The 57671-nt window shown below is 42.3% G+C and carries 48 protein-coding genes and 1 tRNA gene (2 of these 49 cut by a window edge); 9 read left to right on the plus strand and 40 right to left on the minus strand.

Annotated features, from left to right (window positions below; translation table 11 throughout):
• Positions 1-56, minus strand: partial view of a DUF481 domain-containing protein gene (locus NH153_RS05265; RefSeq protein ID WP_063701752.1) — the beginning only. It extends 724 nt beyond the left edge of the window; 56 of the gene's 780 nt are visible here — the first part of the coding sequence; it begins with the start codon at positions 54-56; the stop codon falls past the left edge of the window.
• Positions 57-92: 36 nt separating this feature from the next.
• Complete coding sequence (locus NH153_RS05270) at positions 93-911, minus strand: mechanosensitive ion channel family protein (protein WP_063701754.1); 819 nt, start codon at positions 909-911, stop codon at positions 93-95.
• 280 nt (positions 912-1191) lie between these two features.
• Here NH153_RS05270 and NH153_RS05275 point away from each other — a divergent pair.
• A tRNA-His gene (locus tag NH153_RS05275) sits at positions 1192-1267 on the plus strand.
• 547 nt (positions 1268-1814) lie between these two features.
• Here the strand turns inward: NH153_RS05275 and nagP are convergent.
• From nagP to NH153_RS05335, 12 genes are all read right to left on the minus strand, one after another.
• Entirely contained in the window at positions 1815-3098 is a 1284-nt protein-coding gene (gene nagP, locus NH153_RS05280; protein WP_156503617.1) for an N-acetylglucosamine MFS transporter NagP, read from the minus strand.
• Between the two features lie 571 nt (positions 3099-3669).
• Positions 3670-6318 (minus strand): beta-N-acetylhexosaminidase, encoded by a 2649-nt coding sequence (locus NH153_RS05285; protein WP_063701765.1) that lies wholly within the window; start codon positions 6316-6318, stop codon positions 3670-3672.
• 415 nt (positions 6319-6733) lie between these two features.
• The gene (locus tag NH153_RS05290) at positions 6734-8161 is read right to left on the minus strand and encodes an NAD-dependent succinate-semialdehyde dehydrogenase (RefSeq protein WP_063701767.1); all 1428 of its coding nucleotides are present in this window, start codon (positions 8159-8161) and stop codon (positions 6734-6736) included.
• A gap of 189 nt (positions 8162-8350) precedes the next feature.
• Positions 8351-8689: an ISC system 2Fe-2S type ferredoxin gene (gene fdx / locus NH153_RS05295; protein WP_063701770.1), complete on the minus strand. Its 339-nt coding sequence runs from the start codon at positions 8687-8689 to the stop codon at positions 8351-8353.
• An 11-nt stretch (positions 8690-8700) separates the two neighbouring features.
• Complete coding sequence (gene hscA / locus NH153_RS05300; protein WP_063701772.1) at positions 8701-10563, minus strand: Fe-S protein assembly chaperone HscA; 1863 nt, start codon at positions 10561-10563, stop codon at positions 8701-8703.
• Positions 10564-10609: 46 nt separating this feature from the next.
• Positions 10610-11137, minus strand: coding sequence for a co-chaperone HscB (hscB, locus tag NH153_RS05305; protein WP_063701774.1), 528 nt, complete (start codon positions 11135-11137; stop codon positions 10610-10612).
• A gap of 78 nt (positions 11138-11215) precedes the next feature.
• Complete coding sequence (iscA, locus tag NH153_RS05310; protein WP_054552502.1) at positions 11216-11539, minus strand: iron-sulfur cluster assembly protein IscA; 324 nt, start codon at positions 11537-11539, stop codon at positions 11216-11218.
• An 11-nt stretch (positions 11540-11550) separates the two neighbouring features.
• On the minus strand, positions 11551-11934 hold the full coding sequence (gene iscU / locus NH153_RS05315) for a Fe-S cluster assembly scaffold IscU (protein ID WP_063701777.1): 384 nt from the start codon (positions 11932-11934) through the stop codon (positions 11551-11553).
• Between the two features lie 40 nt (positions 11935-11974).
• Positions 11975-13192: an IscS subfamily cysteine desulfurase gene (locus NH153_RS05320; protein ID WP_054552500.1), complete on the minus strand. Its 1218-nt coding sequence runs from the start codon at positions 13190-13192 to the stop codon at positions 11975-11977.
• A 22-nt stretch (positions 13193-13214) separates the two neighbouring features.
• Positions 13215-13706 (minus strand): Fe-S cluster assembly transcriptional regulator IscR, encoded by a 492-nt coding sequence (gene iscR / locus NH153_RS05325; protein ID WP_063701779.1) that lies wholly within the window; start codon positions 13704-13706, stop codon positions 13215-13217.
• A 202-nt stretch (positions 13707-13908) separates the two neighbouring features.
• A complete protein-coding gene (gene trmJ, locus NH153_RS05330; RefSeq protein WP_063701781.1) occupies positions 13909-14631 on the minus strand; it encodes a tRNA (cytosine(32)/uridine(32)-2'-O)-methyltransferase TrmJ in 723 nt (240 codons plus the stop codon).
• Positions 14632-14780: 149 nt separating this feature from the next.
• Positions 14781-15128, minus strand: coding sequence for a four helix bundle protein (locus NH153_RS05335; RefSeq protein ID WP_063701783.1), 348 nt, complete (start codon positions 15126-15128; stop codon positions 14781-14783).
• A gap of 306 nt (positions 15129-15434) precedes the next feature.
• Between NH153_RS05335 and suhB the strand changes: the two genes are divergently transcribed.
• Entirely contained in the window at positions 15435-16238 is an 804-nt protein-coding gene (gene suhB / locus NH153_RS05340; RefSeq protein ID WP_054552496.1) for an inositol-1-monophosphatase, read from the plus strand.
• A gap of 25 nt (positions 16239-16263) precedes the next feature.
• Here suhB and NH153_RS05345 read toward each other — a convergent pair whose 3' ends face one another.
• From NH153_RS05345 to NH153_RS05365, 5 genes are all read right to left on the minus strand, one after another.
• Entirely contained in the window at positions 16264-17094 is an 831-nt protein-coding gene (locus tag NH153_RS05345) for a substrate-binding periplasmic protein (RefSeq protein ID WP_063701785.1), read from the minus strand.
• An 84-nt stretch (positions 17095-17178) separates the two neighbouring features.
• Complete coding sequence (locus NH153_RS05350) at positions 17179-18969, minus strand: GGDEF domain-containing protein (protein ID WP_063701787.1); 1791 nt, start codon at positions 18967-18969, stop codon at positions 17179-17181.
• An 87-nt stretch (positions 18970-19056) separates the two neighbouring features.
• Complete coding sequence (locus NH153_RS05355) at positions 19057-19608, minus strand: hypothetical protein (RefSeq protein ID WP_063701789.1); 552 nt, start codon at positions 19606-19608, stop codon at positions 19057-19059.
• Positions 19609-19707: 99 nt separating this feature from the next.
• The gene (locus NH153_RS05360) at positions 19708-20664 is read right to left on the minus strand and encodes a sugar-binding transcriptional regulator (RefSeq protein ID WP_063701791.1); all 957 of its coding nucleotides are present in this window, start codon (positions 20662-20664) and stop codon (positions 19708-19710) included.
• A 258-nt stretch (positions 20665-20922) separates the two neighbouring features.
• Complete coding sequence (locus tag NH153_RS05365; protein ID WP_063701794.1) at positions 20923-22272, minus strand: carbohydrate porin; 1350 nt, start codon at positions 22270-22272, stop codon at positions 20923-20925.
• 611 nt (positions 22273-22883) lie between these two features.
• On the opposite strand from NH153_RS05365, the gene NH153_RS05370 reads away from it, so the two are divergent.
• Positions 22884-24596 carry a purine-cytosine permease family protein gene (locus NH153_RS05370; protein WP_063701796.1) on the plus strand — a complete coding sequence of 571 codons (1713 nt, stop codon included), beginning with the start codon at positions 22884-22886 and terminating at the stop codon, positions 24594-24596.
• Between the two features lie 17 nt (positions 24597-24613).
• Complete coding sequence (locus tag NH153_RS05375) at positions 24614-26110, plus strand: mannitol dehydrogenase family protein (protein ID WP_063701799.1); 1497 nt, start codon at positions 24614-24616, stop codon at positions 26108-26110.
• Between the two features lie 65 nt (positions 26111-26175).
• Here the strand turns inward: NH153_RS05375 and secF are convergent, their stop codons facing one another.
• The 5 genes from secF to queA form a co-directional block, all read right to left on the minus strand.
• Positions 26176-27123, minus strand: a complete 948-nt coding sequence (gene secF, locus NH153_RS05380) for a protein translocase subunit SecF (RefSeq protein ID WP_063701801.1) — start codon at positions 27121-27123, stop codon at positions 26176-26178.
• An 8-nt stretch (positions 27124-27131) separates the two neighbouring features.
• Positions 27132-28991 carry a protein translocase subunit SecD gene (gene secD / locus NH153_RS05385; RefSeq protein ID WP_063701803.1) on the minus strand — a complete coding sequence of 620 codons (1860 nt, stop codon included), beginning with the start codon at positions 28989-28991 and terminating at the stop codon, positions 27132-27134.
• A 22-nt stretch (positions 28992-29013) separates the two neighbouring features.
• Positions 29014-29352: a preprotein translocase subunit YajC gene (gene yajC, locus NH153_RS05390; RefSeq protein WP_036973302.1), complete on the minus strand. Its 339-nt coding sequence runs from the start codon at positions 29350-29352 to the stop codon at positions 29014-29016.
• 29 nt (positions 29353-29381) lie between these two features.
• Positions 29382-30509: a tRNA guanosine(34) transglycosylase Tgt gene (tgt, locus tag NH153_RS05395; protein WP_058583935.1), complete on the minus strand. Its 1128-nt coding sequence runs from the start codon at positions 30507-30509 to the stop codon at positions 29382-29384.
• 148 nt (positions 30510-30657) lie between these two features.
• Positions 30658-31689 carry a tRNA preQ1(34) S-adenosylmethionine ribosyltransferase-isomerase QueA gene (gene queA / locus NH153_RS05400; protein WP_063701805.1) on the minus strand — a complete coding sequence of 344 codons (1032 nt, stop codon included), beginning with the start codon at positions 31687-31689 and terminating at the stop codon, positions 30658-30660.
• Between the two features lie 214 nt (positions 31690-31903).
• Here queA and NH153_RS05405 point away from each other — a divergent pair, with 214 nt between their 5' ends.
• Positions 31904-34414 carry an EAL domain-containing protein gene (locus tag NH153_RS05405; RefSeq protein WP_063701807.1) on the plus strand — a complete coding sequence of 837 codons (2511 nt, stop codon included), beginning with the start codon at positions 31904-31906 and terminating at the stop codon, positions 34412-34414.
• Positions 34415-34647: 233 nt separating this feature from the next.
• On the plus strand, positions 34648-34851 hold the full coding sequence (locus NH153_RS05410; protein WP_063701809.1) for a hypothetical protein: 204 nt from the start codon (positions 34648-34650) through the stop codon (positions 34849-34851).
• 22 nt (positions 34852-34873) lie between these two features.
• Here NH153_RS05410 and NH153_RS05415 read toward each other — a convergent pair whose 3' ends face one another.
• From NH153_RS05415 to NH153_RS05460, 10 genes are all read right to left on the minus strand, one after another.
• Positions 34874-35782 (minus strand): hypothetical protein, encoded by a 909-nt coding sequence (locus NH153_RS05415; RefSeq protein ID WP_063701812.1) that lies wholly within the window; start codon positions 35780-35782, stop codon positions 34874-34876.
• Position 35783: 1 nt separating this feature from the next.
• Entirely contained in the window at positions 35784-36383 is a 600-nt protein-coding gene (locus NH153_RS05420) for a hypothetical protein (protein WP_063701814.1), read from the minus strand.
• The gene (locus NH153_RS05425) at positions 36376-36918 is read right to left on the minus strand and encodes an RNA polymerase sigma factor (RefSeq protein WP_063701817.1); all 543 of its coding nucleotides are present in this window, start codon (positions 36916-36918) and stop codon (positions 36376-36378) included. Before NH153_RS05425 ends, NH153_RS05420 begins: the two co-directional genes overlap by 8 nt.
• Before the next feature lie 123 nt (positions 36919-37041).
• Positions 37042-37965: a hydrogen peroxide-inducible genes activator gene (locus tag NH153_RS05430; RefSeq protein WP_063701820.1), complete on the minus strand. Its 924-nt coding sequence runs from the start codon at positions 37963-37965 to the stop codon at positions 37042-37044.
• A gap of 76 nt (positions 37966-38041) precedes the next feature.
• The gene (locus NH153_RS05435) at positions 38042-39310 is read right to left on the minus strand and encodes an inorganic phosphate transporter (protein WP_063701822.1); all 1269 of its coding nucleotides are present in this window, start codon (positions 39308-39310) and stop codon (positions 38042-38044) included.
• A gap of 40 nt (positions 39311-39350) precedes the next feature.
• Positions 39351-40028 (minus strand): TIGR00153 family protein, encoded by a 678-nt coding sequence (locus NH153_RS05440; protein WP_063701824.1) that lies wholly within the window; start codon positions 40026-40028, stop codon positions 39351-39353.
• 150 nt (positions 40029-40178) lie between these two features.
• Positions 40179-40880, minus strand: a complete 702-nt coding sequence (gene phoU, locus NH153_RS05445; RefSeq protein ID WP_054552476.1) for a phosphate signaling complex protein PhoU — start codon at positions 40878-40880, stop codon at positions 40179-40181.
• A gap of 47 nt (positions 40881-40927) precedes the next feature.
• Positions 40928-41755 carry a phosphate ABC transporter ATP-binding protein PstB gene (gene pstB / locus NH153_RS05450; protein WP_063701826.1) on the minus strand — a complete coding sequence of 276 codons (828 nt, stop codon included), beginning with the start codon at positions 41753-41755 and terminating at the stop codon, positions 40928-40930.
• A 26-nt stretch (positions 41756-41781) separates the two neighbouring features.
• A complete protein-coding gene (gene pstA, locus NH153_RS05455; RefSeq protein WP_063701829.1) occupies positions 41782-43431 on the minus strand; it encodes a phosphate ABC transporter permease PstA in 1650 nt (549 codons plus the stop codon).
• 15 nt (positions 43432-43446) lie between these two features.
• The gene (locus NH153_RS05460; RefSeq protein ID WP_063701831.1) at positions 43447-45681 is read right to left on the minus strand and encodes an ABC transporter permease subunit; all 2235 of its coding nucleotides are present in this window, start codon (positions 45679-45681) and stop codon (positions 43447-43449) included.
• 348 nt (positions 45682-46029) lie between these two features.
• On the opposite strand from NH153_RS05460, the gene NH153_RS05465 reads away from it, so the two are divergent.
• From NH153_RS05465 to ppx, 3 genes are all read left to right on the plus strand, one after another.
• Complete coding sequence (locus NH153_RS05465; RefSeq protein ID WP_063701833.1) at positions 46030-46536, plus strand: glycine cleavage system transcriptional repressor; 507 nt, start codon at positions 46030-46032, stop codon at positions 46534-46536.
• A 129-nt stretch (positions 46537-46665) separates the two neighbouring features.
• Entirely contained in the window at positions 46666-48747 is a 2082-nt protein-coding gene (ppk1, locus tag NH153_RS05470) for a polyphosphate kinase 1 (protein ID WP_063701835.1), read from the plus strand.
• Complete coding sequence (gene ppx / locus NH153_RS05475; RefSeq protein WP_063701837.1) at positions 48740-50227, plus strand: exopolyphosphatase; 1488 nt, start codon at positions 48740-48742, stop codon at positions 50225-50227. Before ppk1 ends, ppx begins: the two co-directional genes overlap by 8 nt.
• 276 nt (positions 50228-50503) lie before the next feature.
• On the opposite strand, the gene NH153_RS05480 is transcribed toward ppx, so the two are convergent.
• From NH153_RS05480 to NH153_RS05505, 6 genes are all read right to left on the minus strand, one after another.
• Positions 50504-50959, minus strand: a complete 456-nt coding sequence (locus NH153_RS05480; RefSeq protein WP_063701839.1) for a hypothetical protein — start codon at positions 50957-50959, stop codon at positions 50504-50506.
• A 142-nt stretch (positions 50960-51101) separates the two neighbouring features.
• Positions 51102-54206 (minus strand): efflux RND transporter permease subunit, encoded by a 3105-nt coding sequence (locus tag NH153_RS05485; protein ID WP_063701841.1) that lies wholly within the window; start codon positions 54204-54206, stop codon positions 51102-51104.
• Positions 54203-55660, minus strand: a complete 1458-nt coding sequence (locus NH153_RS05490; RefSeq protein WP_063701843.1) for an efflux RND transporter periplasmic adaptor subunit — start codon at positions 55658-55660, stop codon at positions 54203-54205. Before NH153_RS05490 ends, NH153_RS05485 begins: the two co-directional genes overlap by 4 nt.
• On the minus strand, positions 55653-56975 hold the full coding sequence (locus tag NH153_RS05495) for a TolC family protein (RefSeq protein WP_063701845.1): 1323 nt from the start codon (positions 56973-56975) through the stop codon (positions 55653-55655). The genes NH153_RS05490 and NH153_RS05495 overlap by 8 nt, the downstream gene beginning before the upstream one ends.
• 104 nt (positions 56976-57079) lie before the next feature.
• The gene (locus NH153_RS05500) at positions 57080-57439 is read right to left on the minus strand and encodes a hypothetical protein (RefSeq protein WP_167350236.1); all 360 of its coding nucleotides are present in this window, start codon (positions 57437-57439) and stop codon (positions 57080-57082) included.
• A 37-nt stretch (positions 57440-57476) separates the two neighbouring features.
• Positions 57477-57671, minus strand: partial view of a paraquat-inducible protein A gene (locus NH153_RS05505; protein ID WP_063701851.1) — the 3' end only. It continues 420 nt past the right edge of the window; the window shows 195 of its 615 coding nt (coding positions 421-615); its start codon lies beyond the right edge, outside the window; it ends in the stop codon at positions 57477-57479.

The following is a 57671-nucleotide window of genomic DNA, read 5'->3' on the forward strand; positions in this document are numbered from 1 at the left end:
AATGCGCTAGTTGCAGCGCTTGCTGCAACTAGAATTGATAAAGCTTTTAATTTCATTAAAAAATAACCTTTACTACTTGTAAGTTAGACTTATTAGTCTTCTTTGTGCAAATGAACATCCATTTGCGGGAATGGGATAGTGATGTTGGCATCGTCTAATGCGATCTTAATGTTTTCCATTAAGTCAAAATACGTTGGCCAGTAATCAGCTGAGTTAACCCATGGGCGAACTACAAAGTTTACGCTTGAATCTGCAAGTTCAGATACAGCGACTGTGTATGCAGGGTCTTTTAATAAACGAGACTCTTTGTCTAATACAGACTTAAGAACAGCTTTAGCTTCTTTAAGGTCTGCATCGTAACCAACACCGATAACTAAATCGATACGACGAGTTGATTCACGAGAGAAGTTTGTAATTGGGCTGCCCATGATTGATGAGTTAGGCATGATAATTACTTTGTTATCTGGTGTACGTAATTCAGTAGAGAAGATTTCGATTTTCTTAACTGTACCCGCTTTGCCACCTGCTTCTACATAATCACCTGATTTGAAAGGACGAAGTAAGATGATTAAAACACCTGATGCAAAGTTAGATAGTGAACCTTGTAGTGCTAAACCTACTGCTAAACCAGCCGCACCTAAAATAGCAATGAATGAGGTTGTCTCAATACCTAATTGAGATAGAGCCATTAAGATTGTTGCAGCAAATACAATTGCATAAACAATGCTAGCAACGAATGAACCTACAGCTTTATCGACTTTCTTTTTATCAAATGCTTTTTCAGTCATCCCTTCGCAGAACTTCGCGATGCGACTACCGATAAAGAAAATGATTAGCGCTAGAACCGCCTGAACGGCGTAATGTATGATTAAACCTGAATTCTCGTTGATCCAGTTCATTATTGTATCCATGTTCTCTCCTGAAGTTCATTTTTAGCATAACGCTTGTACAAATTATATATGATCTTTGGTTAAAAAATCATTAAATTACGCGCAAAACTACGAAATGAGTATTTGCTCAATTACAAAAACCGCAAGTCTAATCTGCGAAACTGAACGCGAGCTGACCATGAAGGCATTTCTGAATTTTCTGAGGTAAGTAAGTTTTTTCTACTTTTTTCAATTTAGGGGTTCACAAGCTTAGTTTAATTATGTAATATGCGCGCCACACCAAACGAGGTGTATCTCAGTGGCGGCTGTAGCTCAGTTGGTAGAGCCCCGGATTGTGATTCCGGTTGTCGTGGGTTCAAGCCCCATCAGTCGCCCCACTCTTCTCCCTTAGTAAATCTCTATATTTTCCTGAATTTTTCTATTTTAAATTCCAAGATTTATCTTTAAAACCTGTTTTCAGATCTAAAAGCCGTCAGCTTTCAGCTGTCAGTTTTGAGCCGAAGTAATAGCTTTAAGCGGTAGGCTGTAAGCTAGATTGTTTTGTTTGTTGGAACCGTATTGTTGTGCGGTCTGGGTGTTGAATATAAGACGCGCCAAGCAAGCGTGACGCCTACTATGTAGGAAGTACTTTAGTGCCGAAGTCAGTAGGTGATTTATGTAGGAGGTACTTTAGTGCCGAAGTCTTTAGGATAATTCACGGCTAAAGCCGTTCCTACGAGATGCGAAATATCGTAGGCGTGAAATTTATTTCGCGCGAAAGCCTAGCACCTAGCACCTAGCACCTAGCACCTAGCACCTATTTTCAAAATCCAGACAAAAAAATGCCACCTTTCGGTGGCATTACACACGGGATTATTTCTATTTACTAGAAATGCTTTTCAAAGTTTAAGGCAATATGCTTCACACCTAACCTCAAACTCATAATTACTTCCAACTTTTCATCTTGTGGCCTTTAACAGCATAGAAAAGTATAAATAAATAACAAGGCAACATTACAATATAAGCCATTTGCTGTGCTTCAGCGCTTTTCACGCCGCCACTTGCCAGGCCCCAAAATAATGGACCGAATGCGCCACCGGCTATACCCATAATAAGTAGACCAGAGCCTACACTAGTTAGCTTGCCTAAACCAGATAATGCGAGCGGCCAAACTGCAGGCCATACAATGGCATTAGCAAAGCCTAGCACAGCAATGAGCAATAAGGTATCAGGTAGTACCGATTTTAGGCCAAATAATATTGATATAAATACAGTTTCATTACTACCAGTGACTATCGCTAGGGTTAACACACAGCCCAATACCGCTGAAATAGTCAACGCGGTTTGTTGTGACAACACCCGTGGGATAAGTAACACCCCTAAAAAGTAACCTAGCACCATACAACCCATGGTGTACGATGTCATAACACTATATTTTTCAACACCTAACGACAGCGCAAAGCTACCAATGGTATCACCTGCGATGACTTCAACGGCTACATAAACAAAAAGAGCCACGATCCCTAGCGCAAGACTTGGATGACTGAGCGCTTCTTTTACCTGCCCCGGCTTTTGTTCATCTACATCATCAATTAACTCTGGCAATGGCATTTTGGTAACTGCAAAGCCGAGTATACCAATAAAAATAGCCATCCCTAAATACGGTAAAATTAAGCCATTGGCCATGGCATCAATGTCTGTTTGGCTAAGTTCTTTACCTACAAAGCCTTCAAAATCGCTGAGTATCAGTGCAGTAAACACGATTGGTGCTACAACTCCCGCACCTTTATTTAATATACCCATAATACTGACGCGAGCCGCGGCTGATTCTTCAGGGCCGATTCTGACTACGTATGGGTTAACCGCTGTTTGTAATAACGTTTGCCCTGCCCCCATAACAAGCTGAGCGAATAAAAACAGTGCAAACACTTGTGTTTTTGCCGCAGGTATAAACAGTAAACCTGCCACCATCATGGTTGCCATACCCAGCGCCATACCATTTTTATAACCTACCTTTCTGATGATCATCGCTGAAGGTAGGGCTGTAAAAGTCACGGCGATATAAAACGAGAAAATGATCAGCGATGCCTGAAATGGTGAAAGCTGCAAAATTTGCTGTAAAAATGGCATCAGTGAGCCATTTAACCACGTAGCAAAACCCAGTATAAAAAACAGCGTGGCAACAATCGCCATGGGCACAACACTGCTTTGTTTATTCATTTCAGACATAACATTTCCCATAACAGCACAGCTCGACTCTTCAGCGCTGCTGATTCAGATGATTATATAAAAGAGATATTAAATATTTATAACACTATCGCAACAAAAATGACAGCGCTGACATATTTCTTTTAGATACCGATGGTGTGAAATGTATTTCGGGCGATGAATTTTGATTAGCCGTCAGCTTTCAGCTATCAGTTTTGAGCCGAACGGTGTTGTTTGATTGCTATACATTCCCCCTTCAGATAGGTGTTGAATGCAAGGCGCGCCAAGCAAGCGTGACGCCTACGAGTTGCGAGGTGCGAGGTGCGAGGTGCGAGGTTCGAGGTGCGAGGTTCGAGGTTCGAGGTTCGAGGTTCGAGGTTCGAGGTGCGAGGTTCGAGGTTCGAGGTTCGAGGTTCGAGGTTCGAGGTTCGAGGTTCGAGGTTCGAGGTATTGTAGGCGTGAAATTTATTTCACGCGAAGTTTTGGGATTAGCTGTCAGTTTTGAGCCGAATGGTGTTGAATGCAAAACGCGCCAAGCAAGCGTGACGCCTACGCTTTGCTGTAGGCGTCACATTTATTTATCGCAAAAACATTACTCACCCACAACGGTCACGCGGCTGGTTTGCTGTGCGTTCAAGCGAGTACGTAGCGCAACTTTTGCATTGTTATCAACCTTCACAGGCTCAGCGTAAGTTTGCCAGCTTTGGCCGTTGTCTAGGCTGTACTCAATGCTCAAATATGCAAATGCACTGTTGGCATATAACTTACCATTTTCAATCACGCCGCCCGGTACTGGTAAGTGCAGATTGATGCCATCTTTGGCTAACTTATCAAGCTCTTTCAAACCGACTGCACTTGAGAACTCAGCCCAGTCTTTTGCTTGTTTTTTACTATCGACACTTTCGCCTTCCCAATCAGCTTTATGCCATGCGCGCTCTGCAACAGACAAAATACGCGGGAAGATCATTGCTAATACTTGCTCTTCAGTACGGATTGTTTCTGACCATACCTGACCTTGCATACCCAAAATATTCTCAGGCTTTTCAAGTTTAGGTAACGGGCGACCCACCAACGCTTCTAAATTAACGATTGGCTCACGAGTGCGGGTGTAATCAGCATTGGCATACACGTCATCTGGCATGTAATTAAAGGCTTTTTTAGTATCTGTGTAACGAGTTGCCCAGTAATAACCACGCTCTTCAGGGCTTGCTTCGTATGGGTGGTCAAAGTACAAATGCGTACCGTGTGATAACACCACTTGGTAACCAGCATTTGCTAGGCGGTATGCTCTATCTGCAACCCCCCACTCCCAAATGTTATCCCAAGTATTTACGGTAAAGGTTTTATTAGGGAACTCATCACGTTTAAACGAGTTTTCACGGTCGTACATGATACCGTCTTCCCAAATCCCCGGAGAAATACCACGTTTTTCAAGTAAGGTCGCAACACGTTGTGTGAAGTAAGGTTTTAAATCTGCTGGACCAGATACACCGTTATTTGGATCGGCAAATAACGCCTGACAGATTGGCGAACCTATCCACGAACCAGCTCCAACTTCATCACCACCAATATGCAGGTTCTTTAATTGAACACCTGCTTCGCGGTACATCTGCTGAAGTTCATAAGTCACTTTATCTAAAAATGCGTAGGTTGAGTCCATACACACATTCATCGAGTTATCTTTGTAGTTTTGTACCGTCATGTACACAGAGGTATCTTTAGGATCGGTAAGCAAGTATTGCGTTGCCGGTCCCATATCTATGTGTTGAATTTCTTTGTTTGCTGAGCGCGTTTTAATATTGTTCTTAGCGGCTTTCTCAGCTTCTTCTAACATGTTGTGATAACGTGCTTCCATCGCTTTGATTGAGGCACGCGCATGACCAGGCCCTTCAACTTCAGGGATGATTTGAATGTGGCGGTCTTTCGCAAACTTTAATAACTCAACAAACTCATCACGTTTCAGATAACCATTACCTGAGCCTGATTTAAACGGCCCAGTGCCAAGCTGAGTCAATAAACACTCGCGCTCTTCTAAATCAAAGCAGCGATAGCCGCCAACGTCAGTGAGTTCCGGCAGGCCCGGGATTTCAAGTCGCCAACCTTCATCTTCTGAAAAGTGCCAGTGTAGCTTATTCATTTTATAGCGAGCCATTTGCTCAACCAGCTTGAACATTGCCTCTTTGCCATGGTAATTACGACCATTATCGTAGTGCATGCCACGCCAACCATAGCGCGGTGAATCTTCAAGTTCTAACTGCGGTAAGTTGGCACTGCCTTGGCTGTTGGCAGGAATGAGGTTCAGCAAACTTTGCATCGCATAAAACACACCGGCGTTATCGCTACCTACGATGGTGATCACTTCATCATCAATCTCTAGGGTGTAGCTTTCTGCTTTTGCATTATTGAGTTTAGGGTCAACTTTTAAGCGAATTACTTTGTCTTTGCCAACATTGATATGATCAGGCTGTGCTTTCAGGCTAATGCCATAGTCATCTTGTAAGTCTTGCATAAACACCATAACTTCGTGTTTAAGCTGCCCTTGATAACTAATTTGCCAATTATTGTTTAGCGTCGCACTACCACGGTTAAACTCAACGTTACGTGGCTTCGGAATAATACGCTTTAAAGCATCGTCTTTACTAACCGACACCTTGTCAGCGCTATTACGTTCATAGCGGACTTTTGCCGTTGCTAAAACAGATAAATCTTTTGGCTCATTGTAACGACGTAACTGGTTTTCGCGGGTAAATGGCGTTACAAACTGATTAAAGTCTTCAGTGTCGGTATTAGCAAATACAGCGGGTTTATTCTTGCCCGAAACAAAAAATGCCCGTGGCATAAAGTCACTGTAAGCAACAATCCACACTTGCGCATCGAACGGCAGCTCTAAGCTTTCACCTGCTGCTAAACCTTTAAATTCACTCGTTGGTACGATGCGATGAAGGTCACCATTAACATGCTCAATGTTTAACCCCGCAACATACTCAGTTGAGATTTTACGAACTGAGTGAACATAAAGCTGCCAGTCGCTCTCGCCTGCAGGTAACGCCACATCAGAACCATTATTGAGGGTGATTTTTCCTAAAAAGCCCGCATCTTTATTACGAAAGTTATCTTCAACCGAAAATAGTAGTTCGGTACCTTTCGCAAACTGATCAACTTGCGATTGGGTTAATGCTGCACTTGCCATTAAAGGGGCAGTCGCAAGCATTACCGCGAATACAGACTTTTTAAAATCCATTACTTTCTCCTCGTTTAAGCCCTGAGTGTACGGTATTTCTGCGTACTATTTTTCATTTTTGTTAATAATTCGTTCCTATCATATAAAAACTAAAATGACAGCGCTATCATTTTATGAAAAATAAAGGTGAGGATTTAGAAGCTTTAAGTCGCAAGCTATAAGTTTGAAGCCGAATTGTGTTGTTTGTTGGAAAAGGCGTTAATCCATCGAAAGAGTGTTGAATATAAGACGCGCCAAGCAAGCGTGACGCCTACAAAGTAGGAGGCGTTTTAACGCCGAACAGATTTGACCTATTCACGGCTAAAGCCGTTCCCATGAGGTGCAAGGTATTGTAGGCGTGAAATTTATTTCGCGCACACTTATAGCTTATAGCTTATAGCTTATCGCTTATCGCTTATCGCTTATCGCTTATCGCTCAAACCTTAACACAAAGATACTTCTCTTCTAGGTACTCATCTAATCCTTGGTGACCGCCTTCTCGGCCTAAGCCAGACTGTTTAACGCCGCCAAATGGCGCTACTGGGTTTGAGATAAGGCCTTCGTTAATACCTATCATACCGTATTCGAGTGCTTCACTTACGCGATAAACTTGCTTGATGTTTTCACTATAAAAATATGCAGCTAAACCATAAGGTACGTCGTTCGCAAGCTTAAGTACTTCTTCTTCATCATCAAAAGCGATGATGCTGACTACAGGACCAAACACTTCATCATGATAGATATCCATCTCTGGTGTCACATCAGTTAAAATTAATGGCGCTTGAAAACTGCCTTCAAGCTCACTGTTATCACCGATTAATGACGCCCCTTTATCAACTGCATCTTGCACAAGCGTTTGAACTTTATCTTTTGCTTTAGGGTAAATTAATGGGCCAATATCTACCCCGTCATCAAGTCCATTACCTACCTTTAACTCAGCCACTTTGTCTGTGAGTTTTTCGAGCACCGTTTCAAGTACTGAACGCTGAACAAATATGCGGTTTGCGGCGACACAAGTTTGCCCTGCGTTTCTGAATTTAGCGCCCATAAGGCCTGCAACAGCTTCATCTAAATCGGCATTATCAAAAATAATGAACGGGGCATTGCCGCCAAGTTCCATAGATGTTTGCTTAATAGTTGAGGCACACTGCGATAGTAACTGCTTACCTACACCGGTTGAGCCTGTGAATGTGAACTTACGCACACGCTCAGACTCGGTCATGATCTCACCCACCATTTTTGCGTTTTCAGAGACCACCACGTTCAGCGCTCCTTTTACAAACCCTGCTTTATCAGCAAGGTAGGCTAAGGCAATAGCGCATAATGGCGTATGCTCCGAAGGTTTAATCACAAAACTACAACCCGCAGCATAAGCGGGTGCCACTTTACGGGTGATCATGGCAATCGGGAAATTCCAAGGGGTAATACCAGCCACCACACCGATTGGCTGCTTTATCGTTGTTAAACGATGTTTGCTATCGGTAGCAGGGATGGTGTCGCCATAACTACGCTTTGCTTCTTCACTAAACCATTTAATAAAGCCTGCACCGTATTCAACTTCGCCCAAGGCTTCTTTTAAAGGCTTACCCTGTTCTTTAGTCATCAATTCAGCAAGCTGTTGCTTGTGCTCAATAACCAACTCATACCAGCGACGCAACGTTTCACTTCGCTCGGTTGCAGTTGTTTGCTTTAGTTTGCTAAATGCCTCGTCAGCACTTTTTATAGCCAGCTCAACCCCTGCTTCATCAATATCAGAGACATGGGTGATCGCCTCTGCAGTTGCGGGGTTATCTACACTAAAACGCTGGCTCGTAGAATAAAAGTCACCGTCGATAAACGAATCAGAAAAAACCAAATCAGACATAGAACCTCCAAAATCAGCTTTAAGTCACAAGCTTTAAGCGATAAGTAAATTGAACCTGCACCTGTTTTACAGGGAGTAAAAATAGCAACTTAGGGCTTAAGACTTACAGCTTAAAGCTCTAAAAACAAAAAAACCGCTGTAGAGACCAAGCAACTACAGCGGTTTTTACGAAATCAAAGCCGTTAAAAATTAATGCTCTTCATTAACGATATTGAGATTATACTTTGGAATTTCAACCACTAAATCTTCATCTTTAATCACAGCTTGGCAACCAAGACGTGACTCAGGCTCAAGACCCCATGCTTTATCTAGCATATCGTCTTCAAGCTCATCACTCTCATCTAAAGAGTCAAAGCCTTCACGAATGATTAAGTGGCATGTTGTACACGCACATGACTTTTCGCAAGCATGTGGAATGCTAATACCATTTTTTAGTGCAACATCTAATACTGTTTCACCTGCAGGTGCTTCAATTGCTGCGCCTTCTGGGCATAATTCTGCATGGGGAAGAAAAATAATTTGTGGCATACCTTACCTCGTTAAACTTCGTCTACTGACTGCCCTTGCAGCGCTTTTTTGATTGATGCATCCATTCTACGAGCAGCAAATTCGCTACTTGCATTGTCTACAGCTTCAATCGCTGCTTTAATTTCTGTAGGTGTTGTTGCGCTTTCACGTACGGCAACAAGTTTAGCAATTTCTGCTTTTAACGCACCTAATTCTTGTTCATCAAGTAATGCACTGTCGGTTGCAAGTGATGCTTCAAGCGCTTCAACAACACGTAACGCTTCAACTTGCTGCTCTTTAAGCATCCGCGCTTGCATATCGCCTTTTGCGTTAGTCATTGATTCTTTTAGCATGTTAGCAACTTGGTCGTCCGATAAACCAAACGATGGTTTGACCTGAATTTCAGCTTGCACACCGGTTGATTTTTCCATTGCCGATACACTTAATAGGCCGTCTGCATCTACTTTAAAGGTTACGCGAATGTGCGCAGCACCTGCTGCCATTGCCGGAATACCTTTTAAGCTGAACTTAGCCAGTGAACGACAATCGTCAACTAACTCACGCTCACCTTGTAATACATGCAGTGACATTGCCGTTTGACCATCTTTGAAAGTGGTGAACTCTTGTGCACGTGCTACAGGGATCGTGGTATTACGTGGAATAATTTTCTCAACCAAGCCACCCATGGTTTCAAGACCTAGCGACAGTGGTAATACGTCTAATAACAACATGTCTGAATCTGGCTTATTGCCAACCAATACATCTGCTTGCAGTGCGGCACCAAGTGCAACTACGCGATCTGGGTCGATAGAAGTCAGAGGCTCTTTATCAAAAAATGCAGCAACTTGAGAGCGTACAATTGGCATACGTGTCGAGCCGCCAACCATAACTACTTGTAGTACTTCCTCGTTCTCGATACCCGCATCTTTTACGGCACGACGACAAGAACGTAGTGTTTTCTTCACCAGACTAAGAGCAAGCTCATCAAACGTTTCGCGAGTTACTTCAACTTTGTGGCTTTGACCATCAAACTCTAAACCAACATTCACTGTTTGGTATTGGCTTAGCGCTTCTTTACAGGCTTTTGCTTTATTAATGAATAAACGCAATACCGATGCAGAAAGCTCGCTCACACCCGTTTGTTTTTTGAAGTAATCAACTAATAGCGAGTCAAAATCGTCACCACCAAGGCTTGAGTCACCGCCAGTAGCAAGTACTTCGAATACCCCTTGGTGTAAGCGTAAAATAGAAATATCGAAGGTACCGCCACCTAAATCATATACGGCGATAATGCCTTCTTGGCCTGAATCAAGACCATACGCAACAGCCGCAGCGGTTGGCTCGTTTAATAAACGTAATACCTTAATACCTGCAAGCTCTGCGGCATCTTTGGTGCTTTGACGCTGTGCATCATCAAAATAGGCTGGCACAGTAATAACGGCACCCATGATGTCTTGACCTGCAAAGCTGTCTTCGGCGCGTTGCTTTAATGTTTTAAGAATTTCACTCGACGCAGTGACTGGGCTAATTGCTCCTGCAACTGTGCTGATTGCTAACGAACCGTCATGCTCGCAGAATTCATACGGTAATTGACCATAGCTGTTTTCGATTTCAGCCTGCGTTTTACCTAAGAAGCGTTTTACCGAGATTAATGTGTTTGCAGGGTCTTGAGTGGCAGCTGCAGCTGCTTGTTCGCCCACCACAATGCTATCTGCTTGGTATTGTACAACTGATGGTAACATCGCATTGCCTGCTAAATCAGTCAGTGTACGAGCTTCGCCGCTTTGTACCGTTGCAACTAACGAGTTAGTTGTACCAAGGTCAATACCGACTGCTAATTTGTGCTCGTGTGGTGCCGCGCTCTGCCCCGGCTCAGCAATTTGCAATAATGCCATAATGCTCTTTTAAACTCTTAAATAGCTGTTGTGTAACAACTAACGATTAATCATCAAATAAACTGTCTTCAATACGCTCTAGTTCTTCGCGTAGCTTATAAACAAACTTTAATTTACGAATATTATCAGCAGCAGCCTGCCATTGTTGCTCATCACTGCTTGCGAGCTGAGCGGCTAATTCACTACTGTATTGCTTGTCGAGCTGTTTAATTTGCGCTTCGAACTGGGCAATTGCTGCATCAGGATCTGCGGCATTTTCAAGTTCTTCTAATTCTTCACGCAGTTCCATTTGCTGCATTAAGAATAGCGGGTCTTGTAATGTTTGTTGCTCGGCGCGAATATCAACACCAAGCTCGCTTAGCATGTATTCAGCACGCTTTACCGGGTGTTTTAAGGTTTGTAATGCATCATTGATTTCGGCTGCACTTTGCACTGCAAGTAGCTTGTCGCGACTGCTAGAACTGGCATGACGATCTGGATGAACTGCACGTTGCAGCTCGAGGTAGTGTTTGTTAATTGTCGCTAAATCAATGTTGTAATCTACTGGAATTGCAAATAACTCAAAGTAACGCATTACATAATCCAACTCGGTAAACAGGAAAGAACAAAGCCCTACATAGGCAGGGCTTCAAGCAAAGAAAATTTTAATAGCTTAAACGGTGAAGCTTTCGCCGCAACCACACTCATCGGCTTGGTTCGGGTTGTTAAACTTAAACCCTTCATTCAAACCTTCTTTGGTGTAATCAAGCTCAGTACCATCAATGTAAACTAAGCTTTTGGCGTCAACGATCACTTTCACACCACGGCTTTCAAAAATTTCGTCACCGTCTGCTAACTCATCAACAAATTCAAGAACATAAGCAAGACCTGAACAGCCCGTCGTTTTAATGCCAACGCGTAGGCCAATGCCTTTGCCGCGATTTGCTAAAAATGATTCTACGCGGTTTGCTGCCGCATCTGTCAATGTCACTGCCATGAATTTATCTCTTACTTCGCTTGTTTGCTTTTGTAGTCAGCAATTGCTGCTTGAATCGCGTCTTCTGCTAAAATTGAACAGTGAATTTTCACTGGTGGTAATTCAAGCTCAGCACTGATATCAGTGTTTTTGATTGTTGCAGCTTCGTCTAATGTTTTGCCTTTTACCCACTCAGTTACAAGTGAAGAAGAAGCGATTGCGCTACCACAACCATATGTTTTGAATTTTGCATCTTCAATTACACCTTCTGGTGATACTTTGATTTGCAATTTCATTACGTCACCACACGCTGGTGCACCCACCATACCTGTTGCAACTGACGGATCATTTTTGTCTAAAGAACCCACGTTACGTGGATTTTCAACATGATCGATTACTTTATCACTATAAGCCATAATACTATCCTCACTACCTGCTAGCGGCGGCGATCACTGATTAGTGATGCGCCCACTCAACTGAATCTAAATCAATACCTTCTTGATGCATTTCCCATAGAGGAGACATCTCACGTAAACGGCCAATCGAGTTTTTGATTAGTTCGACGGTGTAATCAATCTCTTCTTCAGTCGTAAAGCGGCCAATGCTGAAACGAATTGAGCTGTGTGCTAATTCGTCATTGCGACCTAATGCACGTAGTACATAAGAAGGCTCTAAGCTTGCTGAGGTACAGGCTGAACCTGATGAAACAGCAATGTCTTTAACAGCCATTAATAACGACTCACCTTCAACAAAGTTGAAGCTGATATTTACAATACCCGGAACTGAGTGGCTTGGTTCACCGTTGAAGTAAACTTCGTCCATATCAGCCATGATGCCATCGATCAGACGCTTACGAAGTGCGCTGATGTGTGCATGATCTTTTTCGAAATCTTCTTTAGCAATTCTAAATGCCGCACCCATACCAACTAATTGGTGAGTAGCCAGTGTGCCTGAACGCATACCACGCTCATGACCACCACCGTGCATTTGTGCTTCTAAGCGTGCACGAGGCTTACGGCGAACATACAGTGCGCCTACACCTTTCGGGCCATATACTTTGTGGCCAGAGAATGACATGAAATCTACTTTTAACTGTTGCACGTCGATAAGTACTTTACCTGCGCTTTGTGCAGCGTCTACGTGGAACATAATTTTGCGCTCACGGCACATTTCGCCGATTGTCGCGATATCTTGGATAACACCTAGCTCGTTATTTACGTGCATTACGCTCACAAGTACTGTGTCGTCACGCATTGCAGCTTCAAGCTTTTTAAGGTCAAGTAAACCGTTTTCTTCAACGTCCATATAGGTTACTTCGAAACCTTGACGCTCTAGTTCACGACACGTATCAAGCACCGCTTTGTGCTCTGTTTTAACCGTGATAACGTGCTTGCCTTTCTTTTTATAGAACTGCGCAGCACCTTTAATTGCTAGGTTGTTTGATTCTGTAGCACCTGAAGTGAAAACAATTTCACGCGGGTCAGCGTTGATCAGATCAGCAATATCTGTACGTGCTTGATCAACCGCTTCTTCTGCTTGCCAACCAAAACGGTGTGAGCGTGATGCAGGGTTACCAAAATTACCGTCCATAGTCAGGCATTGCATCATTTCTTTTGCCACACGTTCATCAACAGGCGTGGTTGCTGCGTAATCTAAATAAATCGGTAACTTCATTTCTCTCTCCGCTTTCGTCAAGCTACAGTTGACAGCTTACTTGAATGTTTTCCAGTTGCTTAATTGCAGTGTTGATGCTGTTATCTTGGCGTGATGCGACTTCTTTCACATCTGACTTTTCAACCAATTCAGCAAGGGTAATACTATTTAAAAACTCTTCGATACGTGCGCTTAAGTCCGACCATAATGTGTGAGTCAAACAACGCATGCCGCTTTGGCAGCCACCCGTTGCGTTGTGGCAACGTGTTGCATCAACAGACTCATCAACGGCATTAATCACATCGCCGACAGAAATTTCGTTTGCTTCTCGACCTAATAAATATCCGCCACCTGGGCCACGCACAGAGGTCACAAGGCCATTTTTACGTAAACGGGCGAATAGTTGCTCAAGGTAAGATAACGAAATCTCTTGGCGTTCAGAAATATCGGCAAGAGGCACTGCACCCACATTTGTATGTAGTGCAACATCCAACATGGCGGTTACTGCGTATCTGCCTTTTGATGTTAACTTCATGGAGCCCCCGATGTTACTGCACGCTAAGGTGTGCAAATTTTAATTACCAGACCAAAATAGTCAAGTATTATCACTTGATAAAAATTGATACTTGCCATTGATAAAACCGAATACTTGACAAAAATAGTCAAGTACTGGGTACATTGTAATTACCTGAGTAATTTAGTCAAGTATTCTGGTGAATAAAGCTTATAACCTAAACTTATTTAATAGACTTATTAATAGAGGTAAGAATACCGCGTAAGATGTTCATCTCAGCTTCTTCTGGACGCGCGCGATTAAATAAACGACGTAATTTAGTCATCACCATGCCTGGGTGTTGTTTGATGATAAAACCCGTGTCATTTAATGTTTGCTCTAAGTGCTCGTAAAACAGCTCAGTTTGCTTTGCGTTTGGATAGACTGCTTCGTCTTCTTCTTGAGCTTTTGGCTGTTTGTTTAAATACGCCATACGTGTTTCATAACACAGCGTTTGCACGGCCATCGCGAGATTTAACGAGCTGTACTCAGGGTTTGCAGGAATACATACGTGGTAGTTACATTGTTGTAGCTCTTCGTTCGTTAAACCACTATTTTCGCGACCAAATACGAGTGCAACAGGGCCCTGTTCAGCCTCTGCCACTAATTTTTCACCACATTCACGCGGCTCAACCATAGGCCAAGATAAAGTACGTGAGCGTGCGCTGGTACCAATTGTTAAACCACAATCAGCAATCGCATCTGCCAGTGTATCAACAACCACTGTTTTACCTAAAACATCAGTTGCACCGGCCGCAAGCGCACTCGCATGACTGTCAATTTCACAAGCAGGATCAACAAGATATAAATTTGATAAGCCCATCGTTTTCATAGCACGTGCCGCTGAGCCAATATTACCAGAATGTGATGTGTTAACTAATACGATACGAATATCATCAAGTGTCATTGCGTTGTTACTTACTGAAAGTCAAAAATTGCGGGGATTATAACATAGCTATCAGCTATCAGCTATCAGCTATCAGCTATCAGCTATCAGCTATCAGCTATCAGCTATCAGCTATCAGCTATCAGCTATCAGCTATCAGCTATCAGCTATCAGCTATCAGCTTCGATCCTATGCATAAGAGATGTCAACATTCTTGATAGCTCTTCCGTTTCACTTACCCAAGCTCTACCGATGGCAGCATCAATGTATTTAATCTCAATTCCGATATAAATTTGCGTTCGTGTTTCTGCTATTGACGATCTTGATATATCTAAAAAACGCACCCGCTCTTTTTTGCTGATTCTAGCCATACCTTCTGCGATATTACTCGGTATTGATAAACCAGAACGTGTGAGTTGATTGCGAAAACCAAAGTCATTCAGATCAGTCGTTTCTTTGTAGATTTCAGCACTTAATCTTGCTGATCGCTTCCATACCTCTAATTTTTCAAAATTCATACTTGCATCCTTTTAAGTATAAAAACTTTATATAGGCACGAATTTCTCAGAATGCAAATTTCAAACTGACGGCTGACGGCTGACGGCTGACGGCTGACGGCTGACGACTCAACGATATCTAACTTCTGACGACCAATCACTTCCTCTGGTCACTAATCACTTCTTCTGAGATTAATTCAATAACAAAATCAGAGCTGTACAAAAAACAACCTAATTTATTCGAGTTTCTTGTTTACTTTACGCTAGAAATCGCTAGAATACGCCGGCTTAAATATATTCGTTCTTTTACAACCCAAAGGTAATGCTATGCATCCAATGTTAAACATTGCGGTTCGCGCTGCGCGTAACGCAGGCAAAATTTTACTTCGCGCAAGTGAAGACTTATCAAAAGTTGATGTACAACAAAAAGGCACTAACGACTTAGTGACTAACATCGACAAAGAAGCTGAAGCCGCAATTCGTGACACTATTTTAAAATCTTACCCAGATCACACTATCGTAGGTGAAGAGCTTGGTGAGCATAAAGGTAAAGATGCAGATTACCAATGGATTGTAGACCCTCTTGATGGCACAACTAACTTCATCAAGGGTATCCCTCATTTCGCTGTATCTATTGCACTTAAAGTTAAAGGTCGTTTAGATCAAGCTGTTATCTATGATCCAATCCGTGGTGAATTATTCACTGCATCACGTGGTCAAGGCGCACAGCTTAACAGCAAGCGTTTACGCGTAACTAAAACTAACGAGTTAGCGGGCTCTGTACTTGCAACTGGTTTCCCATTCAAACAAAAGCACCACTTAGACGCATACTCTGAAGCGTTTAAAGCTCTTTTCGTACACACTGCTGATATCCGCCGTGCAGGTTCTGCGGCATTAGATATGGCATATGTTGCTGCGGGTCGTGTTGATGGTTTCTTTGAAATTGGCCTTAAGCCATGGGACACAGCAGCAGGCGAGCTTTTAGTTAAAGAAGCGGGCGGTATGGTTGTTGATTTCGCTGGTGGTATTAACTACAACCAAAGCGGCAACATCATTTGTGGTGCACCTAAGTTAACTCAAGCGATCATTCGTGAAATTCGTCCAGTGTTAACTGAGTCACTACTTCGCTAATAGCGTTTGTAATGCAAAAAAGGAGCTACGGCTCCTTTTTTTGTGACTGAAAATAATCGTTGTCGAGTTTTATCTCTACGACTTCACCTTCTTTAAATGGCAACTTAGCCAAGTCTTCAGCAAAGTAACTGGCAAATAATTGCTCAAACTCGCCCGTGCTTTTCATCACCTTGAGTCCTTTTAACAGGGCTTCGGCCAATTCAGGCTTGTGGTTACTGACAAAAAAGTAAAATGCCGTTGGATAACTAATATAAAGATTAGGCACAATGACAAGTTCGTCACTTTTCACTTGTTCCATTTCAGAAATGACTTCAATGAACGAACGCGGAAAATAATCAACTCGCCCTCTGATCACTAGGTTAAACATCGCCTGATAATTTGCCAGTGGCCTGACTGTTAAGCCGTTTTGCGCAAGGATTTTAGTATCGGGCCAATCATGGCCTTGAATGGCACTAAACTGCGCTAAATCTTGCTTCGTTTTTACATCTTTAAAACGTGGTAAAAAAGCTCGTTTAGTGAGTAATGCGCGTTTACCAATGTAGCCTTTAAACAGTGGCACTTTAACGGCTATTGCAAGGTGTTCTCGCTCGGGGCTTGTCATACTCCAAAACACATCAGCCTGCTTTTCATCGAGCATCAGCAAAGTGCGCTGTTGATGAGGGTGAACCAGAACTTCGTTGATTTCTGCTTGATAATTACTGGCGCGTAAAGCCGCTGCCAGCAATTCATGAAGATAATAATCGCGTTTATACAGTGGGCGTTGTTCTATCGCTAAATTAACCACATTTTTAGCTTCTGTGGTAAGGCTGTATCCTAGGCTTAGCAATACTAGGATTGCACTACATAGTCGCTTCATTGTTATTTTTGATTATTGTGTTTTTTTTAAGCTACACCCTGTTAAACAGGGACACAAGTAAAAATACTCAAACTTAAAATTTCTTCATGAACTAATAGGGAATGCTTCATCTTTTTGGCAATTAAAACGGACTACCGCAGGTGCTGGGCGGCTTCGTTTACACACAAATAAGTGGCTACTTTGATAACGTTTTGCTTCTTTTTTCGCATCTGTTGCCAGTGCTGCAACTTGGTGGCTGTTAATACATAGCTCTAAATCAGGTTTAACTAAACCGATTGATAATGTAAGTAGTGGCACAAACTGCTTTTTACCTTCGCGATTGCTTGCCCAATAACCCCCTTGCTCAATGTGCTCTGGGGTGAAAAAGGCGCGTGACTGGTGTTCAAATTTACTGATGATATTGTGGCATACTTGCTCTGCATCATTTTGATCAAACACCACCATAAAGTCATCACCACCAATATGGCCGACAAAACCTTTACTAGTGCTACACGCCTCTACGATCACTTCAGCAAGTAATTTTATAACGCTGTCACCGCTGGCATAACCGTATAGGTCATTGAATTGTTTAAAGTGATTTAAATCAACATATGCGAGTGAAAACGGATAATTATTGCGAAGCCTCAGCTCTATCGCTTCGTTAATCGCGACATTACCCGGCAGCATAGTCAGCGGGTTTGCGTGTTGCGCATGGCGGATTTTTTCTTCGGTAATGTGCTTTAAGATATTACGCAATGGCGCCAAACCTAAGTATTCACCACTTCGGGTGATCACAATGTGACGTCGAATATCAAACTCAAATTCGGTAATTTGCTGACTCACTGTATCGAGTAACTCGTTTTCATCAACGATTAACGGCTGCTTATCCATTAATGAAGTAACCGGCTGCTTATCATAAAGTGCATGACCATAGGGAGCGGCAAACACTTCAGTGAGTTGATCTCGGTGTAATAAACCAACAGGAATATTGTGCTCAAGCACCGCAAGACTCGTTAAACTTTTATCTTGCTCAAAGATGCTGTGAGCGTCTTTGCAACGGGTTGTTGCTTCAATGCTGGCGTGCTCGACTGCCAACCAACCAATCGCCATAGACTGTTCAAAAGTATTGCTGCTATCTGATGATTCTAAGTGCTTTAAGCAATGAATATTTATTTCGTAGCTTGGTTGTATACTCGGCCTTTCGAGTAAAAAGCCTTGTGCGTGCTGCACGCCTAAGCTTTCGAGTAAACGAAGTTCCTCAGCCCGCTCAATGCCTTCTGCGATAACTTGCGTATTGGTGGCTTTTGCAAGCTCAATAATTGACTTTAAAAACTCTTTTTTAACCACACTCTGGTCGCAATGATCAATAAAGTAGCGGTCTATTTTTACAAACTCAGGACATAACTCAGACCATTGCTTTAAACCCGAATAGCCAGCTCCTAAGTCATCAATGGCAATCGAAAAACCTAGTTCGCGGTAATGGGCAATGGTTTTTAATAATAAAAAGCCATCATCCACTTTTTCTTGCTCTGTAACCTCAATAACGACCCGATTGGTTGCAAGACCAAAGTGCTCAACTAGATGTAATGTTTCACCTTTAGGATGGCAAGGGTCAAGTAAGGTTTTAGGACTTACATTAAGGAATAACTTACCTTGCAGATTGAGTTTAACAAAGTTCTCAATTGCCTTACTGCGACAAAGTAGCTCTAATTCAGAGATTTTATGGCAAGCAATTGCTTCGCTGAATAATGCACTCGGCATTTCTAGCTCAGACCCTTTTGGACCGCGACTTAATGCCTCATAACCCAAAATATGCTGATTAGAAATATCAAAGATAGGCTGAAACAAGGTTTCAATAGCACTGTTATCTAAGATCTGCTGTAGTTGCGCGCTCACCTTACACCTAGCGTTAGTAATACAAATAGACGGCTAAATTAGCAACCTTGTATGACAATTTTATGGCAAGGCTATGACGAGCACTGACTACTCAATAGCGGTGATCAGCTCAAGTTGCTTAATGCGAGCAAAACTATCTATCATCTTTAATTTCGCGTTTTGGTAATCACTCTGTGCTAAATCAGCTTGTTGCGCTAGCGAATAGACGGCAAGCGGATTAAGTAATAACTGCTGCGCATGATAGCAACTTGCTGCAGCGAACTCAGGAAGGTTTGGCTCGAGGTTGATAATGATTTCATTCTTTAATGCGTCTGTGTCATTACTTTGCGGTTGCTGAAACTCGGTTGCGTCTGCCAGCGCATGCAAACTTGCCTCACACTCTGGCAGCTGCGCTTTTAGGTTTAAAAACAAACCTGTTGATGAAGTAATTAGCTTAAGCGTCAAATCTTGTAATTGCTGAGTTGTTGATTGGTTTTGCAATGCCTCTACAACTTGCCAAGCTAAACCTTGGTAGTTGTCGAACTGCTGCTCTAGTGTCACCTCAGGTATTTGCTGCACTTCTGTCTGTTTTGGCTCTGGCTTATCGTCACAAGCACTGAGCATTAAAAGTATAAACACGCTAAACATCAGGTGTTTCATAATGTCTCCGAGAGTATAGTTAGACTCGTTTTTAAAAATCATTAACAGTTGAAAAACTGTCACTTGTTACCAAGTTAGTCAGCTTAATAATACCAAGGCTTATCTCTGCAACAGTGCTTCTGCTGTTAGTTCATTTGTAATGAGACTATTGATCATTCCTGATTCTATCGCTCCGGCAATGGCTGGCACTTTACTGTCACCCGCTGCAATCCCAATTACTCGTTTATCATTGGATGGAGAAAGTACCGCACTCGTCACGCGATTATTTATTTCTGATTCAACGAGATGACCTTCACTATCGTAAATCCAGCTAATTACTTCACCTGTTGCACCAATAGCGTCAAGCGCAGCTAGTTCATGCCGAGTAACAAAGCCGTCTAAATGAAGAGGAGAATTTGTTCCTAAATCACCAATACCAACAAATGAAACATCAGCTTGTGATGCCAGTTGATGTACATTTTTAACATGCGCTAATTGCTGCCAGCCTGCTTTATCCGCTTCAGATCCTGCAATAACAGGAACTGGCATAGGGAAATGTTGTGCACCAACCCTTTCTGCAATATGAATAGCTACTTCATAACGACTTGCTGAGCCATCCTGAGCTATGTTTCCAACTAAGGAAACAATACGATGGTGTGGACAATGCATAGTAGGGAGCTCTTCTGCGCATGCACGCAACACTCTTCCAGTACCAAACGCAATGATTTTTGCATGGCGCTGCTTTAGCTGTCTTTCAATTTCAGCGGCACCCGCTTGAGCCAAGCCAATGGTTGAATTAATATCGTTACTCTCGCTAGGCACCACTTCACAACTAAGCAAACCGTATCGATTCTGTAGCGCATCAGCAAGCTCCATGCAGCGTCGAATAGGATGCTCTAATCGTACTTTTATTAACCCTTGAGATACTGCCAAAGCAACAAGCCTTTGCGCAGATTGGCGAGACGTATTTAGTTGCTTGGCTATTTCATCTTGTGTTTTACCAGCAACATAGTAGAGCCAGCCAGCCCTCGCTGCTTCCTCTAATTTTTGATTATCATTGCTAGGAATTGAAGCCATTTTATACGCCTGTTTGAACAATAAATGAGGTAAATGATTAGCAAAATCAGCTATGCAGCAGCTATTCTATACATAATCTGTCATGAATAACAATTTTAGGGTTCACACTCTAAACTAAAAAAGCACCTAACTAAATTTGTTTCAAAATTAGTGAGGTGCCTACGCATTTCATAAAGTGTTAATAACCGGAAACCCTTCGCAACTGCACGACAAAAGTCGAGCACTTGCTGACAAATAACGTCGGTTTAAAAGCTTTAGCTAAAAATTTAAACTCAGCTGTAAACCTGCAATCAATGCATTCTCAGCATCATTATCACCATTTGGGTCGATGATATACTGAATACTAGGCATTAATTGTATTGCTGGGGTAACAACATAATTATAATTTAACTCAATCGGGTACTCATGGTCCCTTACGATTACTTCATCATCTGAAAAATTCGCATTGTAAAAGCGCTGAGCATCATTAAGCTCATTACTCACACTGTTTCGGCCCACAGCAAAACCTATACGGTCGTGTGGTCTACTGACTAAAGGTGCATCAATATATCCGCCAAACGCCAAAACTTCGCCAACAGCACTGACGCTTTGATCTGCGTGAATCATACTCGCAAATATTCGTAAGCCCCCTCCTGACGTGTTTCGAGTTAGCTGTTGTTCAATATTAAAATAAAATGCGTTATCAGTATCTTCTGTAGCAACCATATCGGTTGTCGTGCCAGCAGGGTAACCCGCATTATTGACTAGTTTAGTTTTATCTAAACTGCTGCGGACAACGCCAAATCGATAATCTCCATCTAAACCATTCTTGTATTGGCGTTTATATTCCAGCTCACCGACCAAGGTCGTGCCGTTAACCTCTCCTGATGTTGTTAATTTCAATCCTTGATTTAATGACATAGTTGCAGGGTTTGCATCATAACTGCCTAGTTTAAAAAGCAAATTATCAGTGACTTTGTATGTTAGTTGCACCCCTAGAGCACTAAGGGGGTCACCATACCAACTACTACTCAAATAATTGGATGAGCCACCACTACAGAATGTCAGGTGCTGAAAGGCACAACTCATAGCAAAAAAATCAGCACTTGGGTAAATTCGACCCACTTTAATACTAAGTTGATCTTCAAATAAATGTTGAGTTAGAGAGAATTGAGTTAAACGCGTTACATTGCCTCGACCATAAATTTGTTGCGATTGCAGCAAAACGGGCAGATTTGCTTTTTCATTAATAAGCTCGCCATTACGATTAGTAAGCTCCACCTTAAATTCGGCACCCGACCAATTAAGTAATTTTTCTAAATTAAAGTAGCCACCGACAAAAAACTGATCGGCATAAGCCGTTTCTGTACTTTCTCCCCCTTTTAAGTTGTGAGCTGTTTGACTGAAGTAGCCTAAGCGAATATCCACACCTTGCTCTGCTAGCTTATCTCTTGCCCCTAGCCAATCGCCACTTAGATGGCTGTGAACATCAAAACTATCATCTGCATAACCTGACTGAGAAGACAGCAACATAATGGCTGCGATAGATTTAAGCCAAGCTACGTTTAAATAGCGTTCACTGCTCCCTTTCCATATACGGCAAAACTTAGGTTGTTGATTTGTGTTCATATGCGTGTTCTCCATTTTAATTTGTCCTAACTTGATCAACATCTTAGTATTTAACGCCCAGCAAAGGGCAAATGACAATATTATGAGCATATTCCTAATGCAAGATGCATTTGTCAACATCAAAAAATAGAGCTCAAATTCTAACAAAAAGAAATTAGAATCTTCGAAAGAGAAATTAAAATGGATAAAACTAATCCTCTTTCATTTGAACGACCCCTCCAGACAAAAAAAACACAAATTAAGGCACTGAAGGGGTTGATTAAAAAATAACAAATCTTATCAAGCTTAATTTAATGAGGTTTAAATTTGCTAAACAAGTGCAATGACTTCGACTTATTAATAACAATCAGCTGATTAAATAGACTGGCTCACTAACATTGACAAACAACAAGCGGAATAGGATTATGCCCATGAAGCATAGATTTGCTCAAAACAGGCATTTACTTTATGTAAATGCTCAATGACAACAATCATGGGCGTGTTGAATTTTGAAATTTTCTATTTATCTAATAAAAAGTTTTAAGTGTTAAACAATGAATACACAAATAAAGATGCAGTTAAGCTATTTGCTTGCAAATCAGCATGCCTAGAAAGTACTGGGATCGTTACTTATGAATACTGATCATAAAGACCTAAACCACATAGAAGAAGAGCAATTACCTATTGCAAAACATAAGCTCAAAGGATGGAGACATTTTTTAGGTTTATACGCAGGTGAGCATGTTGCTGCCACTGAATTTGTATTTGGCGCAACCTTTGTCGCACTTGGCGCAACCATGACGGATATTCTGCTTGGCTTGCTTATTGGTAATATTCTCGCCGTGCTGAGCTGGACACTAATTACCACCCCAATAGCGGTTGATACACGCCTGAGCCTATATACGTACCTTCAAAAAATAGCAGGAAACTCAATGACCCGGTTATATAACTGGGCGAACGTCATAATCTTTACGGTTATTTCTGCTGCGATGATCACCGTTTCTGCAACGGCTGTTCGCTTTGCACTTGATATTCCCGCGCAATTAAATTGGTATCCAACAAACGCATGGTTTGTCATGGTTGTTCTTGCCGTTGGCATTATCGTTGTATTGGTTGCCATGTATGGCTTTAACGCTGTATCGCAATTCTCAGGTATTTGTGCTCCATGGTTATTTGTTATGTTCATCAGCGGCCCATTAGTACTCATGCCTGAACTTGCTAATTCTGTCATTGGTGAAACCTCAGTCTCGAGTTGGGGAGACTTCATGCACATTGGCAGTGTCTCTGTATGGACTGGGTTAGATGCCAATGGTGAGCCAGGCATAGGGCTGTTAGAAGTCATCGGATTCTCTTGGGCAGCAAACACCATCACTCACTTTGGTTTAATAGACATGGCTCTGCTACGTTACGCGAAGAAAAAAAGCTATGGCTTATGCACATCAGCAGGTATGTTATTTGGTCACTATATCGCTTGGATCTCTGCTGGTATTATGGGTGCGGGCACCGCGGTTCTTGTGAAAAAGTCGATTACTGAGCTAGATCCAGGCGATGTTGCGTTCCATGCTCTTGGGTTATCTGGGTTAGTTATTGTTATTGTCGCAGGCTGGACTACAGCAAATGCAAACTTGTACCGAGCAGGTCTTGCTGCACAAGCTATATTTAGTAACCTTTCGCGTACCAGAACGACATTTTTAGTGGGTATAGTTACTGTTTTAATTGCCTGCTTTCCATTTGTATTTACTAAGTTACTACCACTTCTTACGTACGCAGGACTTTTAGTCGTACCTGTAGGCGCTATCGTTTTTGCTGAACACTTTTTGTTTCCAAAGATTGGCCTAACTCGTTATTGGGTTACCTACAAAAAGCTTGAGCATAGCTCTGCAGCTGTTATTGCGTGGGCACTTGGCCTAGTGTTCGGATTTACATTGAATGCGATCAATATAATGCCATTTTACTACCTTTTCTTACCAACTTGGGTATTCAGTATTGTCGTATATATTTTATTAGCAAAACGAAATGGCGCTGCACAGAAGTATCCTGAAGAAGAAGCAGAGCTAGCTAATTTTGATAAAAAAGTAGAAAGATTTCACGCCGAACAAGCAGCCAATGAGGCTGCATTTATTCTTGATCAACGCCTGTTGACCAAAGTACTCACTACGGTTGCTTGGTTAAGTTTAGGTGTTACTGTGGCGCTAGCAGCAAATGCCATGTTCAACTCACCAGATGTTGCTTCCTATGAGCACAATAGAACATTATTTTTCAATAGTGGATTCGCTTGCACCATCATTTATTTCGCGAGTGCGTATTGGGCTATGCAACGTAGAAAACAATTTTCAGCCGTTTAACTGCTCGGGGGCAAAACATGAGCGCACTTTCTTTAAATAACTCAACACTGAGCTCTTTTCCTACATCTATATCAGTGCCGCGTTATAACCGACAATCCCTAAAAGCCGGGATTGTCCATGTTGGTGTGGGCGGGTTTCACCGCTCTCATCAAGCTTTCTATACTGATAACTACATCAACCATACGGGGGATTTAGGTTGGGGCATATGCGGTATAGGTTTACGCGAGGCTGATCGGGCTATTAAACAATCTCTAGAAGCACAAGATTATCTGTACTCTCTATTAGTAAAACACCCAAGTGGCAAAACTGATGTGCAAATAATTGGCTGTTTAACCGATTTTCTCTTAGCGCCGGATGATCCAGAAGCTGTTATAAGTAAAATGGCCGCTGAGGAAACCCAGATTGTTTCATTAACAATAACCGAAGGCGGTTATAATTATGACCCATCTACCGGCGAGTTCGATTTTTCAAACCCCGATATACAACATGATTTAGCAAACCCAAACAAGCCAAAGCTGATTTTTGGCTACCTTGCTGCTGCTTTAGATCGCCGCAGAAAGAGTGGTCAAAAACCGTTTACTATTCAGTCTTGTGATAATGTTCAGCACAATGGTGATGTCATACGAAAAATGTTAGTTACTTACATTAGTTCATATGACTCAGAGCTTGCTGATTGGGTAGCAAGTCAAGTTAGCTTTCCTAATGCAATGGTCGACCGTATTACCCCTGCAACCACAGATAAAGATATTGTTCTCGCAGAACAGTTGGGAGTGATTGATTCATGGCCTGTCACCTGTGAGCCTTTTCATCAATGGGTCATCGAGGATAAGTTTTGCCAACAACGCCCTGCTTGGGAGAAGGTAGGTGCACAAATAGTCAATGATGTAACACCTTATGAAACCATGAAAATTCGCTTACTAAATGCGAGCCATACTGTTATGGGAATACTCGGCTCTTTACGTGGTTATCAAACCATAGAGCAAACAATTTCAGATCCCTTATTTGCAACAGTGGTCAGCAGCTTCATGGATAACGAAGTAACACCGATTTTAGATGAGGTGCCCGGTATTGACCTAAGTGATTATAAGCGAACGCTGATAGCTCGATTTGCGAACCCTAACATCAAGGACAGCCTTGCACGAATTTGCTCTCAAAGCGCAAGTAAAGTCTCGACCTTTTTGGTACCTACGCTTGTAAAGAACCTTAAAATTGGTGGAAATACTGCGATTGCTAACTTAGTGATTGCAGCTTGGTGCTTATACAGCGACACGCACTCATCTCAACAAGGTCAGCCTTTAGAGGTTATCGATGATTTGGCTGAAACGTTACAGCAGGCAGCTCATGCATCACGAATATCACCACTCGCTTTTCTCGAGCAACCAAGCATTTTCGGCTCAATTATTGAGAACGAGTCATTTTGTAATGAGTATAAATATTACATCAGCAAACTCTATGCGGGAGTAGCGATAGAGCAGATTATGGAAGTGGTGTTAAGTAGTTATAATGCCAAGTAGTATCAGGCAAAGAAAGTTTAAAAATAAAAAAACCGCCCTAGGGCGGTTTTTCTTTGTATCACTGATTAAGGCATTGGATCGAGATCCGCACCTTCTTTTTCAATTACTTCTGGAATTAAGTCTTCTTTACTTACACCCATTGCAATTGCTACTGCTGAAGCAACGTAAACAGACGAGTAAGTACCGATGAACACACCAAATAGTAACGCAGTTGCGAAACCGTGGATTGTTTGACCACCCCATACGAACAATGCAATCAATACTAAAATTGTCGTGATTGAAGTAACTAATGTACGGTTTAACGTCTGCGTTAATGAAATATCGATAATTTCAATCGTGTCATCAACACGCACTTTACGGAAGTTTTCACGGATACGGTCAGATACAACGATAGTATCGTTGAGTGAGTAACCGATTACCGCCAAGATTGCCGCAAGAATCGTTAAGTCAAACTCAAGACCTAGCACTGAGAATAAACCTAATGTGATGATAACGTCATGTAATAGTGCTGAAACCGCACCTACCGCAAATCGCCATTCAAAACGAAACGCAACGTAAATTAAGATACAGATAAGTGCAGTTAACATGGCAAGGCCACCCTGCTCTTTCAGATCTTCACCCACACTTGGGCCAACAAATTCGATACGACGCATTTCTACTGTCGGCTCAATTTTTTGCAATGCCGTAATGATTTGGTTACCAATAACTTCTGCTTTAACGCCTGCACCTTGCGGTGCAAGACGTACTAAAATCTCTTTACTTGAGCCAAATAGCTGCACCGAGAAATCTTCAAAACCACTTTCTGTGATTGCATCACGTACTTGTTTAAGATCGGGTGCTTCTGTAAAGCCTACTTCAACAGCGGTACCGCCAGTAAAGTCGAGACCGAAGTTTAAGCCTTTAGTAAAAAACGATACGAAAGAAGCCAAAATCAACAAGGTTGATACTGTCATGGCAAACTTACGTAACTTCATAAAGCCGAGTGTTTTACCACCGAGTTTTAAAATTTGCATGCTGACTCCTAAATCGACAACTTCTCAATACGCTTACCGCCAATGAATAAATTGATTACCGCACGGGTACCAACAATGGCTGTAAACATAGAGGTGATAATACCAATCGCAAGTGTTACTGCGAAACCAGCAATAGGACCAGTACCCACTGCAAATAGGATCACTGCTGCGATTAGCGTTGTGATGTTAGCATCGAAAATCGTACTAAATGCGCTGTCGTAACCAAAATGAACAGCTTGTTGCGGGCTACGGCCATCAGCAAGTTCTTCACGAATACGTTCAAAAATAAGTACGTTGGCGTCAACCGCCATACCTACAGTTAATACGATACCTGCAATACCCGGTAGCGTTAACGCTGCACCTGGGATAAGCGACATTACGCCGACGATTAATACTAGGTTTGCGCCCAGTGCCAAATTTGCCACCATGCCGAAACCTTTGTAGTAAACAAGCATAAATACAAGTACAAACACAAAACCAAGCACAACCGCAGTCATACCCGCTTCGATGTTCTCTTGACCTAGGCTTGGACCTACTGTGCGCTCTTCAACAATTTGAATTGGCGCTACAAGTGCACCGGCACGAAGTAATAAACTTAGGTTATGTGCTTCAGCTGGGTTATCGATACCAGTAATACGGAATGAACGGTCAAGGCGCGCTTGAATCGTCGCTACGTTAATTACTTCTTCCACTTTAATTGGTGGAAGTGCTTTACCGTTTTCATCTGTTTTACCTGATGGCTTGTATTCAATGAATACCGTTGCCATACGTTTACCGATAGCACGCTTAGTGAACGCATTCATTTTTGCGCCACCTTTGCTGTCTAGCGTAATGCTAACTTGTGGACGTTGATACTCATCTGTGCCTGATTGCGCACCAGTAATATGACTACCTTCAAGAATGATGCGTTGCTTAAGTACCACAGGGTAACCTTCACGCGCCATGATCATTTCTGTACCTGGCGGTAAACGACCTTGCAGCGCAGCACTTGCATCTGCGTTTTCGTCAACTTCGCGGAATTCGAGTGTTGCTGTTGCACCCAGAATTTCTTTTGCACGCGCTGTATCTTGCACACCCGGAAGTTGCACGATGATACGCTCAGCACCTTGGCGCTGTACGTTAGGCTCTGCAACACCGATTTGGTTAATACGGTTACGGATAATCGTTTCGTTTTGTTTGATAGCGTAGTCACGAATTTCTTTTAACTTTTGCTCGCTCATGCTCACGTAAAAAGCATTGTCGCTGCTGCTATCATCAACGTATACGTTTAATGGGTAACGTGTTGATAAGAAACGCTCTGCTGCGCTTTTATCTTCTTCGTTACGCATTTCAACACGTAATCGCTCGCTATTCGCTACACGGCGAATGGTGCGATAACGTAGTTTTTCTTCACGTAAGTCACTTTTGAAATCTTGTTCCATTTGCTCAAGCTGAGTATCAACCGCCGTCGCCATGTCGATTTCCATAGTAAAGTGAACACCACCGCTTAAATCTAGGCCTAGTTTCATTGGGTTACCACCCAAAGACTTTAACCACTCAGGTTGAGCAGGCGCCATGTTGATTGCTGAGATGTAATCTTCACTAAGGGAATCACGCAGTAGATCTTGCGCTTTTAGTTGGTCTTCAACATTCTTAAAACGAACGAGGATTTGTCCGTCTTCAAGTTTGCTTGATTTAACAGTAACGTTATGTTCTTTGAGAGTCGCATTTACTTTATCGAGTACGCTGAGGTCAGCATCAGTACCTTTAGTGCCCGATACTTGGATGGCCGGGTCACGGCCATACAAGTTAGGTGAGGCATATAAAATACCAACGACTAACACAACAAGAACAAGTAAATACTTCCATAATGGAAACTTGTTTAACACGTGTGAGTCCTTATTTTTATTGTTATAGCGACTTCATAGTGCCTTTTGGCAATACTGCAGAAACAGCTGATTTTTGAACTGTTACTTCTGCTTGGTCGTTTAATGAAATCACGATGAAGTCTTTGTCATCAGCGATTTTAGCAATCTTACCTACTAAACCACCTTGCGTTAGTACTTCGTCGCCTTTCGCCATTGCGCTCATTAGGGCTTTATGCTCTTTTACACGCTTAGCTTGTGGACGGTAGATTAAGAAATAAAATACCAGACCGAAAATACCCAACATGATTAGCATTTCCATGCCACCACCTGCTGGTGCTGCACCTGCCGCACTTGCGTGGGCGTTTGAGATGAATAAACTCATTTCACTTCCTCTTTAATTTTTCTAAAAATTTAATCTGATGTATCTGCAAGCTCTGGTACTTCTTGACCACGGCGTGCATAAAAATCTGCAACAAATTCGTCTAGTTTGCCATTACTGATGGCATTACGTAAGCCTTCCATCACGCGTTGATAATAACGTAAGTTGTGAATCGTGTTTAGACGTGCGCCTAAGATTTCATTACATTTATCAAGATGATGCAAGTATGCACGTGAATAGTTTTTACATGTATGACAATCACACTCAGGATCCAGTGGACCGGTGTCTGTTTTATGTACTGCATTACGGATTTTAACAATGCCGCCAGTAACGAATAAGTGGCCGTTACGGGCATTACGCGTAGGCATTACACAGTCAAACATATCGATACCACGGCGAACCGCTTCAACTAAGTCTTCAGGTTTACCAACACCCATTAAGTAACGAGGTTTGTCTTCTGGCATTTTGTAAGCACAGTGATCAAGAATATTGATCATCTCGTTTTTCGGCTCACCAACCGATAAACCACCTAATGCATAACCATCAAAGCCGATTTCTTCTAAGCCTTTTTGCGATTGTGCACGAAGCTCAGGGTACATACCACCTTGGATAATACCAAATAGCGCAGCTGGGTTATCACCATGGCCTTCTTTTGAGCGTTTAGCCCAACGAAGTGATAACTCCATAGAGTCTTTCGCTTCTTTTTCTGTCGCAGGGTATGGCGTACATTCGTCAAAAATCATTACGATGTCAGAGCCTAGATCACGCTGAACTTGCATCGCTTTTTCTGGCGAAAGCATGATTTTTTCACCATTAACGGGTGAGCTGAACATCACGCCTTCTTCTGTGATTTTACGCATTGCGCCTAAGCTGAATACTTGGAAACCGCCTGAATCAGTTAGGATTGGACGATCCCAATTCATGAAGTCGTGTAAGTCACCGTGCTGCTTAATGATTTCTGTGCCAGGACGTAACATTAAATGGAAAGTGTTACCTAAGCAGATTTGCGCGCCAGTATCTTTTACTTCGTCAGGGGTCATGCCCTTAACTGTGCCGTAAGTACCTACCGGCATAAATGCAGGGGTTTCTACAACGCCACGTTCAAAAATCAAGCGGCCGCGGCGCGCTTTACCGTCAGTGCGGTCTAATTCAAATTTCATATTATCCTCAGTGTCGGAAAAACAGTCCAACAAGCTATAATTTAACCGCTCGATTCTACCCTGTTTGCAGGTTTATTACTATTAATTGGGCTAAATTCGAAAATAAAAAGCCCAGTTCAAAAACTGGGCTTTTTATTGGGTATAATCGTTATTTGCGCGTTAAGAACATCGCATCGCCATAACTAAAGAAGCGATACTGTTCTTTTATCGCCGTATGATAAGCACCCATAATGTTATCTTGGCCTGCAAAGGCACTGACTAACATAATCAATGTTGATTCAGGCAAGTGGAAATTTGTTACCATGGCATCAACCACATTGAACTGATAACCCGGGTAAATAAAGATATCGGTATCACCAAAGTAAGTATCTAATTTGCCGCCGTGCACTTTAGCAGCAGACTCTAATGAGCGAACTGAGGTAGTACCTACGGCTATTACGCGACCACCTTTCGCTTTCGTTTCGGCTACCGCTTTAACCACATCATCAGGTACTTCAATGTACTCAGAGTGCATAACATGCTCGTCAACTGAGTCAACACGCACAGGCTGGAATGTACCCGCACCGACATGCAAAGTCACAAACGCCATGTTAATGCCCTTATCTTTTAAGGCCGCCATTAATTTATCATCAAAATGCAGGCCAGCTGTTGGCGCGGCTACGGCACCTGGCTTTTCACCATAAACTGTTTGATAGCGCTCACGATCTGACTCGTTATCAGGGCGGTCAATATAAGGTGGTAATGGCATGTGGCCGATGTCGTTTAGGATATCTAGGACATTTTCGTCTTTGGCAAATTCAAGTTCAAAAAGCTCGCCATGACGCGCAACCATGGTTGCTTCTGCCTTACCTTCAAGAATGATTTTTGAGCCTGGTTTTGGCGATTTGCTAGCTCGCACATGCGCAAGCACACGGTGCTCGTCGAGTACGCGCTCAACTAACACCTCAAGCTTACCGCCCGATTCTTTTTGCCCAAACATACGCGCAGGGATCACTTTAGTGTTATTAAAAACTAATAAGTCATTTTCATTAACAAGCGATAAAATATCACTAAACACTTTATGCTCAAGGTGGCCTGATGGGCCATCAAGCGTCAGTAAACGGCTGCTAGTTCGATCTGCTTTCGGAAAACGAGCAATTAATTCATCAGGAAGGTCAAAGCTAAAATCAGCTACGCGCATAGAGCATATCTCTCATTAATAAAAACGCGCCAAGTTTACTCTGATACGCCCACCACCTCAAGCAAAGCCCTGTGCCAACATCGTACAAGCTTAAAGGATTACAAACTTAAGTACTTATTAACCGCTTTTGGGGAAAGTTTGCTTGTAGATTAGGCAAAATGTCATTATTCTAGCTTATTCACTAAACATGGTTTAAGTAAGAGGTAGTAGCGCCATGGCCAAGCAGTTAAAGCTGCTAATTTTGAACGCAAGCGTTGCTGAGCGTGAGACTATTAAGTCGACATTAAACAAGCTTAATGTTTTCATGTTTATCGAAGCCAGTGACTCTCAAGATGCGCTAAAAATTCTCAAAAGCCACCCGGTGGATATTATCATTACAGGCCTTGAAGTCGGTAAGATTGATGGTTGGCGCTTTTCGCGCATGATCCGTTCAGGGCTATTAAAAACCCCAAAAAACACACCTATTTTACTTACTCCACCAATCTATTGTGAACGTATAGCCGAAACCACTGCTCGCAGCTATGGCATTGATGCTGTTCTTCCATTTGAACGCCAAGATATGTTGCCGCAAGTGCTTGCCAACGTGTTATCAACACACCTTGAAAAAAGTAGTCGCCTTAATTTATTACTGCTTGAAACCGATAACCGTAAGGCAAAGGATATCAGTGAACAGCTAAAACTTAGCTTCGCGATAACCCATACCACCTCAACAAAAGCGACGCTTGCGACCTATCTACAACAGAAGTTTGCCATTGTATTGATTGACGCCACCGAGTCTCATTCAGATACTGCGGCGGGGTTAATTAGCGAAATATTACAACACAACCCTAAGCAAGCAATCGTAACCATTATTGATAACAATGATGCAGATTACGCAGAGCAGTTGTTACTTTCTGGCGTTACTGATTTTATTCGCGCCCCGTACGATCATTCATTATTGAGTAAAGTGTGTGACCACGCTGCTCGTCGTGAAGATTTCATGGTGAGCTACGCAGAGTTTGCACAAAAAGTAGAACAACTAAGCCAAAGTCAAAGCCGTTATAAAGAACTGTTTTCTGCCCACCAACGTATCTTATTACATTTAAATACGGTAGTACTTGAGTTTAACCAAGAGGGGAATATTCGCTTTATTAACCCAGCTTGGGAGCACTTAACGGGCTATGGCATTAAGTCTAGCTTGGCAAAATCATTGACTGATTTTTGTTTGCCTGAGTGCAAAACAAAGCTACAAGATACAATTCAGAGTATTTTGCATGGTGGTGAGCAACAGCAACAGGTAGAGATCCAACTTAAACATAAAAATGGCAATGCTATTTGGGTTGAGTGTCGTTTACAGCTGATTAAGAACAGCCAAAACTCTGCGACCATTACCGCCACTATTGATAACATTCATGAACGTAAGCAAGCTGAGTTACAGCTTCGTCATTTAGCCTTACACGATACGCTCACAGAGCTGCATAATCGTTACTACTTTGACCAACAATTACAACGTATTTGTAAGGCCAAATACACCAGTAAAGATACCGAGCATGCGCTCATCTATATCGATTTAGATCACTTTAAAATCATTAACGACAGTAAAGGCCATCAACAAGGTGACATCGTTTTAAAAGAGGTTGCCCAGTTATTCACTGCGAATATCAGTGATGAGCATTTAGTGTGCCGCATCGGTGGTGATGAATTTGCCGTGATCTTAAAAAATACTAACTTACTTGATGCACACTTGGTGGCAGAAAGTATTTGTATGGCGATTGAAAAACACCGCTTTCACTCCGAAGGCCAAGAGTACTCAATTAGCTGCTCTATTGGTTTAACGCAAATCACCGAGCAAAATAACGACCCAAGTGAATGTTTAAAACAAGCTGATATCGCCCTTTATGTGGCTAAAAGCTTAGGCCGTAACTTAGTTCACTGTTACTCAAAAGAAGATAGCCATCATAACAGCTTACAAGCTGGTCTTGAGTGGGGTCATAGCATTCGCCAAGCATTACAACATGATGCAATCGAACTGCACTATCAACCAATTTGGGACTTCAAACGCGGCCATGTTGCCTACTTTGAAGCGCTATTGCGTTTGAAGTTGAATGACGAGCTTATTTATCCCAACCAGTTTATTCCTGCGCTTGAGCTTTTAAACGATACCTTTTTAATGGATCAATGCGTCATTCGTAATGCCATTAAGAGCGTTGCCGAGTACCCAGAGCTTAATCAAATCGCAATTAACTTATCAGCACAGTCGTTTTTAGATGAGCGCCTATTGCCGCACATTGAATCGAGCTTAAAAGAATATAATGTTGAACCAACACGCATTATTTTTGAGATCACCGAGTCTGCGAGTATCAATAACCTGGTGGCAACCCGTGCGATGATCGAGCGTTTAAACGGCTTAGGCTGTCATTTCTCGATTGATGACTTTGGTACCGGCTTTAGTACCTTCAACTACCTTAAACAATTACCGGCTCAGCATGTAAAAATTGATGGCTCATTTGTTCGTGATATGTTGAATGACCCAATCGATTTAGCACTAGTAAAAGCGATCAATGATATTAGCCGTTCGCTTGATAAGCGCTCTGTAGCGGAATATGTTGAAAACAAAGAAATATTCTTAGCACTAAAAGAAATTGGTATAGACTATGGTCAAGGGTACTTTATTGCCCGCCCTGTACCGGTTGAAAAAATTAGCGCTGAACTTAAAAAAATATCTGAAAATAATCTGTTTAATTAACAGTTAGCTAACATTAAAAAGCCTAGTTCTGATACATTTTTAAACATTTTTTATTAGTTTTTAAGCTTCCATACTTACAATACTCATCTATACTTTAATCCACAGCAAGAACAAATGTCGTGGTTTTATGCTGATTATCAAATAAAAACATGACATTACTTATTACATTAAACATACTGAATATAACTTAACATCGTTAAGTCCATGTATTGACGGTATAAAGGAGAAAAGTGATGACACAACTAATCGTTTTGTTGCTGATTGTGAATCTAGGGATAGCGTATCAATGTTACCGTAATGCGACCTTTAAGGGGTATCCGGTGAAAATATTTACAGGGCTAGGTTTAGTGCCTTACTTTAACTTAGTCGTGTGGGTTTATTTGTTGTTTTTACCTGACTTAAAACCATTTTCAATGAATGAAAAGCAGCCACTTTAGGCTGCTTTTTAGTTGGGAGAATTTAAAAGCGATAACTTGATGCCTTGTCGATAAGTTGCGCGGCTTTTATATCGCCAACCACGCACTTTTTGATATCTGATTTTTTAAATACTTTAACCAGCTCACCCTTACCTTCACTCACACCGCGAATGATAAAACTCACATGTTCATCGTTAGGTAGGCTTCTTAAACCGCTACCATAATCACATAATGTCAGTGATAAGCTTTTATCTACTTGCTTAGCTAAAGCAGCCAACTGCTGTTGTTGCTCTTTCACACGAGCTTGTTTTTTCTCAGCTAACTCTTTGCGCATTTCTTGCTGTTTTAAAGACAGCTTTTGCTGCTCTTTCTCAAGCTCTTTAATTGATGCTTGTAGTGCTTGTTTACGTTTTTCGAGCTCTTGCTCTTTGGCATCTTTATCGTGGCGACGATCAAACTCAAGGTCACGCTTTTCACGTTCAAGATCACGGATTTCACGGCTCACATCGCGCTCTTGCTCGGCAACTTCACGCACTCGTTCTGCACTTTCACGCATCACTTCCATGGCCTGCTGATAAGCTTCTTGCGTTTTTACGACCACCGCATCGCTGATCACTTGCACATGTTCGCCTAGCACTTCAATTTCAGTTAGCTCTTCAAAATCGATATCTGGCATGGGTGGAAGCGGTGCATCAGGCACTGAAGCAAACACTGTAGACCAGCGTGAGCCGCCTCTTACGTCAAAGCTAAACACCACACCTTGATGCTGCAAATAACTTGATGATACGTTTCTTACCTTGTTATCGGTGTCTTGTTTTAATGCTGCTGTGAGGATTTTTTCCATGATCCCGACTTCACGCTGAATTTTATCTAATTCATCACTTGCTTGTGCTTGTACGCTTACTGCTGTGCAAAGCAATAAGGCAGCCGTGGTTGATTTGTATTTTGACATCTTAATACTCCAAATTGTTGGCAACGGTTGGCATTGGCCTGCCGTCCACTTGCTCTGCTAAATCATTTAACTGCATACGTAAGTACGCTTGGTCTTGGGCGCGCTGTGTTTTGATATAAGCCAGCACGCTGGCAATATCTTCTTGGCGCTCTACTCGCCCGGTTTTAATTGCTTCTTTGGCCAGTTGATACATCTGCTGTTGCTGCACTTCGTTTTGCGCAGTGATGATGTTTTGCAACTGATCAATTTGCTTTTGTTGTGACTCTAATAAATTGGTTTGTTTAGCCACTTGTTCGAGTAACTGCTGGTTTCCTTGCTGTGGATTACTAGCAAAAATCCACGCGCAAAATGCAATTGATGCAGCTACTGCCCACATCCCAGAACCAAAAAACAAACTCGTTTTTTGCACTTTGGGCATCGTGGATTCTCGATCCCAGTTTGGTACAGGTACTGTTTCATAGTGGTGACTTTGTTGTTGCCACTGCATTGCATTGTTCATCATTAATGCATACTCAGCATCGGCTTGAAGTAACGCAATTTGCTCATCAGTTAGGCTTTCGCCTTCTAACCATGCGGTAAATAATGAATCTAAATTAGCCATCTACGGCCTCCAAATGCACTTTTAACTTACCAAGCGCACTGTATAGTCTTGATTTAGCTGTATTGGTTGAAATACCTAATTGCTCAGCTATTTCTTCAAACGTACAGTGCTGAAAAAACTTTAACTCCACCACCAAGCGTTGCTCCCAGGGTAAATTGTTCATCATTTCTTTAAGTTCATGATGCTGCTCAGATTGCAGTTGATTGGTTTCTAACTCACTGCGCTCACAGCTTTCTTCTGGTACGGCGTCCAAACCTTGATGCAGCTTACGGCGGCGGTAATATTCAACACTACGCCGATGCACAATTTGATAAAGCCAAGTGTTAAAACTCGATTCACCACGAAAACTCGGTAAGCTCTTATACACAGAAATAAACACTTCTTGCATTAAGTCCATTGCATCATCAGGGTGACTTAACATCCTTAGGCAATAGTTATATACCTGTGTTTCGTGCTGCTTGACTAATTTCAACCACGCCCGTTTATTGCCCTGTTGCGCTTTAGCAATTAGTGTCTCAAGTGATTGAAAAAACACGCTAGCCTCGTCATCTGATCTGCCTTTAATGGTTTTGTTATTATGTTAGTCGAGGGAAGGAAAAAAATAGTTTGCTTAAATAATAAAAAACCCCAAATATTTTTTATTTGGGGTTTTTTATTATTAGTCGCATTGACCGTCTAAGCTACACTGCTTATTAAGAAACAGCTCTAGCTGCTGGCTAAACAGCCTAAAATCTCTGATCCGGCCTGTTGTTTTACGCCACACGATACCAATATCTCGGTATGCATCGCCTTGTGATGGCGTAGCAACCATATCTTTTTTATCTAAAATACCAGCGTTAATTGCCATCTGGGGTAAGAAAGTAACACCAAGCTGGTGTTCAACCATACTTAATAAGGTATGTAAGCTTGCCGCTTCAAATGGGTTAATACAGCTTGAGCGATTCAAGTGACAAGCACTGAGTGCGTGGCCAGTCATACAATGCTCACGCTCTAGCAAGAACACACTCGCATCCGGTAAAAGATTAAAGTCTTCCACGCCATCTGCGGGTGTGTAATCTTTATGATGCACTAGGCTGAAGTGATCTTTCGCAAGGACTTGAGTATGAAACTTTTCAGTGTCATACGGTAACGCGAGCAACGCCATATCAATTTGCCCATGCTCTAGCTTATCGAGTAATTTGTCACTGGTATCTTCAACCAAAACTAGCTCTAGCTCGGTAAATGTTTGTTTGCAGAAATGATATAAAGGCGCAGCAATAAAGCTGGCAATCGTCGGGATCACACCAAGCGTGAGTGTGCCACTTAATGGCGTTAAAAAGCTCTTCGTAAGCTCTTTTAAGCTTAGGGTGTCATCAATGATCTTACGCGCTTTTTCGACAACCTCTTCACCAATTGCAGTAAACATTAAGCTGCGGTTTTCACGCTCAATAAGTTGGCAACCTAGGGTTTCTTCTAAGTTCTGAATTGCACTACTTAAGGTTGATTGACCAATAAAACAGGCGCTTGCTGCGCGGCCAAAATGTTGATGTTGGTGGACTGCTAATAAATATTGTAGTTGTTTAATACTTGGTAAGTTATTCATACTCTACCTGAAAATAAAAAGACCCCAACACCTAAGGCATTGAGATCTTTTCAAGCTAAAAGTCTTTTAGTACTTTTTATACCCCGAAGGCAGTTCTCAGTACGTAGAAAATAACAATAGCAAGGGCTGCGCCAACTGGCAACGTAATTACCCAAGAAACTACAATGTTTCTTACAACACCCATGTTAAGTGCCGCAATACCGCGTGCCATACCAACACCTAATACCGCACCAACAAGTGTTTGTGTAGTAGAGATAGGTAAACCAGTACCTGATGCGATAACAACTGTAGAAGCAGCAGCAAGCTCAGCAGCAAAACCACGGCTAGGTGTTAAGTGGGTGATACCTTCACCGATTGTTTTGATTACTTTCTTACCTAAGATAGCAAGACCAGCAACAATACCTAAACCACCTAGTGGTAAAATCCACCATGCAATAGCCGCTTTCTTAGCGATTTCACCGTTGTGCTCAACAATGTTTACAACAGCAGCTAGTGGACCAATCGCGTTAGCAACGTCGTTTGAACCGTGTGCGAATGCCATACAACATGCTGTTAGTACCATAAGTACCGCGAACACTTTCTCAACGTTGTTGAATTGCATTTTCTTGTCAGCTTTAGGGTCAATCTTAAGGCGTGAAATAGCGAATTTACCAATGATTGCAACAACCACGGCGATCGCGATAGAAAGCATGTAACCTTCAAATGAACCTAAGTTGATACCAATGTGCTTCAAGCCTTTCTTGATTGTTACAAGAGACATGATGAAGCCCGCTAGACCCATGTATACAGGCACGTAGCGCTTAGCATTTTTAAGAGGTGCGTCAGTGTCAAAAATTAGCTTTTGCGCACTCATGAAAATCAAATAAGCAATAAAACCAGAGATAGCAGGGGTAACAATCCAGCTACCTACAATACCCATTACCTTGTTCCATTGGATTGCTTCGCTACCTACCGCAACCAATGCGAAACCAATGATGGCACCAATGATTGAGTGAGTAGTTGAAACAGGCCAGCCTAAGAACGAGGCAATCAATAACCAGCTACCTGCAGCGAATAACGCGGCGATCATACCGAGTATCATTAACTCAGGTACGTCCATAAATGGGGTCGCATCGATAATCCCTTTACGGATCGTTGATGTAACCTCACCACCGGCAAGGTATGCGCCAGCGAACTCAAACACCATCGCGATGATGATAGCTTGCTTAATTGTAAGTGCTTTTGAACCTACTGATGTACCCATCGCATTGGCAACGTCATTTGCACCAATACCATAAGCCATAAAGAAACCGACTGCGGCGGCAGTTAAAACGAGTAACGTGCCGTAATTTGCAATGATATCCATTGTGTGAACCTTTAATTTTTTCGTATGAACTGATTTTTAATTAACGAGCTAACATCAGCTCAAGACGAGAACCTACGCGCTCAGCAATATCAGCTAAGTCACCTACCCATTCAATGATCTTGTATAAGAACATCACGTCGATTGGGTTAAGTTCATTTTCAACGGCGCGCAATTGACGGCGAATTTTGATTTGCATGTCATCCGTGTCTTGCTCAATTGCGTCCAATTCAACGAGCATTTTCTCAACTAAAGTCACTTCGCGACCTTTGAAGCCCGTTTCAAGAAGCTCATCTAGCTCATTGATTGCTTTTGATGCTTGTTTAGTTGCATCAACACAACGAGTTACATAAGCAAGGAAATCTGCTTGGATTTCGGTAGGAATAGTCATCTCACGACCAACTACACGACCTGCAATATCTTTTGCTTTATTAGCAATTTTGTCTTGTTGAGTAACAAGCTCTAGCAAATCGGTACGCTCAACTGGCATGAATAAGCCACGTGGTAGTTGAAGGCGAATGTTACGTTTCATTTCATCAGCTTCACGCTCTAAATTACGAATGTTTAGGCGGATTTCTTCCGCTTCTTGCCACTCTTCTTTGAAAACGTGATTAAAGAAAGGGATCAATGCTTTACTTGCTTGATGTGCTTTCTTAATGTGATCTTCCATAGGCTTAATAGGAGATTTAGCAAATACCCCTAAAAATGCATTTGTAGGCATAACTGACCCTTTATAAATTAGTATGCTTTGGCAGCTGCGAATTTTACAGCATTGTGTTCGATTGTGAACGCTTTTTCTGCCTTACATCACCAATAATAGACAAAGCGGCCAAAGGCCGCTCGGTTTAATAATGAAAAGTTGCGGTTAAAATTACAGCGACTTTTCGATATCTGCTTGAGATGTATGACGAATATCTTTGCCGTTTACAAAGTAGATGATGTACTCAGCAATATTTTGACAACGGTCGCCGATACGCTCTAAAGAGCGTACTGACCACACTAAATCCATAATTTTCGGGATTGAGCGTGGATCTTCCATCATATATGTCATGATTTGACGGGTAATTGCTTCGTATTCACGGTCAACTTTGGCATCTTCTTTATGTACTTCAAACGCACATTGCACATCCATACGTGCAAATGCATCGAGTACATCATGAAGCATTTTTGATACTTGGCGACCCATGTTTTCAATGTTCACCAGTAGGTCTTGCTGATCTTTTGTGAATGAGTCCAGCGCAACTTTAGCAATACGCTCAGCTTCATCGCCAATACGCTCTAAATCAGCAATTGTTTTAGCAATGGCAATTACAAGACGTAAGTCACTGGCAGCTGGCTGACGACGAGCGATAATGCGTGTGCATTCTTCATCGATGTTCACTTCCATTGCATTTACTTTATAGTCGTTTTCACGAACTTTTTGTGCCAGATCTGCATCGCCATTGCTAACAGCATCAAGTGCACTGTTTAGTTGTTGTTCAACTAAACCACCCATGTTTAATACATGGTTACGCACATTTTCAAGCTCTTCATTAAAGCGGCCCGAAATGTGTTTATTGATATTATGTTCCATTGTCTACCTCTATAAATTTCGTTTACGGTACCAAGTGACTTTATTGACTAACCGTAACGGCCTGTAATGTAGTCTTCTGTTTTCTTCTTGCTTGGTGTTGTAAATAACGTATTGGTATCTGAATACTCAATCAACTCACCCATGTACATGAACGCAGTTTGGTCTGATACACGAGCAGCTTGTTGCATGTTGTGAGTAACAATTACCACGGTAAACTTATTCTTTAAGTCGTTAATTAGCTCTTCGATAACTAAAGTAGAAATTGGATCTAGTGCCGATGTAGGCTCATCCAGAAGTAGTACTTCAGGCTCGATAGCAATTGAGCGAGCAATAACAAGACGCTGTTGCTGACCACCCGATAGGCCAAATGCACTATCGTGTAAACGGTCTTTAACTTCATCCCATAACGCCGCGCCACGTAAAGATTGTTCAACCACTTCGTCTAGTTTACGCTTTTCTTTAATACCTTGTAAGCGTAGGCCATAAACGACATTTTCGTAGATTGATTTTGGAAATGGATTAGGACGTTGGAATACCATCCCAACATTTCGTCTTAATGCTGCAACATCAACACTCTTATCGTAGATGTTGTGGCCGTGTAATAAGATCTCACCTTCAATACGACAACTATCAACTAGGTCGTTCATACGGTTGATACAACGTAAAAGTGTTGATTTACCACAGCCTGACGGACCGATAAACGCGGTTACCTGACCTTTCGGGATGTTCATATTTACGCCGCTAAGCGCTTGTTTATCACCGTAGTATAGATCTAAGTTTTTAATCTCTAACGCTGTTTGCTCTGCAGTTAGGTTATCTAAATCTAGCTTTGCCGCGCTTTTCGCTTGGTTTACTTGTGGTGCAACTGTAATCATCTCTGTCTACCTATAAAAATTCTGTATTAATGCTCAAGAGCTCTAAACTTTTCGCGTAAGTGGTTACGAATACCAATCGCGGTGATATTCAGGGCGATAATTACTGATACCAGTAAGAATGCCGTGGCATATACCAGCGGACGTGCCGCTTCTACGTTAGGGCTTTGGAAACCAACATCATAAATGTGGAAACCTAAGTGCATAAATTTTCTATCTAAATGTACGTATGGGAAGTTACCGTCAAGAGGCAGTGTTGGCGCCATCTTAACAACACCAACAAGCATAAGTGGTGCTACTTCACCGGCTGCACGTGCAACCGCTAAGATTAAACCTGTCATAATCGCAGGGCTTGCCATCGGAATGATGATGCGCCATAGCGTTTCTGCTTTTGTTGCGCCAAGTGCTAATGAACCATGACGAACCGTGCTTGGAATACGTGATAAACCTTCTTCCGTTGAAACAATCACAACTGGAAGCGTTAAAATTGCTAGTGTTAATGCTGACCAAATCACACCTGGCGTACCAAATACTGGACTTGGCGATGATTCTGGGTAGAACAATTGGTCAATACTGCCACCTAGCATATATACAAAGAAACCTAGACCAAATACACCGTATACAATTGAAGGTACGCCCGCAAGGTTGATTACCGCGATACGGATCATTTTAGTAACGGCATTCTTTGCTGCGTATTCATGTAAGTAAATCGCTGCAACCACACCAAACGGCGTAACAATCACTGCCATCAGTAATACCATGAACACAGTACCGAAAATCGCCGGGAATACACCCCCTTCAGTGTTTGCCTCACGCGGGTCATCCGCTACAAACTTACCAAGTTGTACAAAGTAGTGGCCTAGCTTAGCGAAGAAGCCCATGTCATTTGGGAACCACACATCAAGAACTTGATACAGAGGTAAAGTAACCACTTCACCGCGCATGTCTTTAACCGTTACTTGGTCACGCTTTGCTTCTTTACGAAGTGCAAATAACTGTTTTTCTAGCACGGCATACTCAGCACGTAGCTCAGCGCGTGTTTGTGCTAGCTCAGCAACACGTTCGTCCGTTAACTCGTTATCAAGCTGATACGCTTTTTCTTTTAAGCGCAAGCGCTCAAGTTCATAGTTGATATGACCAATATCACCATTTTGTAAATCGAGTGCTTGGTCGTTTAGGTCAACAGCACGGTCAACAAGATCATAAAGTACCTCGATTTTGTTATCTGTAATAACTTCACCGTCTTTAATAACCTGTTCTACATAACCGTAAAAGTTACCGTTTTTGCTACGCTCGAATACTGCAAGTTCAGCTGGCGCTGTACGCGATGTGATATCTGTCTCTAATACCCAACGGAAATCGAGATCAACGTACTCACGGTTACCTGTTTTGATTAGTAAGCGCTCTAGTTGCTCTTTGTCGTAGTGAGATAAATCAACGCCCGTCGCCTCAATACGTGATTTTGCAACTAGCTCACGGTCATAAACTTCACCGATCACTGTTTGTTTAGCAACTGAGCCTTGCAGCTCAAGTTGCACTACTTCTGATGGCCAGAAAAAGCTTAAACCTTTCCAAGCAATCATGGCTAATAAGCCAAGAACCGAGATTAAACTGATGCTTACCGCACCGCCGGTCATCCAAATCCAAGGAGAACCAGACTTAAACCACTGCTTTACCATGTCGTGTCTCTCCACCTACATTGAACTGTATTTTTCACGCAGTTGCTGACGAACAAACTCAGCCACTGTGTTGAAAACGAATGTGAATATGAATAGTACAAATGCTGCTAAGAATAGAATGCGATAATGCGAGCTGCCTACCTCAGACTCTGGCATTTCTACCGCGATATTCGCTGCAAGCGTTCTCATACCCTGGAAGATACTCCAGTCCATAATAGGTGTATTACCTGTTGCCATTAGTACAATCATTGTTTCACCTACAGCACGACCAAGACCCATCATTACTGCTGAGAAGATACCCGGGCTTGCAGTTAGTAGTACTACGCGAACCAATGTTTGCCATTGCGTTGCACCGAGTGCTAATGAACCATTTGATAAGTGCTTAGGAACACTGAATACCGCATCTTCCGCAATTGAGAAGATAGTTGGGATAACAGCGAAGCCCATCGCAATACCAACAACTAACGAGTTACGTTGGTCGAATGTCATACCTAATTCATTGGTTAGGTACTGACGCACATTACCGTCAAACATCCAAAGCTCAATTGAGTTACTCATCGCAAACGATAACCAACCAATAAAGATAACCACTGGGATAAGTAAAATAGAGTGCGAACCTTCAGGAACACGGTGACGAATTGACGCCGGTAGCTTGTTCCAGCCGAATGCGGTTAATAAGATACCAATTGGTAATAACACTAATAATCCGACAATCGCTGGTAAATGCTCTTCAATTAATGGTGCTAACCAAAGACCGGCTAAGAAACCTAAGATTACTGTTGGTAATGCTTCCATGATTTCTACAGTCGGCTTAACCACTTTACGTAATTCACTCGACATAAAGTACGCCGTGTAAATCGCAGCTGAAAGCGCAATAGGTACTGCAAACAGCATCGCATATAGAGCTGCTTTAATCGTACCGAATGAAATTGGCACTAATGAAAACTTAGATTCAAAATCATCACTGGCAGAGGTTGATTGCCAGATATAACCCGGCTCTGGGTAACCTTCGTACCATACTTCTTGCCATAACGCAGACCACGTTACTTCTGGGTGTTCGTTATGGATTTCGATTACTTTTAATGCGTCATCTGCAAGTACTAGCGCCGCATTTGAACGAGGTGCAATTGCAAAGTTTTGAATTGGACCATCACTTACTTTACCTTGCCACAGTTTTGCGTCGCTGGTTGTGTAATAAATACCAAGCTCACCGTTAGCACCCGCTGTGAAGAACGTACGACGGTAGAACTCAGTGAAAATATTTAGTTTCGATTGTTTGCTGGTTTCAAAAGCGCGGATCTTTTGGAACTCACGTCCCTCTTCCGTGTTTACTTCAAACCACTGAGATACTTCACCATTATCGTTAGCAAGCATCAGTGAGTTAGCACCCGCTAATAACTGAGTTGAAACTAGGTTCGCGTTTTCTTCATTCGCAGCAAGCAGTTGGATTTGCTCAACTTCAGAAGGGTAACGCGTATCGTATACGTAAATTTGATTTGCAGAGCGAACGAACGTACGTGTTGTATCAGGTGAGATTAATAGCTCATCCACACGACCTTCGATATCAAGCTCAGTGCGCTCAACATTCCACTCAACTTCGCCAGTGAACATGTTTTCTTCACCGACAAAACTGCTGAATAAAACGCGCTTGTCAGCCGTAAAAGCAACAACAGCCGTTTTATCTTCATAGTGGCTAAACGCAAATTTAGTGATTGCTGCGCCTTGATCATCAACTTCAAGCGCCATATCACCGAGCGGGTAGTCTAATCGAGGTGTTAATTGGCGTTGGTTATTTGGGAATGTCACCAAAAACTTAGGTGCAACCACAACAACCGTACCATTTTCTAAACCGTACGCATATTGACCTTGAAACGGTGCAGAGCTTGCAAAGCTGCTTACATCGCTAGGTAATTCAGCATTAAGAGTGGTGATCTTTTTACCAAACTGTTCTTTTTCAACATTGTAAAAGTCCACGCTACCTTTTTCACCGAGTAAAAAGGCAACCTCTGTTTGCTCTTCAATGCCAAGGCCAACAACTTCTGACGCATTTTGTAGTTTTACACTGTTACGTGTTTCTACTTTTGCTGATTCAAAAATAGGTTGAACAACATAAAGAAGGTAAAAGAATATGAGTAACAGTGCTACTAGCACCATTACGCCACCTGCGGAAATACCCCACTTGGCAAACCTGTCTTTAAATAGACGGCTTCTATCCGTATGAAAGGTAGGTTTATTCGGATTGGAAGTCATCAAAACACCCTTAAATCTTAACGTTGCGCGAATTATATTTCACCAAGATGACAGTAATGTTACAAACGTCATAATTCAGTGTAATAAAGCAAGCTTTTCGGAAACGTAGTTTAAAGTTAAAAAATGACCAATTTACGACAATTGTAAGCGCTTTTATAAGTCCTAAATTAACAAGCTAACAAACTGTTATATCTAATTTTTTATAACTATATGGAAAAAATTGGACAAACAATAAAACAGCATCAATACTCAAGAAGACTTATTTTTTTCAACAATAAGAATCATTTTTAACCAACGCCTCCTTCCTTTTATTGCATTTTTCAGAGGCATTTTTATAGAGATTTAAGTATGAAGCAGTTAGTAATTACTATTTTGGGGCCAGATAAACCCGGCCTAGTTGAAGACCTTTCAGCCACAATTCTAAGCCACCACGGCAACTGGTTAAGCAGTAATTTAAGCCACCTTGCAGGGCATTTTGCAGGGATCATTGAAGCAGCAGTACCTGAAGAACATTTACAAGAATTACAAGATGCGTTACATAGCCTGCCGCATTTAGAGGTCAGAATCGAACGCGGCACCGAGACGCTGCCTGAAGAAAAATCTGAGCAAATTAATTTTGTTATCACTGGCAATGATAGACCTGGCATTGTACAAGAGCTAGCCAGCGTTATTCGTCACAAAGGGGCGAATATCACTCACCTCAATTCAAAACAACAAAGTGCACCTAACTGGGGTGTGCCTATTTTTAGTGCCGTTGCCACCGTTGCTTTACCAATTGGTATGAACAAAGACGAAGTAATTAGCGCACTTGAGTCTATCACTACAGACCTAATTGTTGATATTGAGGACGCGTAACACACAAGTTTATAGGGATATTTTGAACTTTAAAAAAGCGACATACATGTCACAAAACTGACATGTATGTCACACAACCGTCATCTGCATCCTCTATATTCTAACTAGCTATAAACGTTGGAAAACCAGATGAACGCATCACATTCTTCTTCTCAAGCCATCAATTACTTTGCCAAAGAGCTAAGTTGGCTGTCATTTAATGAACGCGTGCTGCAAGAAGCCAAAGATAAATCGAACCCGATTATTGAGCGCATGCGCTTTTTAGGTATTTACTCAAACAACATGGATGAGTTTTTCCGTGTCCGTGTTGCAGATGTAAAGCGCCGAATTTTACTTAATAAAATTCCTGATGCGAACTTTGATGAAGATGAGATCCTACTCCATCAAATCCAGAGTAAAGTGCTCCAGCTTGGCAAAAAATTTAATCAAATTCATAAAGATATTTTGAATGATTTAAACGAGCATAATATTCACGTAGAGCTACCAGAGAAGTTATCTGAATTTCATTTAACCTGGCTGAAAAAGTTTTTCCACGACAATGTACTGCAACACATTTTGCCGATTTTGCTCTCTGAAAAGAAAGACTACTCAGATCAAATTAACGACACCATGACTTATTTGTTTGTCGAGATGACCAATCAAAAAAGTCATTATGCCATGATGGAGGTGCCTACTGACCGCGTCTCACGCTTTGTTATTTTGCCTCCTGAGAAAACACGTCGCCACAAAACCATTGTGATGCTTGATGACATCATTGCCTACTTTATTCGCGATGTATTTAGCAGCTTTTTTAGCTTTGATGATATTCAATGTTATGCCATCAAACTGACCCGCGATGCCGAGTACAATTTAGATGATGAACTCGAAGAAGGTTTACTCGATAAAATGTCGAAAGGCCTAAAACAACGTATTTCTGCTGAGCCTGTGCGCCTTGTTTATGACGAGAGCATGCCTGATGAAATGCTTAAAGTGATGAAAAAGCGCCTTAACATAAGCCAACATGATGCGCTGATCCCCGGCGGTCGTTATCGTAACTTCCGCGATTTTATTGCGTTTCCAAATGTTGGCCGTCAGTATTTAGAAAACAAACCACTGCCTGCATTACAAAGCACGGCCTTTAACAATCACTCGAGTGTGTTTGATGCCATCTCTGAGCAAGATGTGTTGCTGTATTACCCTTATCACACCTTTAACCATTTACTTGAGTTTGTACGCCAAGCTGCGTTTGACCCAGATGTAACCCAAATTAAGGTCAATATTTATCGCGTTGCGAGTCAATCTCGCCTTGTTTCTACGCTAATTAATGCGGCAAAAAATGGTAAGCATGTAACCGTAATGGTTGAGCTGAAAGCGCGCTTTGATGAACAGAACAACATTGAATGGGCAAAAACCCTGAGTAACGCTGGGGTTAAAGTGATTTTTGGTATTCCTGCGCTGAAAGTTCACAGTAAGCTATGCGTTATTCACCGTAAAGAAAAGAATAACATCGTGAAGTATGCCCATATAGGCACGGGTAACTTCCATGAAAAAACAGCCAAAATCTACACGGACTTTAGCTTATTCACCAAGCATGAGGGCATTAGTGAAGAGTGCGATAGCGTGTTTAAGTTTATCGAAAGTAGTTACCGACCATTTCAATTTGACCATTTAATGATTTCGCCAGTTAACGCACGACAAACTATTATGTCGTTAATTGACGCTGAAATTGCCAATGTAGAGCACGGAAAAGCGGGCCGAATTACGTTAAAAATAAACAACCTAGTTGATAAAGAGCTGGTTGATCATCTTTATTTTGCTGCAAGACGCGGCGTAAAAATTCGCATTATTGTGCGTGGTATGTGTTCCTTAGTGCCCTCTGCCGTGAACGATAACATTCGTATTATTAGTATCGTTGACCGCTTTTTAGAGCACCCCCGGGTGATGGTGTTTCATAATAATGGTGACGAAAAAGTGTATATTTCATCGGCAGACTGGATGACCCGAAATCTTGATCACCGCGTAGAAGTAGCCACTCCGATTTACAATGAAAAATTAAAACAGCTGATTATTGATATTCTTGAGCTACAGTTTAAAGATAGATCAAAAGCACGCATAATCGATAGCGAACAAAAAAACAGCTATGTGCGCCGTGGCAATCGTAAAAAAATTCGCTCGCAAATTGCCATTTATGACCACCTTAAGAAATGGGAAAGTAACTACAATAATGAATGATTATCCCTCAATTGCTGCCGTTGATTTAGGCTCAAACAGTTTTCATTTAGTGGTGGCAAGAGAGGTCGATGGCTCTTTGCAAATCTTACACAAAGAAAAGCAGCGCGTTTACTTAGCTGACGGTTTAGATGATAAAAATCATTTAAGCCAAGAAGCTATTGAGCGCGCACTGGCAATTTTGAAGCAATTTGCCATTACCTTGCAGGACTTTCCCCTTGAAAATGTCAAAGTGGCCGCCACGTACACATTGCGCCGTGCGAAAAACATTCATTCATTCTTAACGCAAGCAAGTAAAGTGTTTCCTTACCCAATCGAAGTAATATCAGGGCAAGAAGAAGCACGTTTAATTTACCAAGGTGTTGCCCATTATATTCATCACGATGAAAACCGCTTAGTCATTGATATCGGCGGCGGCAGTACTGAACTCATCATTGGTAAACACTTTAAACACAAACTACTCGCTAGCCGCAACATGGGCTGTGTCAGCTATACCAAGCAGTTTTTTGCAGATGGACAAATCACAGCTAAGCGCTTTGCCAAAGCCGAAGTTCGCGCAGAGCAAGAACTCGAAGTGATCTTTGCAAATTACTTATCAGCTGGCTGGCAATCAGTGGTGGGAACATCAGGCACGATTAAATCTATCCTTGCCATGATCAATGCAAACGATGCAGAGCAAGAGCTAATTACTTTAGAGCGATTATTAGAATTAAAAACCCAGTTTATTGCTGCAAAACAAATACAAGCGCTGCAAATTGAAGGTCTTACGCCTGAGCGGCAAGTGAGTATTTGTGGTGGTTTAGCTATTTTAATTGCCATATTTAGACTGTTTAACATCGAAGCGATGCAATATAGCGACTTTTCACTGCGTGAAGGCCTGCTTCATGAAATGCAGCAAAAACTCGCCCATAAGGATATTCGTACAAATACCATAGCGAACCTATCTGAGCGCAATGCCATAGATAAAGAGCATGCTAATCGCGTCTCAACAACCGCAAAGTGGCTATTCGAACAAGTAAGAGAAACATGGCACCTGACTGACTCTGATCACATAAATTTACTGGATTGGGCTGCACAGCTGCATGAAATTGGTTTAGGGGTTAATTCTTCGGGGTTACATAAACACAGTGCCTATATCGTGGCGAACAGCCAATTACCTGGCTTTACACAGCAACAACAAACACTTCTTAGCTGTATGATCCGTTTTTATCGTAAAAAGATCCGTTTAGAAGATTTTCCAGCACTGCATACCATGCAGCATTATGAAATATTACAGCTCATTGTGATTTTGCGTTTAGCAGTACTGCTAAATCAAAAGCGCATTACTGACCAAGGCTTTAAGCTTGAGGTAACAGCCAAGCAAAATAGTATGTTCTTAAAGTTTTACAATAAGTGGCTTAAAGAACATACCTTGCTTTTAGCTGACTTACAGCAAGAGCAAAAATACCTTAAAAAAGTCGGCTTCTTACTCGATTTTCATTAAGCTGATTAATATATACCCAAACCACCTCAAGATGTGAGTTTCAGTTGGAATTAAAAGCGATTTAGGCAAGGCATTGATTGCAAGTAATAGTGGTTCTATTGTTAAGATCAATAACGCAGTATAAATCGCTTTTAAACCAACCCGTTGGGCGCTTCACAGGCACTTACTCTCATCGTTGTTACTTCTTAAAAGGGACTGCCATTCTTACAAAGTAACGCCTTGATATTAAGCACCTGTGAAACGCTGAATTCTGCATCTTGAGGTGGTTTGGGTATACTACATATCCATATGGCGGTTTGAGCTTTGCATCATTTGCTTAAGGCCTTGATGTTCAAGTTCTAGCAAACGTTCGAGCTTTTCTTTGGTATCTGCCGTTTCGGCGCGTGACACCAAGTACTCATATAAGTCGATTACTTTTTGGTGTTGCGTGGTTAAGTAAACCTGAATCGCCTTTTCATCAATGCGCTGATCAGTGCTGATATCGTTAAAAGTAATTAGCTCTGGGTTTTCAGAAAAATACTCATAGCAATACGTATCGAGTGTGTTTACTTCGGTAATCGCTTTAAAACCAACGAGATCTTCTGCCAGCTTCTTCTCATATTGCAGATAATAGTCCACCAGCATTTGATTGTGCTCGTCCAGTAAGTCTTTAACACTGTGGAAATTGGCTGCCATTTGAGTATGAAATAACACGGTCCAATCATAAACTTGTTGTATTGTTTTAACTTGCATGTGCATTCCTTATCAAAATCAATTTAATATGACTTTGCATAAATCACACCAGCAACAAACAACCCAATTATCAACAAGTTAAAAATAAAATGTGTAACTTGCAGCAATTAAAAGCGCACAAGTTACACACTGACTGTAAAATTTATAGGTCGCGTTTACGCCATATAAAATAAAGCGCAGGTAACACAAGTAGCGTTAAAACTATGGCACTGAGCATCCCGCCGACCATAGGCGCGGCTATTCGGCTCATCACTTCACTACCGGTTCCAGTGCCATAAAGCACCGGCAGTAACCCAATGATAATAGTGGCAACTGTCATCATTACAGGCCTAACCCGAAGGCCTGCACCATTGATGATTGCTTGGCGCAGCTCTGTAACCGTGAACTGTGCTGATTGCGCTTTAGCATCTTGATAAGCTTGGTTGAGATAAACCAGCATGATCACGCCAATTTCCACAGCAACCCCAGCCAGGGCAATAAAACCAACCCCAACAGCAACCGAGAAGTTAAAGCCTTCAAGGTACATCAGCCAAATACCGCCTATCATCGCAAGCGGTAAGGTCAGCATAATCATTGCCACCTCAATAAAGCTTCTAAAATTGAGGTATAACAGCACCACAATAATTGCCAAGGTGAGTGGCAATACGTAACTGAGTTTAGCTTTTGCGCGCTCCATATATTCATATTGCCCCGCCCACGTAATTGAGTAACCAGCAGGTAGCTCGAGCTGCTCATGCAGCGCTTGTTGCGCACGCTCAACATAACTGCCAATATCACTGCCTTCAATGTCGATTAAGCTCCAGCCATTAATGCGGGCATTTTCACTTTTAATACCCGGCGGGCCATCTTCGATAAAGACATGAGCTACATCGGCCAATGCGATACGCTGTCCGTTTGGTGTCACTATCGGTAACAACTTAAGCTCTTCTGGCGAGTCGCGATAATCTTGTGGATAACGTAAGTTAACCGGGTAACGCTCTTGCCCTTCAACCGTTTCGGTCACATTCATACCACCGATAGCAGTAGCAACAACCTGTTGCACATCAGCAATGTTTAAACCGTACCGTGCTGCTTTTTCACGGTTGATATCAACTTTGATGTAGCGACCGCCGGCAACGCGCTCAGAATAAACCGAAGCCGTGCCCGGTAAATCTTTTAAGATGACTTCAATTTGCTCACCGATTTTTTGAATTTCGCTCAGCTTTGGCCCTGCTACTTTGATCCCCACAGGCGTTTTAATCCCAGTGGCAAGCATGTCGATTCGTGTTTTGATTGGCATAACCCACGCATTGGTAAGCCCTGGGAACTTAACCAGATTATCGAGCTCTTTTTTCAGTTTCTCGGTTGTCATACCCTCGCGCCACTGTGACTTTGGCTTTAACTGAATAAAGGTTTCGATCATGGTAAGCGGCGCAGGATCTGTGGCAGTATCCGCTCGACCTACCTTACCAAACACCGACTCAACCTCTGGCACACTGGCAATTAGCTTATCGGTCTGCTGTAAGATTTCACGGGCCTTACCAATTGAAATACCTGGGTAAGTCGTTGGCATATACATTAAGTCGCCCTCATCAAGAGGAGGAATAAACTCACTACCAATTTTATTAACCGGGTAAAAGCCAATAGCAGCCAACACTAATGCCAGTACCAATGTTGTTTTCGGCGCTTTTAATACTGCATTTAACAAGGGTTTATAGGCTGCCACCAATAAGCGGTTTACTGGGTTTTTCTGCTCCGAAATAACCTTACCGCGAATAAAGTAGCCCATTAATACTGGCACCAGTGTAATCGCTAAACCAGCCGAGGCCGCCATTGCATAGGTTTTTGTATAAGCCAGAGGCGAGAACATACGTCCTTCTTGAGCTTCAAGAATAAACACTGGCATAAAGCTGACGGTAATTATTAATAAACTAAAGAATAACGCGGGCCCGACTTCTGCGGCTGAGTCCATCACCACTTGCCAGCGGTTCTCATCGGTCAGAGGGGTTTTCTCCATATGCTTGTGCATATTTTCTATCATCACGATAGCACCATCTGTCATTGCACCAATAGCAATCGCTATGCCGCCAAGCGACATGATGTTGGCGTTTATACCTTGCCAATACATCACCACAAAAGCCGTTAAAATACCCATTGGCAACGTGATAATGGCTACGATCGATGAGCGTATATGGAATAAAAACACCACACACACTAAGGCCACGACGATTAACTCTTCAATTAACTTTGAACTTAAGTTATCAAGTGCTTGGGTAATAAGGTTTGAACGGTCGTACACTGGAATGATTTCGACGCCCTCTGGCAGGCCTTTTTTGAGCGACTCTAGCTTTTCTTTTACGAGTTTAATGGTTGCTTCGGCGTTTTCTCCAAAGCGCATCACTACCACACCACCAGTTACTTCGCCTTCGCCGTTTAATTCAGCAATTCCACGGCGCATTTGTGGCCCAAGTTTTATATCGGCCACATCGCGTAATTGCAGTGGCGTACCATTGGCATTAGTACCCAGCGGAATGGCTTCTAAATCTGCGACACTTTTGATGTAACCTGTGCTCGATACCATGTATTCGGCTTCTGCCATTTCGACCACTGAGGCACCACGCTCTTGGTTACCTTGCTTAATTGCTGTTTGAATTAAACTTAGCGGAATACCATAAGCACGCAATTTATCCGGGTCGACATTCACCTGATACTGCTTAACCATACCACCAACAGACGCTACCTCTGATACGCCCGGTACCGTTTGCAGCTCAAACTTTAAAAACCAATCTTGCAGGCTTCGTAGCTGGCTAATATCGTGTTTACCGGTTTTATCCACCAGCGCATACAGGTAAATCCAACCCACCCCTGTTGCATCAGGGCCAAGTTCAGGCCTTGCTGAATCAGGTAAGCGAGCACTTACTTGACTCAAATACTCTTGCACCCGACTACGGGCCCAGTAAAGGTCGGTGTCTTCATTAAAAATAACGTATACGTAAGAGTCACCAAAAAACGAAAAGCCCCTGACCGTTTCAGCACCCGGCACCGACAACATGGCTGTGGTGATCGGAAACGTTACTTGATCTTGCACCACTTGTGGCGCTTGTCCTGGATAAGATGTTTTTACAATAACCTGTATATCAGATAAGTCAGGCAAGGCATCAACTGGGGTATTCTTTAAAGAAAAAATCCCAAAGCCCGCCAACATTAAAGACAGCAGTAATACAAAGAAGCGATTACCGACTGACCAACGGATCACGGCAGCTATCATTGCATTTCTCCTTGCATAGGGTGGCTCATGGTCATGATGTCAAAAATCACAAACTCACCGTCCACCAATTTAAAGGTAAAATGCACTTCATCATCGCTTTGCAAACTAGACATATCGATGCGCGGCGAGAAATGAAATTCCATAGTTGCAGCCCCGCGGCCCCACTTAGGGATGGCCTCACGACTGATCACAGCCGTTCTGGCTTCACGGTCAATGCTGTTGATCACGCCATTTACCATTGCGCTATCGCTATCAGGTTCTTGCATACGCATAAAGTCAGAACTCTTACTTGATTCGGAATCTATTAAGAACTGCGCTGAAACCACAACGTTATCGTCTTTCAATAAGCCTGATAAAATTTCGACATCATGATTATCACTACGGCCTAGCGTCACAGCGACTGATTTAAAGCGCCCTTCACCTAAATCAATCACGACACGGTCTTGGCTACCGGTGCGGATCACCGCTTCTTTAGCTATCACTAATTGCGGCTCAGTTGGCTTAGTAGTAATGCTCACTTCAGCAAACATATTCGGTTTTAATAAGCCATCTTGGTTAGCAAAGCGTAAACGCACGCGCAGGGTACGGTTTTTCTCATCAAGGGTTGGGTAAATATAATCGACCTTGCCTTGCCAGCGTTTGCCCGGTAAGTAATCTAAGCTCATGGTAACAGGCAAGCCTTTATGGATAAGCCCTGCTTGGCGCTCAAAAACTTCAGCCTCAACCCACACTTCTTCTAGGTGGGCAATACTCATCATGGTTGTGCCCGGTTTCACAAAGAAGCCTTCGCGGATATTTAGCTCATCCAATACGCCACTTTGCTTGGCATAAAAGGTAATGTTTTGCCTAACCTTTTGGCTTTGCTCTAATCGCGCAATAAAATCGTCAGAAACATTCAGTGAGGCTAAGCGTGCTTTTGCCGCACGTATAAGCACTGCATTGTTACGTTTAAGGGCAAGCAGTAGCTCTTCTTGCGCATTCACTAGCTGTGGAGAATACAAGGTATAAAGTGGCTCGCCTTGCTTAACTTGGTCACCAGCGGCTTTTACATATAAGGTTTCTATCCAACCTTCGACACGAGGGTGAATATGCACGAGTTGGTCTTGGTCGTATTGCACATAACCAACCGTATCAACCGTCGTTTGTAATGATTTAAAGCGTACGGGCGCTGTTCTTACCCCTAAGTTATTAACGACTGCTGGTGAGATCCTCACCGTACCCGGGCTATCTTCAGCGCTACTTTGCTCCTCATAAACAGGGACTAATTCCATACCCATTGGTGATAACCCCGGTTCATCACGGCGGTAATTGCTGTCCATAGGCGCCACCCAATATAGCGGCTTTTTCTCAGCGCTTGGCATTTGTTCATGCTCTGGCTCAGCCAATTTATTTACAGCCGTTGCCAATGCTGCACCTACCGCCAAAGCGATAACTAATTTCACTGTGTTATTCATTGCTAGCTCCTTGGCTTTGTGCTGCATTTATTTGGTTATCTTTTGCTGCTGCGTAATAATTAAGGCGAGCGAGGGTTATTTGTTTATCAATTTCGATGTTTAATGCATCAATTTTCGCGTTAAGTTCGCTAATGCGAGCACGCATCACTTCTGAAAAGTCACCATCATCATTGGTGTAAGCATTTAACGTCGCCTCCGCTTGCTCTGCCATTTGCGGTAATAGCTGCTGTTGATACAGCGCTTTGCGCTGAGCAAGTCGGCTTAATTGGCTAAGCTCTTTAAAATACTGACCTTGCAGTTTTTGCAGGGTAATAAGCTTGTTGGTTTTTACCGCCTCGGCATTAGCTATTGCGGCATTAACTTGTTGATCTTGGCGGTTATCAGTAAACAGCGGTAAATCAACACTCACCCCAATAGAGAATAAGTCAGCGCGAGAGTCACCCATCGGGGTATCATCACGATAGCCATAACCAAGGTTCATACCAAATTGCGGTTTATACGCTTCTTTCGCCACTTTCACTTGAGTGTTTTTAGCACGCATAGCATGATCAATAGCGATAATTGCCGGGTGATTCATCAGCACTTCAGTCACCCCCGATGGTGCAAGCTCTTGATAAGCCATAACTGCGGTCACCTTGGTGTTTTCATCGCTCACTGCACCGTTTAGCATTTCAATAGGTAGCCATTGAGCTAGTCGCTTTTTGGCACTATCAAACTGTTGCTCTAACATCACCAGCTTATCTTCAAGCCGAGTCAGCTCTAGCTGAGCGCGAATAATATCCTGCTGGCGAGTCGCACCAAGTGTATTGGCATAGCTTGCTTCTGTAATATCAATAAGCTGATTAAATAAGGCTTTATCTTGGTTGATCAGTTGAATGCTTTTTTGTGCGCGATAAGCATTTAGCCATGCTTCGCTAACAATGGCTTTAACCTGTGCTTGGCGGTCAGCTCTAAGCCAAGGATATTGCTCAGCCGATTGTTTTAAAGCTTGTTGCTGTAAGGCAAGACTATCACCTCGGCTAAATTGCTGAGACAAGCCCACTTTGAATTGCGTCATACCCTCTTGGTCAAAGGCAAAGCCATCGGTTGGTAAGTTCATAAGTCCAACAGTTAACACTGGATCTGGCAAGGTACCGGCGGCAATGCTTTGTGCTTCTATCGCCTGTTGCTGGTATTTATTTGCCTGTAACCAAGGCTCGTGAGTCAATGCATAATCAATCACCTGATTGAGTGCCAACGGCTCTGCTTTCACTAAACTTGAGGTTATCAATACTGCGCCTAGAGAAAGCGCCTTAATCAATTTGCTGTGAATCATCACATGCTCCAAAAATCTTAAAAATGGTTAAAAAACAATAGATTTTGGTTGCAGAATGAGGTGTATTTCAGCGTTTTACTGAATTTTAGACAGACCTATCCTGCTTAAGCAGTAATAGGTGGACGATATAAAGAACTGACGCGGAAACTCAGCTGGCTGGCGCCTAACACTGTGACTTTTTCTGATTGCTTAATTGATTTAACAACTAAATCATTTAACGGCAGGAGTGAGTGAGCTGTACAGGCATTGAACGGACACGCACAATCGCTGTTATCCATTGCATCTTCATGGCAACAATCCATATCACTCATGTCGCTGTCAGCATTCATATTAGCATGATGGTCCATTTGCATGCTGGCATTTGGCATATCACATACCATAGCAACAGACGCAACTGACTGACCCACAAACGTGAGCAGCATCATAGCTATCAATAAGTAGCTTGAAAGTCGCGTCATCATCATACCTTAAACATTATTTGCCCAAATTGTAGACCGAAATTTACGCGCTCGACAAGGGTTTATCTATTTTTATGCTACTGCTGGCAGCAATAGCAAACAGGCAATAACCAGTAAAATACCAAAACCCATCACCTAATTCGGCATGCATTTTAATCAGCTCGCCCATTTGCCCATCGGCATTACCTGCTAAATAGGCCACGATCAATGCAATCACAAACACATCAACCATGCTCCA

It is taken from the genome of Pseudoalteromonas gelatinilytica (assembly GCF_001641615.1).
GTDB classification, from domain to species: domain Bacteria; phylum Pseudomonadota; class Gammaproteobacteria; order Enterobacterales; family Alteromonadaceae; genus Pseudoalteromonas; species Pseudoalteromonas gelatinilytica.

Coding starts and splice junctions, on each gene's coding strand:
- NH153_RS05270 (WP_063701754.1), bottom strand. CDS start 911: ATGGATACAATAATGAACTGGATCAACGAGAATTCAGGTTTAATCATA.
- nagP (WP_156503617.1), bottom strand. CDS start 3,098: ATGTCTGAAATGAATAAACAAAGCAGTGTTGTGCCCATGGCGATTGTT.
- NH153_RS05285 (WP_063701765.1), bottom strand. CDS start 6,318: ATGGATTTTAAAAAGTCTGTATTCGCGGTAATGCTTGCGACTGCCCCT.
- NH153_RS05290 (WP_063701767.1), bottom strand. CDS start 8,161: ATGTCTGATTTGGTTTTTTCTGATTCGTTTATCGACGGTGACTTTTAT.
- fdx (WP_063701770.1), bottom strand. CDS start 8,689: ATGCCACAAATTATTTTTCTTCCCCATGCAGAATTATGCCCAGAAGGC.
- hscA (WP_063701772.1), bottom strand. CDS start 10,563: ATGGCATTATTGCAAATTGCTGAGCCGGGGCAGAGCGCGGCACCACAC.
- hscB (WP_063701774.1), bottom strand. CDS start 11,137: ATGCGTTACTTTGAGTTATTTGCAATTCCAGTAGATTACAACATTGAT.
- iscA (WP_054552502.1), bottom strand. CDS start 11,539: ATGGCAGTGACATTGACAGATGCGGCAGCAAACCGCGTAGAATCATTT.
- iscU (WP_063701777.1), bottom strand. CDS start 11,934: ATGGCTTATAGTGATAAAGTAATCGATCATGTTGAAAATCCACGTAAC.
- NH153_RS05320 (WP_054552500.1), bottom strand. CDS start 13,192: ATGAAGTTACCGATTTATTTAGATTACGCAGCAACCACGCCTGTTGAT.
- iscR (WP_063701779.1), bottom strand. CDS start 13,706: ATGAAGTTAACATCAAAAGGCAGATACGCAGTAACCGCCATGTTGGAT.
- trmJ (WP_063701781.1), bottom strand. CDS start 14,631: ATGACACTTGATGATATTCGTATCGTATTAGTTAACACATCACATTCT.
- NH153_RS05335 (WP_063701783.1), bottom strand. CDS start 15,128: ATGAATTTTGAAAAATTAGAGGTATGGAAGCGATCAGCAAGATTAAGT.
- suhB (WP_054552496.1), top strand. CDS start 15,435: ATGCATCCAATGTTAAACATTGCGGTTCGCGCTGCGCGTAACGCAGGC.
- NH153_RS05345 (WP_063701785.1), bottom strand. CDS start 17,094: ATGAAGCGACTATGTAGTGCAATCCTAGTATTGCTAAGCCTAGGATAC.
- NH153_RS05355 (WP_063701789.1), bottom strand. CDS start 19,608: ATGAAACACCTGATGTTTAGCGTGTTTATACTTTTAATGCTCAGTGCT.
- NH153_RS05360 (WP_063701791.1), bottom strand. CDS start 20,664: ATGGCTTCAATTCCTAGCAATGATAATCAAAAATTAGAGGAAGCAGCG.
- NH153_RS05365 (WP_063701794.1), bottom strand. CDS start 22,272: ATGAACACAAATCAACAACCTAAGTTTTGCCGTATATGGAAAGGGAGC.
- NH153_RS05370 (WP_063701796.1), top strand. CDS start 22,884: ATGAATACTGATCATAAAGACCTAAACCACATAGAAGAAGAGCAATTA.
- NH153_RS05375 (WP_063701799.1), top strand. CDS start 24,614: ATGAGCGCACTTTCTTTAAATAACTCAACACTGAGCTCTTTTCCTACA.
- secF (WP_063701801.1), bottom strand. CDS start 27,123: ATGCAAATTTTAAAACTCGGTGGTAAAACACTCGGCTTTATGAAGTTA.
- yajC (WP_036973302.1), bottom strand. CDS start 29,352: ATGAGTTTATTCATCTCAAACGCCCACGCAAGTGCGGCAGGTGCAGCA.
- tgt (WP_058583935.1), bottom strand. CDS start 30,509: ATGAAATTTGAATTAGACCGCACTGACGGTAAAGCGCGCCGCGGCCGC.
- queA (WP_063701805.1), bottom strand. CDS start 31,689: ATGCGCGTAGCTGATTTTAGCTTTGACCTTCCTGATGAATTAATTGCT.
- NH153_RS05405 (WP_063701807.1), top strand. CDS start 31,904: ATGGCCAAGCAGTTAAAGCTGCTAATTTTGAACGCAAGCGTTGCTGAG.
- NH153_RS05410 (WP_063701809.1), top strand. CDS start 34,648: ATGACACAACTAATCGTTTTGTTGCTGATTGTGAATCTAGGGATAGCG.
- NH153_RS05415 (WP_063701812.1), bottom strand. CDS start 35,782: ATGTCAAAATACAAATCAACCACGGCTGCCTTATTGCTTTGCACAGCA.
- NH153_RS05420 (WP_063701814.1), bottom strand. CDS start 36,383: ATGGCTAATTTAGATTCATTATTTACCGCATGGTTAGAAGGCGAAAGC.
- NH153_RS05430 (WP_063701820.1), bottom strand. CDS start 37,965: ATGAATAACTTACCAAGTATTAAACAACTACAATATTTATTAGCAGTC.
- NH153_RS05435 (WP_063701822.1), bottom strand. CDS start 39,310: ATGGATATCATTGCAAATTACGGCACGTTACTCGTTTTAACTGCCGCC.
- NH153_RS05440 (WP_063701824.1), bottom strand. CDS start 40,028: ATGCCTACAAATGCATTTTTAGGGGTATTTGCTAAATCTCCTATTAAG.
- phoU (WP_054552476.1), bottom strand. CDS start 40,880: ATGGAACATAATATCAATAAACACATTTCGGGCCGCTTTAATGAAGAG.
- pstB (WP_063701826.1), bottom strand. CDS start 41,755: ATGATTACAGTTGCACCACAAGTAAACCAAGCGAAAAGCGCGGCAAAG.
- pstA (WP_063701829.1), bottom strand. CDS start 43,431: ATGGTAAAGCAGTGGTTTAAGTCTGGTTCTCCTTGGATTTGGATGACC.
- NH153_RS05460 (WP_063701831.1), bottom strand. CDS start 45,681: ATGACTTCCAATCCGAATAAACCTACCTTTCATACGGATAGAAGCCGT.
- NH153_RS05465 (WP_063701833.1), top strand. CDS start 46,030: ATGAAGCAGTTAGTAATTACTATTTTGGGGCCAGATAAACCCGGCCTA.
- ppk1 (WP_063701835.1), top strand. CDS start 46,666: ATGAACGCATCACATTCTTCTTCTCAAGCCATCAATTACTTTGCCAAA.
- ppx (WP_063701837.1), top strand. CDS start 48,740: ATGAATGATTATCCCTCAATTGCTGCCGTTGATTTAGGCTCAAACAGT.
- NH153_RS05480 (WP_063701839.1), bottom strand. CDS start 50,959: ATGCAAGTTAAAACAATACAACAAGTTTATGATTGGACCGTGTTATTT.
- NH153_RS05485 (WP_063701841.1), bottom strand. CDS start 54,206: ATGATAGCTGCCGTGATCCGTTGGTCAGTCGGTAATCGCTTCTTTGTA.
- NH153_RS05490 (WP_063701843.1), bottom strand. CDS start 55,660: ATGAATAACACAGTGAAATTAGTTATCGCTTTGGCGGTAGGTGCAGCA.
- NH153_RS05495 (WP_063701845.1), bottom strand. CDS start 56,975: ATGATTCACAGCAAATTGATTAAGGCGCTTTCTCTAGGCGCAGTATTG.
- NH153_RS05500 (WP_167350236.1), bottom strand. CDS start 57,439: ATGATGATGACGCGACTTTCAAGCTACTTATTGATAGCTATGATGCTG.